The sequence below is a fragment of the Rheinheimera gaetbuli genome, assembly GCF_054781935.1.
The window spans coordinates 57,672-115,342 of the sequence record NZ_BAAGTL010000001.1; the positions used below are offsets into that span (position 1 = coordinate 57,672).

Consider the following 57,671-nt stretch of genomic DNA (forward strand, 5'->3'; position numbering starts at 1 on the left):
GTGGTTTTGTGCGCGGCTTTGAATTAACCGCAGAAGAAAAACAGGCGCTGCTGGCGTTTTTACACAGCTTAAGCGACGAAAGCTTTGTAACTAACCCGGCATTTGCCAACCCATGGCTTAGTAAATCCAACAAATAGCCACCTGTTTGCCATCTTCATCCGTTACGAAGTAAAGGCGAAACTTTTGCTATTTTAGCCGCCACAGGCTAAATTACTGGTTATTAATACAGTGCCTATAAGTATGAATTTATGATTTTATACATCGCAGAAAAGCCCAGCGTCGGCCGTGCTGTTGCGGCAGTGCTGGCCAAACCGCAGCAAAACGGCGATGGTTTTATCAAACTGGCCAATGGTGATGTGGTGACCTGGTGTATTGGCCATTTACTAGAGCAAGCCGAACCAGAAGCCTATGACGCTGCCTATAAAAAATGGCAAAAAGAACACTTGCCCATTATTCCGACACAATGGAAGCAACATATTAAACCGCAGACCAGTAAGCAATTTAACGTAGTAAAGAAGCTGATTAAAGACGCCGATGTGCTGGTGAATATGGGCGACCCGGATCGGGTTGGGCAAATTCTGGTTGATGAAGTGATTAACTATGCCGGCATCAGCAAAGCCAAGCGGGATGCCACAAAGCGCTGCCTGGTAAACGATATGAACCCAGCCGCCATAAAAAAAGCCCTTAACGATTTACGGCCAAATACCGACTTTATCCCGCTGGCTACCTCGGCCTTAGCCCGCGCCAGAGCTGATTGGTTGTATGGTATAAATATGACACGGCTGTGTACCTTACTGGGCCAAGAGGTGGGCTATCAAGGTGTGTTGTCGATTGGCCGTGTGCAAACACCTGTACTGGGTTTGGTGGTGCATCGCGATCAAGAGATTGAGCGTTTTGTGTCCAAGCCGTTTTATGAAGTCTTTGTCACCTTAGAAACGACAAATAAACAGCGTTTTCAAGCCAAATGGCAGCCCAGTGCCGCCTGTGAGCCTTATCAGGATGAAGATGGCCGGGTGCTGCTAAAAAAGCTGGCCGAAACAGTATTACAGAAGGTGATCGGGCAAACTGGCCAGGTAAAAGCAGTAAAGCATGAACAGAAAAAACACTATGTGCCGCTGCCTTATAGCTTATCGACACTGCAAATTGATGCGGCAAAACGCTTTAACTTAAATGCCCAAAAGACGCTGGATATTTGCCAACAGCTTTACGAGCGCCATAAGCTGATTACCTATCCCCGCTCCGATTGCCGTTATGTACCTACGGGGCATTATGCGGAGCGCAATGCCGTAACCAGTGCCATTCGAAAAACCGCAGTGGTACTGGATAAAGCGGTGTCTGCCGCGGATCTAAGTATTAAAAGCAAAGCCTGGAACGACAGCCAGGTCGGTGCCCACCATGCGATTATTCCGACCTCAACCAGTATAGATGCCAGCCGTTTAAGCCGTGAAGAGCTGCAAATTTATGAGTTAATCGCCAGACAGTATTTAATGCAGTTCTATCCGCCATTTGTGTACGCGGAGCATCAAATTGATAGCGAAGTGGCCGGTGGAATTTTTATCGCCAGGCAAAAAACGGTGCTGGCGCAAGGTTGGAAAGCGCTGCTGCCAGGTGATAAAAACAATGAACAAGATGCCGACTTTGCGCCTAATCCGCTACCCGATGTAAAGCAAGGCGATGTACTGCACTGCGTCGAGGGCAAACTGGATGAAAAGCAAACCAGCCCACCAAAACACTTCACCGATGCCACTTTGCTTGCCGCTATGACGGGTATAGCCCGTTATGTTACCGACCCTGAAATCAAAAAAATTCTGCGGGAAACTGATGGCCTGGGTACCGAAGCCACCCGTGCAGGTATTATCGAATTGCTATTTAAACGGCAATTCCTCAGCCGGCAAGGTAAAGACATTCGGGCAACGGAGATTGGCAAAAAGCTAATCAACAGTTTACCCGAGCGCATGGTCGTGCCCGATATGACCGCGCATTGGGAAGCCCAACTAGAAGCCATTTGTGACAAACGACTGCGCTACAACGATTTTATGCAGCCGCTGCAAAGTGGCTTAAAAACGCTGCTAACAGACGTTGAGCAACAACAAATCGGCTTTAACGCGCTAAAAGGCCTGGGACAAAAGCACTTTGCACGCCGCAAGCCTACCACCAGACGATTTAAGACAAAAAAAGCGACTAAATAAAGCACTGGTTGCAACCGAATAATGAGCAGCATACAGAGCACGCCTCATGTTAACACCCAGATAACCAAACTAAAAAACCAAAAAATTAACCAACAACCCCTGCAAATATAAAAACAATTAACAAAAAACTTGCACATAAATTATTAGCTGACTAAATTTAATTAAATTTTAACCAAGTTGTTAATGAGCATTAATGAGTGTTTTTGAACCCGCCAGCCTAAAGGGTAACTTTGAAATTGCCGATGCTATCGCGGTACTTTGCGCAAAAAACATTAGCAACCATCAATCTCAAATCAATAGTGATAACATTGGGTATCATCATAAGCTAATCGCCAATGCATTAGGTGTTGACTCAAACACAGTTGGAGCTGCACTTCATGCTATCCAGGCTAAAACATCCGACACGGCATTTCCAAATTTAGCGGCCCCAATTTTTTTTGACTTATCGCAACTTCGATACCAGCCTGCAGCGGTATGCGCGGGATTTATAGGGCGCTATTTTGCTAGCGAAATTAGTAATGTTTTACAGCAAATCACAAAACTGCCATCAACCTGTTTTAATAGCGATAACGTTCAAGCCAGCTATTGTCACTACCTAGTCATTGAATTGTCGAACTGGCTTTTCAAAGCAATTAACGAGGAACTTACCCCACATATAACGGATGCCCAGCACTCCGACCCAGAATGGGATATTAAGTTATCAGCTCGGTTAGCCAGTGATTCCTTTGTGGCCTATTTCGCCCGCAAATACCCATTAATTATTGATCTTTCTCGAAAACGATTACGCTACTTTAGCGATAATTTTTTAGCCTTGTTAACTCGATTTGAAAAAGACAGCAGCCGATTGGCGTTACTGCTTGGCCTTAACATGGATGACATTTACTTTGCATCAGTGTCATTTAATGCCGGGGATAGTCATCGACAAGGAAAAAGCGTTGCTATTGTCGAGCTTAAAAATGGCGACAAACTGGTATATAAACCAAGGAATTTATCTCCAGAGCAGGGCTTTTATCGCTACCTTAGTTGGCTTAACAAGCAATCTGATTTTGATTTTTTAATACCTAAGCTGCTTTGTTTTGAAGACTATGGCTGGCAGGAATTTATTGACGCATTCCCCATCAAAAATAAAGCTGAGCTCAGTGATTATTTTTATCGCTACGGGGCTTTAGTCGCAGCAGCACAAGCAGTTAACCTTACTGACATTCACTTTGAAAACCTGATTAGTGCGGGTAAGCAACCGGTTGTAGTTGACGCAGAGACCATAGGGGTATCACCGAATTTACGCAGTAATGGCAAGGTTGTTGAGCGCTGTGGAGCCATGTTTTCAACGGTATTATATACCGGGCTTATCAATGAGACATTTTTAGGCGATACACGCCTTATTTCGCCATTACAATCAATGATCTCTACCGAAAGAGCCACAACACTTTACATTTACGACAACAAGCTTAAATTTAACAAAGAAAATACTGTCGTTTATCGTCACCCTCATTTCGACTCCCCTCACTTTATCAGCGATGTAAATTGGCAAAGAGCACGGGTTCAACAAGGTTTTTCAGCGGCGTATAACGTCATCCTTGAAAACCGCACCCATTTCGTATCAACCGGGTTAGAGCATTGCTTTTCTCAATTAACTGCACGCGTTGTACTAAAACCAACGAAATTTTATCATCAAATATTAGAGTTAATAAAATCGCCACTCGCTGCTGCTAGTGCTGAACATCGCGATAAGATACTTTTTAAGCTACTTGAGTCTAACCAAAAAGAAGGTTTAGCAACTGAAATTTGCCTGGCGGAATGGCAATGTTTGATTAACGGCGACGTGCCGTATTTTAGTAATGAAGTAAGCAGTACAGGCCTCAAAAGTGGCTCTGGAATACTGCTAAACCACATCCTTACAACTCCAAGCTTGGATGCCATCGGATTGGCTATGGCAAGCATGAACACTACCCGCCTCAACGATGAGCTTGGCTTAATTCACCAACACTTTGCTTGTAAGCAAGACACTGGCAGTTTTAAAGTTCCACCCAAGCGCGAGATTATTTATCAAAAGTTGCGTAACAACCTGCACTTTAACGGCCACCAATTGGACTGTGTGATTGATGTTTATTTGCCCCGCGCTGGTGCTGCTCGTTATATGAATATTGCAAACATATTCAATTTAAATTACGGGATGCCCGGTATCTGTTTGGCATTGGCTTATCATGAACAAATAAACGCCATAAGCCAACACATTGCACCTGCAGTTTCAGAGCATATAGCTCGCACCTTTGACTCTAGTCAAATTGAAAAAATTGGCATCAACGAAGGCGCAGGTGGCTTAGTTTATTTGTTTAGCCACTTGGCATCTCTTTATCAGAATACTTTTTACCTCCGATTCGCTCACTACGTATTTGATAAGCTGATATCTGTAGCTCATCATGACCGACTATTTGATGTATTTTCAGGTACTTCTGGAGCGATACTTGCTGGATTATCACTGTATCAAGTACAACCGTCACAACTGCTTATACAAAAGTTAGAGTTGCTCGGCGGGCACTTACTGAGCTTCTCAAAGAGCACTGAGCTTGGGCTCATCTGGGAGTCATCTACACCAACCGGCGCACCAACCACCGGTTTTGCTCATGGTGTCAGTGGTATTGGTTACAGCTTGTTGCAGTTGTATAGCGTAACTCAAAACTCGTCGTACTTAAGCGCCGCGAAACAATGCAAAACTTTCGTGATGAATTGCTATCACGATACACAGTGGCTGGAAACCCCGGATAAGCCAGTGCCATTTAATGCCTGGTGCCATGGCTCTGTCGGGATCTCACTTTTTTTGATCGCTTTTGCCAAGATCACAGGCTGCGATGACACCCGGCAATTTCTCATCGAACGGCATTCGCTATTGTTAACAGAGTTACCCACAAAAGCAGACTGCATTTGCCATGGCCGTTACGGAAATATCGAAGTATTGCTCCAAGATACTGAAGATTTTTTGCCACAACTCAGTCGACATGAACAACAACACACTGTTTCGCAACTTTTGCACACCAATGCGGAATTATCCGTGGGTGCAAAGGGCAATAATACAGGGTTATTTAGTGGTTTATCAGGGGTTCTTTATCAGCTAAATCGACTGGAAGCTCCGCACCGATTGCCCTGTTTATTAACATTTCAACCGCCGATAAACCACTTTTTGAGTAATAACAAGTGAAAATAACCTTTAGACCTGCGGCCCTTGAACAACACAATCAAGGATTGCGAAAAATAGTTATTGAAAATGAGTTAGCATCACTTGGATTGGTGCGCATTATTCTTCTCGCCATTTTATTTGCCGGTGCATCCTTCTATGTTTTTCACCACTTCATTCCAACGCCAGAAAAACGAACACTAAACTGCAATGGTCACAAAATTGTCATGGAGTTTATGACAGTGTCAGATGAGGTAAGAATAAAAATCGCCAAAGACAAAACTATCCCCCTCGACAAAGCAACATTTACGCAACTGTCACCAACGCAGCTATGTCAATATGCAGAAGGAAATCAGTAATGCCGTTACTGTCGCGCAAAAAAGTACCCTTTAAAACTCAGTTGTCTGATGATGATTGCGGTGCTAGCTGCTTAGCAATGATTTTGGCGTACTACGGATACAACACTTCCGTAAGCCAAGTGAATAAAACACTTGAACAACTAGGTGCCCCATCAAAACTCGCGACGTTAGCCACCGGCGCGGCACACTATCACCTGGATGTACAAATCAAAAGTGCCTCGATAGCTGCGTTAAAAAATGAACATTTTCCTTGTATAATTCATTGGAACTTCAATCATTTTGTTGTGTTAGAGCAAATCAAAGGGAATGTATTCTTTATTGTTGACCCCGCGGCTGGTCAACGAAAAGTCAGTTATGAAGAATTTAACACCTCTTATACAGGAGCCACTCTCGCAATAACGCCCAATACCGCTTTTAAACCTCAAAGCCATGCTGAACACAACGAATTTGCATCGTTCTTGAAGCGGCAAGTGCTTAATCGGAACAATCTATTACTATTTATCAGCTTATTGGCGCTATCTGTACTTTTGCAAGTTGCAGCATTGGTCTTCCCCGCGTTAACCCTGTACTTCGTTGACACCGTTATTCCGTTCCAACTGGGTAACATCACCGACTATGTGTTAATTGGGATCTTGCTTTTTGCCCTTAATGTTGGACTGCTTAATTATTTGCGAGGGGTTATTATTGTTAAATTTCAAGCGGTAATGGATCGCTCGTTAGTTTCCGGATTTCTTTCGAGATTACTTAATTTACCGCTGAGCTTTTACAACAATAAATCTTCAGGTGATATCCAGAGTCGACTGAATTCGCACACGGTTATTCGCAGCTTTTTCTCTACATACACCTTAACCAGTATTATTGATTTCTTTACCGTATTTACCTATACCGCTTTTGTGATGTACATCAGTATTGAGGTAGGCCTGCTTACCTTAGCCATAGCTGCAACCTTACTAATTTCACAGTTCTTCTATAATAATTCACTTAGAGAAAAATCCCACGCAGAACTTAAAACACAAGCCAGTTATCAATCCTATTTAATTGAAATATTAACCGGTATTAATCTAATTAAAGGTACGGCATCTGAATCATCGGTAATAAAAAATTGGGATGAACGGCTGGTATCTTATATTAACGCCATTCAAAACAGAGGCTTACTCGATGCTAAAGCGGTTAGTGTCACACGGACTATAGAAATTATGTCACCCGCGCTAATCTTTTCTTTTAGTATTGCTCAGTACTTTGCCGGTAACTTAACACTTGGCTCAGTTATTGCCGTTAATTCAATTTGCATGATGGCATTAGCACCAATTTCATCCTTGCTAAATCATGTACGAATTTTTCAAATGGTGAAAGCTCATCTTAGTCGTATAAGTGAATTGTGGTTGTATCCAGAAGAGTCATTTGGCAACACCCCCCTTCCCTCTGACTTATCGCAACTAACATTGGAATTTAACGATGTTGGTTTTTTAGATAAACGCTCGGGCAAACTGATTTTAAACGATCTCAACTTTACGCTTAGGTTTGGTCAAAAAGTCGCATTAGTTGGGCCTAGTGGCGCAGGTAAGTCAACATTACTGTCATTGATTATGGGATTACACCGCCCCAGCCATGGCCAAATTTTGTTAAATGGTCGCGATTTGTATGACTACGATCTGAAGCAATATCGGCAGAAGATTGGCTATGTGCCGCAACACAGCTTTGTTTTTAATACCAGTATTCGAGACAACATCGTATTTGGTCGCAATGATATATGTCTCGATAAAGTTAAGTCGATATGCCAGCAACTGGGCTTTGCCAGTGATATTGAATCGCTGCCTATGCAATACGAAACCTATGTTGGTCAAAATGGTAAACGTTTATCTGGCGGTCAAATTCAGCGCCTAACAATAGCTCGAGCCTTAGCATCTGATCCTGAGATTGTCGTGCTGGACGAAGCAACCAGTAGTCTCGATTCAGTTAATGAAACTCACGTCACAGGTGTAATTCTGGCTTTTGGTAAAACCCAATTTGTGGTCTCCCATCGCATTAGCACCATACGCGATAGTGACGAAATAATAGTAATAAACAATGGAAAAGTAGAGGCCAGAGGCACGCACGAAGCATTGCAGATGAGTAATCTGTTTTATCTAGAATGTTGCCGTAAACAATTACAAGATGTATTGGCATAGTCGACCAAACATCCCGAATTAGCTTTCGAAAATCGAAAGTTAAAAATGCTTAACCATAACTGGTTAAGCGAAAAAGCCCGGTATAAACCGGAAAACTTCTACAATGAAAAAGAGGAAATAACAATGGAAAACAACAATAACCTAGTAGAAAAGCAAAACGACTTCGCAGTTGAATTAGACACTGTATTTGGTGGTGGTGAATCAGAAGTAATTGGTGACTGTCCATGGACTTGTAGCTGGACCTGCAGCTGGACGGGCTTCGAGCAGTAATGTCAATAAGTTGCCCTGCGCAAGTAGGGCAACTTTTTTCCTGAAATGTGGCTGTAACAAAATTGCCAATACAACGACCTATCAATTGGGATCGATGACAGGTGGCTGACTTACAAAAACTCTAAGGGTTACATAATGATGAACAAACAAGTCCCTCGAAAAGTTTTGATTGTGGGTGGTGGCACCGCAGGCTGGATTACGGCACTAACAATGGCTAAGGTATGGGAAGATAGCAAGCCTGAGATCACGCTCATCGATTCTGAGCAAATAGGTATTATCGGTGTGGGTGAAGGCTCTACCGTTGCAATGAAAGATTATTTCGAGCGAATGAAGATCCCAGAATCTGAATGGATGCCACAATGCCAGGCTACCTACAAAGCTGGTATTTTTTTTCCTGGATGGACAGATCAGCACTCTTTATATCCAGAGTATTTCCACCCATTTTTTTCAAAGGTTGATAAAAAGACAGGTCGAGCTTTTATCGAAAATACTGATTTGCGTCGACAAGGCTATCAGGTACCTTTGGATTCACGTAATTTCTTTTTGGCGGCAGCGCTGTCAAAACATCAAAAAGCGCCAGTAAAGCTTAGGGATTATATTCCTGGTTCAACTGAATATGCCTATCATTTTGATTCGGCAATGCTGGGACAGTTTTTGCGAAAGAAAGCATTATGTTATGGCGTTACCAACCTTAAAGGCAACATTGAGCACGTTAACCTTAACCCCAATGGCGCGATACACTCGGTTATCAGCAAAGAGCATGGCGAACTAAGTGCCGATTTATTTGTCGATTGCACCGGTTTTCAGAGTTTAATGCTGGAAAAAGCATTAAAGGTTCCGTTTATATCCTACGGCAATACCTTACTGAATGATTCAGCTGTAGCAATTCAAACCTATGACGAAGACTTGGAAAACCTCCCTCCCTATACCGAATCTAAAGGTTTATCTGCGGGTTGGCGTTGGCGGATCCCTCTGGCTAACCGTTACGGGAACGGCTATGTGTACTCTTCAAATCATATAACTGCTGAGCAAGCAGAGCGAGAGCTAAGGGCTTCCTTAGGTAAGAAAGCCGATACCATGATGGCTAAGCACATTAAAATGCGCGTAGGGCGTACTGCTCGTCATTATGAGCAGAATTGCTTAGCGGTGGGTTTGTCGCAAGGATTTATCGAGCCGCTGGAAGCGTCTGCGCTATCACTGGTGTTGGTTACGGTACTGAAATTTGTCAATGACTCCGAATCTGGCCAATTTGAGCCCCAAGAGTTTAACAATACAATTAACAGCTTCTTTGATGGCACCCTTGATTATATCGGTGCTCACTATAAAGTTAATAGTCGGACGGATACCCAATATTGGATAGATGCCCGAGAAGGGATCACGATATCGCCGTTTTTAGCACAACTGTTAGAAAAATGGCATGCCGGCGACAATGTCAGTAGGCATATTTTGGCAGGATGGGATTATCCACCTTATGTCACCGAATCTTGGTATGCCCTTCTTGCTGGAAAAGGCTATTTCCCAGACGCTACTAAACCCATAGAGCCACAATATTATTACGATGGAAACAAATCATTTGCCTATCTGGAATCAATTGCGGCGCAATTCCCAAGCCACGGAGAGTTGGTGTCTTTTTACCATGGCAACACCAGCAATTTGGAAGCAAAAGCGAGGTAGCTTACCGCACTATTAAACTAACGGTCACAGCAAAGGCTATGCCGCATTTTTTAAAGCCGCCAACTCCTCAGCTGACAGTATCTTCGGCGCTACCCTGGGTAAGCCGGCAGCATCGAACAGCGGCGACGTTTTGTAGCTGCCGCTGATGCGGCTGGTAAGCACAATCCACATAAAGCGCGCTATAACGCCAAGCAGTCCACGTTGTTTTGGCTGCGGCTTACCCAGTGCGGTATCTGTGTTCACAAGCGCAACCTTGCTGCCGAAATCGTCATTAATCCGCTCGGCACTCAGACAACTGTGGATCAGGCCAATAAAGGCTACTTTGGCGTTGGCCATGGTGTTACCAATAGGCGTGTCGCAGCATGACGCATACCAACGCAGCATGCCCCGCTCGCTAAGGCGGACTGCCGCCAGACACTCTTCGCCCTGCAAAAAGCGCAAGTGCGATTGGGCAATTTGCACAATCTCAGTGCCACCCTGCTGGTCCAGTACATCAGGCGCGTTGCCAAGAAAGCCCGCGAACGCCCGGCAATCTGTGCAGTAGCAAATAATGCGATTGTGAGTGCCTGAGCAGTCTACCTCACCGCGCAGGGTGCCGCATTTACATTGGATTGAGTGCATCACCAGTAACTCCCTGTAAAAAGGTCTAATAACTTATTTTGCAGCGGTTCTATATTCAATATTGCCAGCAATAAAACAAACCCCAACGTAGAACCAAACCGTGCTGGCAACAATTTGCCAAATATCTACACCGGCGGCTGTAACAAAGGTTGGAATGCCAGCTAACCCTCGCAAAGTACAAAGCAACGCGATGGTCATTAAAGCAGGTTTAACCAATGGAACCTTGCGAATTAAACCAACGGCTGAAAAAGCAAATACCGTACAGGCAAACATTAACCCTGCAACAATTACGGTACCAACAGGTGCCAGCAAAGTACCTTGTTGGGCTGATTCTATAAGCTGCTTAGGCGCCCGCGCAAAAGCAAACCAGCCGGGGCCGCCCCAAATACACAGCAAATGCCAGATAGCAGCAGCCGACGCAATAACGCCACCGCTAACTAATAGTTTTGCTTTAACACTAAAACTCAATACCAGCCCCATTCGGCTTTAGCACACAACAACTTTCTCAAAAGATCTGAACCGCGAGTTGCGTGTTGCCGATCCGCCAAGTTGCAAAATTGGTCCCAGTCTATTTCGCTAGCGGAATGTAAATCAAGCGTTTTGATCTTATAGTAATTTATGTTGCTGCAAACTGCGCAGTTAGAAGCATTAGCTGGCGGGTTAAGCACTAAAAACAAAAAAGCCAGACACGAGGTCTGGCTTTTCTTAAAACAGTAAGCACGCTTACTTATCGTGATGCATACGCATATGCGGGAACAGGATTACGTCGCGGATTGAGGCGGCGTCGGCCAGTAGCATTACCAGACGGTCGATACCGATACCCTGACCTGCCGTTGGTGGCAAACCGTGCTCTAACGCGGTGACGAAGTCTTCATCGTAGAACATGGCTTCGTCGTCACCGGCGTCTTTTTGCGCTACCTGATGATGGAAACGCTCGGCCTGATCTTCAGCATCGTTTAACTCGCTAAAGCCATTACCCAGCTCGCGGCCGCCGATAAAGAACTCGAAACGGTCGGTAATTTCCGGGTTGTGGTCGTTACGGCGCGCCAGTGGTGACACTTCGGCCGGGTATTCGGTAATAAAGGTTGGGTGGCGCAGCTTGGTTTCTACCAGCTCGTCAAACACTTCCATTAAAATACGGCCGTGGCCATAGTTATCTTTAACCTGAATACCCAGTGATTTGGCAAGCTCTGCTACCGCTTCACGCGTGGCCAGCTGCTCTTTGGTTACCGTTGGGTTGTAGTGCAATATAGACTCGGTAACCGACATGCGCGCAAACGGCTTGCCAAAGTCGAACACTTCGCCCTGATACGGCACTTCGGCACTGCCCAGTACGTGCTGTGCTAAACCACGGAATAACTTTTCGGTTAAGTCCATTAAGTCGTTGTAATCGGCGTAAGCCCAGTAGAATTCCAGCATGGTAAATTCCGGGTTGTGGCGCGTAGACACGCCTTCGTTACGGAAGTTACGGTTAAGCTCGAATACTTTTTCAAAGCCGCCTACCACTAAACGCTTTAAATACAGCTCTGGCGCGATACGCAAAAACATCTGCATATCCAGCGCATTGTGGTGGGTTTCAAACGGCCGCGCCGAGGCACCGCCCGGTATCGCCTGCAGCATGGGCGTTTCTACTTCTAAGAAGCCTTCGTCGTTAAAAAAGCGGCGAATGTAAGCCACGGTTTTGCTGCGTACTAAAAAGGTGTGGCGTGATTGCTCGTTGGAGATAAGGTCCAGGTAACGCTGGCGGTAACGCGCTTCGTTATCGGTTAAACCATGGAATTTATCCGGCAACGGACGCAGGGCTTTGGTTAGCAAGCGAATGTCGCTTAACCATACCGTTAGCTCGCCGGTTTGGGTTTTAAACAAATGGCCGGTAGCGCCTACAATGTCGCCTAAGTCCCACTTTTTAAACTGGTCGTTGTATACGCCCTCTGCCAGGCTGTCACGCGCGACATACAGTTGAATTTTGCCGCCCATATCCGAGATGGTTACAAAGCTGGCTTTACCCATAATACGGCGCGTCATAATACGGCCGCCTAAGCTTACGGTAATTTTTTGCGCTTCCAGCTCTTCTTTGCTTAAGTGATCGTATTTGGCAATCACGTCGCTGGAGATGCTGTCACGGCGAAAATCGTTCGGGAACATAAAGCCATCGGCACGCAGACCGGCCAGCTTGTGTTTTCGCTCAGCAATCAGTTTATTTACGTCCTGAATTTCTTCTTGTGGTTGCTGTTGGTCAGACATAGTGCGTTTCCTGATTGTGGTCGAAGTTTTAGTTAAGTAACAATTACAGCCCGGCTTTTAAGCTGGCTTCAATAAATTTGTCCAGATCGCCATCTAACACCGATTGGGTGTTGCGGGTTTCGATACCGGTACGTAAGTCTTTAATGCGCGAGTCATCCAACACGTAAGAGCGGATCTGGCTGCCCCAGCCGATATCCGACTTGGTATCTTCCAGCGCTTGCTTCTCGGCATTTTGTTTTTGTAGCTCAAACTCGTATAACTTGGCGCGCAGTTGCTTGTAGGCGTTGTCGCGGTTTTTATGCTGCGAGCGGTCGTTCTGACACTGCACCACAATGTTAGTGGGTAAGTGGGTAATACGCACAGCTGAGTCGGTACGGTTAACGTGCTGACCACCGGCACCCGAGGCACGGTAGGTGTCGATACGTAAATCGGCCGGGTTGATATCTATTTCAATATCATCGTCAATTTCCGGCGAGACAAACACCGAGGCAAACGAGGTATGGCGGCGGTTACCACTGTCGAACGGGCTTTTACGTACCAGGCGGTGTACGCCGGTTTCGGTGCGCAGCCAGCCGTAGGCATATTCGCCACTAAATTTAATGGTACAGCCTTTAATGCCGGCAACATCGCCGTCGGTTACTTCGTACAGCTCGGGTTTAAAGCCTTTATCTTCGCCCCAACGCAGGTACATACGCATTAAAATGCTGGCCCAGTCCTGCGCTTCAGTACCACCGGAGCCAGATTGAATATCCAGGTAGCAATCGTTCTGGTCATTTTTACCAGAGAACATACGGCGAAATTCTAACAGGCTCAGCTGTTTGTCTAAGTCGGCCAGTTCGGCTTTGGCTTCTTCAAAGGTGTCTTCGTCTTCAGCTTCAACTGCCAGCTCAAGCAAGCCTTCTACATCTTCCAGGCCGCGGTCCAGCTTGTCGATAGTGCCAACAATTTGTTCCAGTGCAGAACGTTCTTTACCTAAAGCCTGCGCTTTGTCCGGCGTATTCCAAATGGCCGAATCTTCTAATTCGCGCGAGACTTCTTCTAAGCGCTCTTTTTTGCCATCGTAGTCAAAGATACCCCCGAAGCACGTTGGTGCGTTCAGTAAGATCTTTAATGCTGTTGTACACCGGATTGACTTCAAACATGCTGTGCTCGGTAACCTTGAATAACGGGAGAAAAACAGGCGGGGATTGTAGCAAATATATCGCGGGACGTGCAGCCATCTACTATTAAAAAACCATAAGGCAGGCTAAAAATCCGGGCAAAGTGCTGGCGACGTCAATGGCAGCAGAGTTATCTGCCGCCGTTTTATAAGGCTGTCATGTATCTGACGATAAGCTGCAGGCTTTGTTTATCGCGGTACTCGTTAATATCCAGCTGGTAGGCCAACTGGACTTTTTGCACGTTAACATTGGGCCAGGCTTTGTTGTCGGCGTTAAACCAGATGGCATCAACCAGGGTGCCATCGCTGGTTTGTAGCATCATCTTTAAATGGCGATCGGCCAGCATTTTCTGGTTTATCAGGGTGAACTCACCGTCAAATACCGGCTCTGGAAACGCCTGGCCCCAGGGGCCGGCATTTTGCAGCAGTTGGGTAAAGCCAATATCAAAACACTCTGTTGGCAACTCGCCGTCGGTGTAGATCACTGCCGTTAACTGCTCGGGCGTTAAGTGTTTTTTTGCCGTTAAACTCAGCGCCAGTTTAAAGGTATCCAGCCGCTCAGCACTAATGGTTAAGCCAGCTGCCATGGCATGGCCGCCAAATTTTTTAATTAACCCCGGGTACTGGCTGGAAATTTCTTCCAGTAAATCGCGAATGTGTAAACCGTTTATCGAACGGGCTGAGCCTTTAAGCTCGCCCTCATCGCCCTGGGCAAACACCACTGTCGGGCGGTGAAACTGCTCTTTAATGCGTCCGGCCAAAATGCCAATAACGCCCTGATGCCAATCGTGGCGGTATAAACACAAACACTCAGGTAACTCGGTGCCATCGAAGGATAACTGGCTTAAAAATGCCTGTGCCTCTACCTGCATACTTTGCTCGATGGCGCGACGCTCGACATTTAAACTGTCCAGCTCGGCGGCGTATTGCCGAGCCAGGCCTAACTCTTTGGCCAACAGGCAACTTATACCCAGCGACATATCATCCAGCCGGCCGGCTGCGTTTAAGCGCGGCGCTAAAGCAAAGCCAAAATCACTGGCGGTAAGTTTAGCGGCACTTCGGTTAGCGACATCAATCAGTGCCTGAATGCCGGGGCGGCACTTACCGCTGCGAATACGCATTAAGCCCTGGTGCACTAAAATGCGATTGTTGCTATCCAGTGGAACCACATCGGCTACCGTGCCCAGTGCCACTAAATCCAGGAGCTCGGCTAGGTTGGGCTCGGCAATAGCGGCCCGACTAAAATACTGTTGCTCACGCAGTTTGGCGCGCAGTGCCAGTAACACATAGAACGCCACGCCCACACCTGCCAGCGCTTTACTAGCAAAGTTACAACCGGGTTGGTTAGGGTTTACTATGGCATCAGCGGCCGGTAATTCTGCCCCCGCCAGGTGATGATCGGTTACCAGCACCTTAACGCCGGCTTGTTTGGCCAGCGCCACACCGTCGATAGCAGATATACCGTTGTCTACGGTGATAATAAGCTCGGCGCCTTGCGCCACCGCCAGCTCGGCCATTTCCGGTGTTAAGCCATAACCGTATTCAAACCGGTTAGGTACCAGATACTCTACCCGCTTAAACCCCAGAGCTTTAAGGCCGCTAAGCAATACCGCGGTGCTTGTTGCACCATCGGCATCAAAGTCACCAACTATTACCAGCTGTTGCTGCTGCTGCAGTGCTTCACAAAGCAGTTTAACTGCGGTATGAATACCCTTTAAAGTACTAAACGGCAGTAAACTGGCCGCACCGCGTTCCAGCTCTGCAGCACTGCTAACGCCCCTGCTGGCGTAGAGCCGGGTTAACAATGGGTGCAGGCTAGTGGCTAAATCAGGTAGCACGCCGGGCAGTTGCCGGCGCACTATATTGGGGGTTACTGCAGACATAATGGCTTAAGATTTCGCCTCTAACTGCGCCAGCAAGGCTTTGGCAGGTTGATAACCCGGAATAAGCCGGCCGCTGGGTAAGATAATTGCCGGTGTGCCGTTAATGCCAAACGACTGGCCCATCTCGTACTGGCTTTTTACCGGGTTAGTACACATAGCCGGCTTTATTTTGTCGCCGTCTTTAGCCGCATCCATAGCGCCACGGTTGTCTTTAGTGCACCAGATATGTTGCATTTGCAGGTAGGTTTCCGAGCCTACTCCACCACGGGGAAACGCCAGGTAACGCACTGTGATACCGGCGTTATTATAATCCTGCATTTCATGGTGTAATTTGCGGCAATAACCACAACTGGGATCGGTAAATACGTTGATCACGTACTTTTCATTTTTAGCTTTGTATTCAATCACACCGTCTGCGGCCTTCGCGACCTGCTGCTGAATATAAGGCCGCATTTGCTGCTCGTTTACCAGCTGCTGGTTTTTCAGATCGTAAATATTACCCTCAAAAAAGTACTGGCCGTCGTTAGAGGTGAAAAACAGCCCCTTGTTGGTAAACACCTGTAACATGCCGTCCAGCGGGCCTTCCGACACGGCGTTAACGCTTAAACTCAACGCGGCAAACTGCTGCTCTATATGCTGGTATTGCGATTCGGCCGGCTTAATTTGTGCTACAGCGCCAGCCATTAAACCCAGACCACAGAGGGCGACTACTAACTTTTTCATAACTGTTTCCTGCCTTGCGCTCACGGGCGCGGATGATGTAATTGATGCAAGCTTTGTAACCTGGCCTGCGCAACATGGGTATAAATTTGCGTGGTAGATAAATCGCTGTGACCCAGCAACATCTGTACAACGCGCAAATCAGCGCCATGGTTCAGTAAATGAGTGGCAAACGCATGACGCAACGTATGTGGCGACAGCGCGGCCTGAATGTGCGCTACTTTGGCATAAAATTTAATCCGGTGCCAGAACGTTTGCCGCGTCATCTGCTGTGCCCGGCTGCTTGGGAACACCACATCCAGCATTTGGCCGCCCAACAGCAGCACTCTGGCCTCGCGCAAATAGCGCAGCAACCAATGCGCCGCTTCTTCGCCCATTGGCACCAGGCGCTCTTTTTCGCCTTTGCCCACCACCCTTACCAGACCGTGTTGCAGGTTAATTTGTTGCATGGTCAAAGCAACTAATTCTGACACCCTCAAGCCACTGGCATACAGCAATTCCAACATGGCTTTGTCACGAAACTGAATGGGGTCGCTGATGTCCGGCGCATTGAGCAGTGCATCGACATCCTGCTCGGATAAACTTTTTGGCAGGCTGCGACCAATTTTCGGGTTTAACAGCTGCGACAACGGGTTATCGGCCATCTTACCGCTTTGATGCAGATAGGCGTAAAAGCGACGCAAACTACTAAGTGCGCGGGATGTACTGCGCGGGCTAAATTGTTTATCCACCCGCACGGCCAGATAACGGTTTACCAGCTGACTGTTGCAACTTAACAAACTGTGCTGCTGACTGGCCAGAAACTGGGCAAACTTTTTTAAATCTGTGCCATAGGCACTAAGCGTGTGCTCACTAACGCCTTTATCCAGCCATAGCTGATCAAGGAAGGCGCTAATTAACGCTTGCTCTGATAATACAATTTCCTTTGATGCCACTGCTACTGCCGAAACTAACCGATAATTTAATGCTGCTTATGGTAGCGCATGCCAGCCGTGGCGCAAAGCCGCCATTTTGTCTGTCGTGCTGTTCTGCTACACTATGCCACCTTTTTTAGCGCTGGCTTGGTTGGCGCCTACCTAGTTGTGAGACTGCGATGAAAATCGGCTTATTTTATGGCTCTACCACCTGCTATACCGAAATAGTGGCAGAGAAAATTCAGGCACTGATTGGTGCTGATATTGTAGAGCTGAATAATATTAAGCAGGTACCGCTTGGCAAGATGGCCGATTACGACATCCTGATCCTCGGCCTGTCGACGTGGGATTTCGGCGAAATTCAAGAAGACTGGGAAGCGCATTGGGATGACATTCAGGCGGTAGATTTACGCGGTAAAATTATCGCTATTTATGGCATGGGTGATCAACTGGGTTACGCCGAGTGGTTTATTGATGCCGTGGGCATGCTACACGATGCTATAGCGCCACAAAATCCGCACCGTATCGGTTTTTGGCCTGCTGCCGGTTACGATTTTATTGCCTCTAAAGCGCTAACTGAAGATGGTTCGTACTTTTATGGCCTGGCACTGGATGATGAGAACCAGTACGACTTAACCGACGCACGGTTAAATGACTGGGTTAACCAGATATTACCGGAAATTGCGGCGGCGCTGGAATAAGCCGCCATTAAAACTTAAGATAAAAATCCCGTAACAGCGCCTTGTAATCAGCCGTATAGCTGCCATCAGCTTGTTGGATAACCAAGCTGCTGTATTGCGTTGGTTGCGCCACGTTGCCCAAACTTAGTAACACGCGCTGTACCGGTTTGTCTGCCCGGCTGTGCACATCACAACGCTGCAGTAAAAACCAACCCTGGGCCAGTGCCAGCTGCTGCATGTGCTGCGCGCCAGACAGCGGCAGTATTAACGTAAACACACCTTGTGGCGCCAGCAAATCAGCGGCTTTATTTAACAATGCCAGAAACGGCAAGCTGTCTGTATGCCGCGCCTGAGCACGGCGTGCATCGGCAGATAGCAGCGATTGTTGAAAAAACGGCGGGTTAGATACAATTAAGCGGTAACGTTTGCTACTGCTATAGGTTAGAATGTCGCCCTTTATCAGCCGCACTGCATTAGGCCACGGGCTGTTGGCCACATTGGCGGCAGCTTGCTCCGCAGCGGCAGGGTCTAACTCTATCGCATCTATCGCATTGGCAGAGTCGGTGCGCTGAGCTAACATCAGGCTTATCAGGCCGGAACCGGCGCCAATATCGAGAATATCGCTATGCGGTGGCGGTAGTGGTGCAAAGGCACCCAATAATAAACCGTCAGTGCCGACTTTCATCGCGCACTGATCATGAGCAACATAGAATTTTTTACATTGAAAACCGGCTGACATCAGCACCTCCACCCCGCCAGTTTACGGCGAAGCAGGCGCGCTGTCACCGTACAGGTAATCAGGCTGAGGACACCATGACAACATTCGCAGATTTTCAACTGGACGACGATATTAACCGCGCCATCAGCATGCGCGGTTTTACCCAGCCGACACTGATCCAGGACATGGCGATCCCACTGGCGCTGGAAGGCAAAGACTTACTCGCCAGTGCGCCAACCGGCACCGGTAAAACCCTGGCCTTTGTGTTGCCGGCTATTCAGTACCTGCTTGATTTTGGCCGTAAAGACCCAGGCTTCGCCCGTGTATTAGTAATGACACCAACGCGCGAGCTGGCTTATCAGGTGTATGACGAGTTTAAACATTTTACCCAGTTTACCGAGCTTAATGTTGGCGTGATCACCGGTGGTATTAATTACGGCAGCCACAAAGACACCCTGGAAAAAAATAACGATATTCTTATCGCAACACCGGGCCGGTTAACCGAATACCTGGACGAAGAAAGCTTTCAGGCCGATGAAGTTGAACTGCTTATTCTGGATGAAGCCGACCGCATGCTGGACATGGGCTTTATTGGTGAGATGAACCGTATTGTGTTGGAAGCCCGCCGCCGCCGGCAAACCTTTTTATTTTCGGCCACCCTTGAGGGCGCTAATTTAGAACGTTTTGCCGCACGCGCATTAAAAGAGCCCGAGCGGGTAGAAGCAATACCGTCACGCAAAGAAAACGCCAAAATTTTGCAGTGGGTACATTTAGCCGATGACGCACAGCATAAACTGGCACTGCTACTGCATTTGTTAAAGCAAGAAGATGTCACCAAAGCCATCGTCTTTATTAAAACCCGTGAACGTCTGGCCAGCTTAACCGGACAGTTAGAGACCGCCGGTCTGCGTTGTGGCTGGTTACAGGGTGAAATGCCGCAAGACAAACGCATGCAAGCAGTAGAACGTTTTAGCAGCGGCCGGGTAAAAATTTTACTGGCCACTGATATCGCAGCCCGCGGCCTGGATATTGACGATATTAGCCATGTAATTAACTTTGACATGCCGCGCAGTGCCGACGTTTACCTGCACCGTATTGGTCGCACCGGCCGTGCCGGCAAAAAAGGCACCGCCATTTCACTGATTGAAGCGCACGATATGGCGATACTGGCCAAAGTAGAGCGTTATGTTGAACAAAAACTAAAACGCCGGGTGATAGAAGCACTACGGCCAAAAAACAAAGAAGCTAAGGTGCCGGTGAAAAAGAAAAAGCCAACCAAAGCTGCGGCAAAAAAAGCTGCGAAAAAGGTAAAATAATCCGCAATATCCTGCCTGACCGCCGGCGATAAAAAGTTGGCGGTTATCGCATTTCTGCGCCACCGCCTTGGAATTTTTTAGTAAAGCTGCTATTGATATGTTGAATAAATTATTTTCAGTGTCATTGATGGAGCCAGCCGATGGACAAAAGACAATTTATAAAAAACTGCGCCCTGACTGCTGCCTTGCTGCCGCTGGCCAGTTGCAGCAGTGTTATGGCCGCACCATCGGCCGGCGCTAAACGTCTGCTGCCGCTGGCGTTAAAACCAGGTGATACTGTCGCCCTGGTTAGCCCGTCTAAAGCCACCGACGAAGCGCTGGACTTACAAATAGCGCAGGAAGTCATGCAAGCATTGGGCTTTAAAGTAAAAACCGGTAAACACCTGGCTGCCCGTCGCGGCCATTTAGCCGGCACCGATGCTGAGCGTGCCAGCGATATCAATGCCATGTTCGCCGATAAAGAGGTTAAAGCTATTATTTGTCTGCGTGGCGGTTCAGGCGCGGCCCGCTTGCTACCTCTGCTGGATTACAAACTTATTCGCAATAACCCTAAAGTACTGCTGGGCTATTCTGACATCACGGCTTTGCACAATGCTATTCACGCCCAAACCGGTTTGGTTACCTTTCACGGCCCGAACGGCACCGGCAGTTGGAACAGCTTTAATGCCGACCAGTTTCAGCGGTTGTTTTTCAACCGCGAGTTAATGCAATACCAAAATGTACTGGATGCCAAAGACGAGTTAGTGGCGCGGCAAAACCGCACCATTACCATCACTGGAGGCAAGGTGCAGGGTGAATTAGTCGGTGGCAATTTAACCGTACTAACGGCTTTAGCCGGCTCACCTTACCTGCCTGACTTCGCAGGTAAAATACTGTTTTTAGAAGACGTAGAAGAAGCGCCATACCGGGTTGATCGTATGCTTAGCACATTAAAGCTGATGGGCGCGCTGGATAAAATAGCCGGCTTTATTTTTGGTGAATGCACCGCTTGTCGCCCCAGCGGTGGCTATGGCTGGCTGACGATGGATCAGATTTTTGACGACCATATTAAGCCGCTGAATATCCCGGCCTACCGAGGCGCCATGATTGGCCATATTAAACAGCAGTTTATTGTGCCGGTAGGTGGCCGCGTAGAGCTGGATGCCGATGCCGGTACATTCCGCTTACTGGACAGTGTGTTTCAGAGTTAATAAACAGATAGTGATAGTGCTCGAAGGTGGGCGTCCCGATGCGCAGCCACAGAGTGTCTGAGCAAGCCAGGGATGGCTTGCGAGTTGCTGTGGCGAGCACAGCGGGATTGCCCACTAAAGCAGCGCCACACCAAGTTCAATGCGCTATCATCTTTCCCAGTAAGCCTCTTCCAGGCTGTCTTCCCGCTCGGGTAAGCCTTTGGATAGGCGCGGCGCGTTTTGTACCAGAATTTCATAGCTTACCCGGTTGGCATACTTGCAAATTTGCGCAAACGACGAATAGGCTAAATACGGCTGCTCGTGCTTGCCAGATAACGGCTGCACCTGCTTATGAAAATGATTTGCCGCCATATCATGCAAAATGGCCGACAGCGCACCATCCCCGGCTCCGTTAGTGTTTTTAATACGCTCTGGCCCGCCTAAATAGGGGTCGATATGCGAATACACCTTTAGCGGCTTATCACAGTGGGCATGCAACATCGGCCGGCTAAATTCAAACTGGTTAAAATCGGCCAGGCTGGCAGACTTTATCGGATTGCTGCTTTCACGTTTTACGCTGTCATCGGTATGGCCACAGAGGTATAAACCTTCCGGCCCAGCAGTGATCAACACCATATCGGTATGATCTAATATGGCTTCGGCGGCTTTTAGCGGATCGGCAAAGCCGGTTAAGGCTTCGGCTTCCAGTTCGTTCATCGCCAGCACGTTGACGTAGTCTTTAATGGTACGCAAAATTTGTTCGCGGTTCTCTTCTACCAAATGGCGGGTACCCAGGCTCATTACCACCGGGACATTATGCGCTTTGGCATCTTGCAGCGCTTTTAACATCGCTTGCTGTATTGGCTGATCAGTGGCACGCAGTGGGTAGGCACTAACCACAAAAGCAGCAGCTGCGGCAATAATATCAGTGGGAATATAGTCCGGGCTTAATTCGTCCATATCGCTGGGATCGATAACAAAGGTACGCTCACCGTCCGGCGTTATCATGGTAATGCCCCGGCCTATATCACCAGCTACGCCTTGCAGATGGTTCATATCTACTTTAGAACTGGTGTGGCAAACATAGTGATACGCCGGCGAGCCCAGCGCAATATTGGCCGACATTACGCCAAGCAGCACCGATTTATCATCGGCCAACACCGAATAATTGTGAATAGTATTACCAATAGTGCCACCGGCAAAATGATCGGAAATGGCGTTGTGTGCTACCAGCTCCTGATAGATCAGGTTGGCTTTACCGTGTTCGACCAGGTTAGATAAGCCTTTGTGAATGTTGTACTTTTGCAAAAACTCATCACTAACGCTGGCCACCACATCAACAATAGTTTGATCCAGGCCGACGATATAGGTATCCAGCTCTGGCCGCACTTCGAAGCTGGGCAACTGAGGTTTAGGCTGGGATACCGGGAAATAATGTTTAATTTTACGCAGGCCGGGAAATTTCATCTGTGATACCAGGTTTAAGCCGCTACCGGCAAAGAGCGGCATTGTAACAAAAATTCGGACGGACGTAATGTTGAATCAATCGGCAGAATCGGTTTGTTCTAAGTCAACCGTTGAAGGCATGGATGCCTGAATCGAGCCCCCATGGAAGGGTTTACGGCGTGTTGACGTGAACAAGCCGGTTCAGCTCACGCCTTGCAAGAACTATTCTGTATTATGGCGTAAAAATACCAGCTCATTTGCCGACGATTGTTCAGCGCTAAATTGATATCCAGCTAAATCAAAGTCTTTTAGCTTGCTTGCCTCAGTTATACGCTGTTGAATAATATAACGCGCCATTAAACCACGCGCTTTTTTAGCAAAGAAGCTGATAATTTTATACTGGCCGTTTTTAAAATCTTTAAATACCGGAGTAATAAGGCGGGCATTTAGCAGCTTGGGTTTTACCGCTTTAAAATATTCCTGCGACGCCAAATTTACCACCAGCTCGCTGTTGAGCTCACTAAGCTGCTGATTGAGTAGGGTGGTAATCGTATCCTGCCAGAAAGCATATAGATCTTTACCTTGCGGATTTGCCAGCTTAGTGCCCATTTCCAGCCGGTAGGGTTGCATTAAATCGAGTGGCCGGAGCACACCATACAAACCACTCAGAATACGTAAGTGCTGCTGGGCAAAGGCGATATCGTCATCCGATAAACTTAATGCGTCCAGGCCCTGATATACATCACCATTAAAAGTAAACAATGCCGCTTTGGCATTGTGTTCAGTGAACGGTAATTGCCACTGAGCAAAACGGGCGGCATTTAAGCCGGCAAGCTTGTCACTAATGTGCATCAGGCCAGATAAATCATTTGGTGTCAGATCTTTGCAAATATCGGCCAGTTGCTGGCTTTGCTGCAGTAATTGCGGCTGGGTAACAGCGACTTTTTGCGTTAGCGGTTGAACATCCAAATCTTTGGCGGGAGAAACAAGCAACAACATAGATAATGTCCTGAATTCTTGAAAAATTATTTAAGATACAGTTCTGGTAGTTTTGGCAGTAAATTGGCTAGTCGCTGCTGATTAGCGTCCGTTTTGTTACTAAACTCCAACGCGTTCAGCGCAGTCTTCGCCAGCGCAACCAGCTTTTTATCTGCAGGCAACTCGGTAAGTGTTTGCAGCAAATTTAAAATTAATGCGGCATTGCAGGGCATATATATAAACGCCTGGCGCAATTGCACCAATGCTGCGCCAGCATCACCTTGCTGCATCAGCTCCATACCGGCCTGATTCCACTGCCGGATCATTATTCGTTGCTGTTGCTCTTGCAAGGGCAGCGCCTTGGCAAGCAAATTCTGGCCGCAGCGGTTTAGATCTGTGCAGGGGCGCTCACAGGCTTTTAGCTCTGCCAGATACTGCTCTGATAATTTTACCTCGCCAAGCGAAAACGCCAGACACGCACAGTCAAGAAAACCCGCTGGGTCTGACGGTAATTCTTGCTGGCGCAATAACTCCAATTGTTGTTTTGCGTCGGCAAAATTGCCTTGCAGCAGGCCAAACCTGGCGCGCAATACGGCAACGGCGGCATCGGTTTTATCGCTTTGAAGTTTATTTGGTAACGAGGATAATGCGTCAGTGGCTTTTTTAAGCAGACCGGCAACCTCTGCCGCAGCTGCACGCTGTGCCTGCTGCAGTATCAAACGGCTTAACGAAAAATAGAATTCTGCCCGGTCAAAGCCGGAGAACCTGTACTGCTGAATAAGTTTTTGCCAGTACTTAATTGCCTCATCTGTATTGCCGCTGCACTCTAATGCTATCGCTATAGCCAGATGAGCCTCGATATGTGTCGGCTGGTTTTTAAGTAGTTCGCTAAGCTGTTGTCTGGCCTCGGCATATTGCCCTTGTTGCAGAAATAAGCAAGCCAGCCATTGCTGAGCCTCGGGGCGTATATCATCAGCTTCGGTCATTTCAACCAGTAACTGCTGCGCCTGCGTAAATTCCTGCTGCTGCAATAACGTAACCGCATAGCCTAACCGGCTCCAACTGAAGTCTCGCTGCTGTAGTACCTGCTCATATAATTTTTGCGCTGCGGCAAAATTGCTCTCACGCAGCAGCACCTCCCCCATCAGGCGCAAGGCCGGTAAGGATGCAGAGCTGCGCGCATTGATCACCTGGTCCAGCTCCAGCTGGGCAGTATGATGATCATCGTCTTTTAATGCCTGATACACTTTGCGCAGTTTTAGCCGGTGGTTCCACACTTTTGCCAGGCGCTTTTCCAGTTCAATATAAGAAAAAGGTTTCAGGATAAACGCGTCCGGCGCGCCTTTTAATAAGCCCAGCACGGGTAAACGCCGGGGCTCGGCGCTCATCAGCAAAAAGCAACAGCCCGACTTTAACGACGCTTGCTGACTAACATCGTTAAAAAGCTGCAGCGCATCCTGGCCAGCGCCCAGATCAAAATCGGCTAGCACAAAATCAAAGCTATGCTTTTTTATCAGTGCAATAGCCTGCAAAGCATCGGACGCAGTGGTAACATCATCGAAACCTATTTGCTGTACCATGCCCTTAATAGAAGCACGTACCGGCTCACAGTCTTCAATTAACAATAGTTTTTTACTTTTATAGAAGCTGGCTTGGAAGATCATCGAGATCCTGTGCTAATTTACTGTTACAACTTGGTATCGGCATACTACCGACAGAACAGGCAATATAGTAACTTAGATTACTCCATGCAACGCTATTATCATGAGTTTTCCGTTACAACAGCCTTTTGTTGTAATTTTTCTACATAAATTGCTTATTAGAGCCAATATCACTAATATGTGAGCAAAAATACGGTAATAAAACAACATGAACAACATACTCTCTCAACTAAAAGCGGTAACCACCGTGGTAGTAGACAGTGGCGATCTGACGGCAATTGAACAATTTCGTCCGGTTGATGCAACGACTAACCCCAGTTTACTGCTAAACGCCAGCCAGCAAGATTTTGCCAAGCCGTTGCTAGCAAGCGCTGTAGCGTACGCCAAGCGCAACAGCAATGACAGTGCTGGGCAACTGAGTCTGGCATCAGACAAATTCGCTGTCGATATCGGCACTAGCATAACTAAGCTGGTACCTGGCCGGGTATCCACTGAAGTAGACGCCCGTTTATCTTTTGATACCGCAGCAACGGTAGCTAAAGCCAGGCAACTGGTTGCACTTTATAACGAAAATGGTATTGGCACCGAGCGGATCCTGATAAAAATTGCCTCGACCTGGGAAGGGATCCAGGCCGCACGCCAGCTGGAACAGCAGGGCATTCAATGTAATCTGACGTTGCTATTCCATATGGCGCAGGCCAGAGCCTGTGCAGAAGCCGGTGTATATTTAATATCGCCTTTTGTCGGCCGCATTCTGGATTGGTACAAAGCCAGCACTGGCCAGGATTACAGCAGCGAAACCGATCCTGGTGTATTGTCGGTGCGCGACATTTACCGCTTTTACAAGCAGCATGGTTTCAATACGGTGGTGATGGGCGCAAGTTTTCGTAACACCGGCGAAGTGCTGGCACTGGCCGGCTGTGATCGCCTGACGATAAGCCCGGCGTTGCTGGCAGAGTTAAGCCAGATGCAGGGTGAACTTGTGGTGCATTTAACTGACAACGGGGCCAGCTCAACTGCACCAGAACAACTGACCGAGAGTCAGTTCCGCTGGGCAATGAATGAAGATGCTATGGCCACTGAAAAACTGGCTGAGGGTATTCGCAAGTTTGCTATCGACCAACGCAAACTGGAACAAACGATCCAGCAAGCGCTGTAACAACATTTCATTAAGGGAGTAGTCTATGTTAGCCACTCATTGGTCAGCGTTAAAAACGCTGGCCGCTCAGCCCATATCATTACGACAGGCTTTTGCTGCGGATCCAGCCCGGGCCAGTCGCTATAGCATGACAGCTTGCGGTATTTTGCTGGACTACTCGAAAAACCTTATCGACGATACAAGCTGGCAAGCTTTGCAGCAGCTGGCGGCACAAAGCCCGCTGCAGCAAAAGCTGCAAGCGATGTTAGCCGGCGATAAGATTAACAACACCGAACAGCGCACTGTCTGGCATATGATGCTGCGCAAAACCGATGTAACGGGCCTGACGCTGGATGGCGAAGATGTTGGCAGCCAGATCCTCGCCTGCCGGGACAAAATGACAGCGCTGGTCAACCAACTACATAGCGGCGAATATAAAGGCTACAGCGGTAAAGCGATTACTGACCTGATTTGGGTTGGCATTGGCGGCTCACTGCTGGGCCCACAAATGGCTGTTGAGGCGTTAACGCCGTATCACTGCAGCCCGGTTAAATTGCATTTTGCCGGCAATATCGACGGCGCTGTAGTCTCTGATGTGGTGAAAAACCTCGACCCGGCTACCACCCTTGTTGTTGTGGCGTCGAAATCTTTTGGCACCGAAGAAACCAAACAAAACGCGCTGGCTATCCGCCAGTGGTTTAAAGATCAGGGTGCAGACAGCGCCGCTATCGCCCGTCATTTTTGGGCTACCTCGTCAAATATCAGCGCCGCAGCCGAGTTTGGTATAGTACCAGAGCACATCCTGCCAATGTGGGATTGGGTGGGTGGTCGTTATTCCTTATGGTCGGCAATTGGTTTACCGCTGGCATTAATGATTGGCAATACCCACTTTGCCCAGCTGCTGGCCGGTGCCGAAGCGATGGATCAGCATTTTGTTACTGCGCCTGCAGCCGCAAACATGCCGCTAACGTTAGCATTGCTGGGCATTTGGTATATCAATGGCTTTGGCTGCCAGGCCCAGGCGTTGTTGCCATACAGCCATTATTTGCGCTTGCTACCCTCCTATGTACAGCAGCTGGATATGGAGTCTAACGGCAAGAGTGTTGACATTGATGGCCAACCACTCACTGATGCTACCGCGCCGGTAATATGGGGCGATGCCGGTACCAATGGTCAGCACGCTTATCATCAGTTACTACATCAAAGTGCGCTGGCTGTACCGGCAGATTTTATTCTGCCAGTTTCCAGTGCGCATAATTTGGCTGACCATCATCAGCGTTTAGCTGCGCATTGCTTTGCCCAAACTCAGGCCCTGATGCAGGGTAAAACGCTACAGGAAGCCACTGAGGAGTGCCTTAGCGCAGGCATGACAACACAGCAAGCTGCTGCATTGGCACCGCATAAGGTGTCACCAGGCAATAAACCCAGCAATACTTTGCTGTTACCGGCACTGTCACCCTATTATCTGGGTGCATTAATTGCCCTTTATGAACATAAAGTTTTTTGCCAGGGCGTGTTGTGGGGGCTTAATTCATTCGATCAATGGGGCGTTGAACTGGGTAAACAGTTGTCCGGGCCGATTTACCAGGCGCTTTGTGGCACAGATAGCAGTAGCCTGGATAACTCAACCCAGGCACTAATAGCGCACTTTATGCGACAAAAATAGCACTAAATACGCCGGGCCTGTCATCAGGTTGTCACTTGGGTGTTTTATTTTCGATAGAAATGTGGTAAACACTTTGTTGAAAATAACAACAACACTCAGAGAGGCAAAACAATGGAAAGCTTCGAAGATTTACTGAATATGTTGGAACGCCCCGCTGCCAAACCTAAGGCAGTAAAGCGTAAATGGCGCGAAATAGAGCAACTGAAGGAGCGGCAACGCCTCAAAAAAGAGCTTACAGACATAGACTGGACCATAGAGCCGGAATTGACTGACATAGAGTTGTAAAAAACGCCCGCATTAATCTGCGGGCTTTTTTATTTGTACTATGCCATTACAGTTGCCAGTTTATCAGGCTTTTGCCTTGTTGCTGCAGCAAGGCATTTGTTTGCTTAAAATGGCCGCAACCAAGAAAACCGCGATGGGCTGATAGCGGTGACGGATGCGGTGCTTCCAGCACATGATGGCGCTGACGGTCAATAAAACGGCCTTTCTTTTGCGCATGTGAACCCCACAGCAGAAACACAATCCCCTGGCACTGGCTACTTATCTGCGCTATGACCTTATCGGTAAACTGCTCCCAGCCTAAATGCCTGTGAGAATTAGCCTGTGTCGCTACCACCGTTAACACGGTATTAAGCAGTAACACGCCCTGCTCTGCCCAACGTTCTAAGCAACCATGGCTGGGGATCTGGAAATCCGGGTATTCTAACGCCAGCTCTTTATACATATTTTGCAGCGACGGCGGCACCCGGACACCATTACGAACTGAAAACGCCAGCCCATGTGCCTGATTTGGTCCATGGTAAGGGTCCTGCCCCAGGATCACCACTTTCAGTTTATCCAGCTCAGTCAGTTTAAAGGCATTAAACACATCGGCCTCGGGCGGGTAGATAACCTGCCCCGCCAGTCGTGCCTGTTTAACTTGCGACAGCGTCTCAATAAAGTAAGGCTGAGTTTTCTCTTCGCCGAGTAACTGCTGCCATGACATTAATGTGACTCCAATGCCAGTAGCGCCTGTTTCAGCTCGACAAAATCGGCAGCAATATCACGACATAAGCTCTGCTCCGCCGCGCAGCGCGCCAAAGCTTCAGGCAAGGCTAAGGGTGTACCAAGAATGTTCTCAACCTGTTCTTTAAATTTTGCCGGATGGGCGGTACCCAGAAAAATGCCGTACTCGCCGCTTTGCAAACTACGCTTGAGTGCCTTAAATGCCACAGCAGCGTGTGGTTCGCTTAAATAACCCAACTGCGACAACTGCCGTACGCCCAGCACGGTGTCGTCTTCATCCACCATGACTGCTTCAATATCATCCCGACAAATAACACCTTGTGCCAGCAAAGCCTCAACCCGTGGCCAGTTGTTCGGCGCCGCCACATCCATCGCATTAGACAACGTAGCCACAGTAGTTTTAGGTTGCCAGTCGCCGCTGCGCCAGTATCGTGGCACAGTATCGTTACTGTTAGTGGCCGCAACCATACGCTTAATCGGTAAGCCCAATGCCTTGGCGATCAGGCCAGCTGTAAGATTACCGAAATTGCCACTGGGTACAGCAACAACGACCTGAGCACGTTTTTCGGCCGGCACCTGAGCAAAGGCTTCAAAGTAGTAACATACTTGAGCAAATAAACGGCTGATATTAATAGAGTTAGCAGAATTAATACCCAGCTGCTGCACCAGTGGTTTATCGTCAAATACCTGCTTTACCAGCGCCTGGCACTGATCAAAATCACCGTCTACCGCTAATGTGGTAATGTTTTCGCCCAAGGTGGTAAACAGCTTTTCCTGTAACGGGCTGATTTTGCCTTTTGGAAATAAAATCACTACCTTGACGCCTGGCTGGCGATAAAACGCATGCGCCACAGCTGCACCGGTATCTCCAGAGGTAGCAGTGACTATGGTGGTATCTTTGCCAGACTGCGCTTTAGCCAGCGCCTGCGCCATAAAACGACCGCCAAAGTCTTTAAACGCCAGTGTTGGGCCATGAAACAGCTCCAGACAAGCCAAATCATCACCTACGCTAACCAGAGGTGCCGGAAACGTAAATGCCCGTTGCAGCATCTGCGCTACTTCAGTAGCCGTTAATTCATCGCCAATCAACGCTTTGAGGATCTCGCTGCTACGCTGCACCAGCGGCATCGCTAATAACGCATCTATATCAAGCTTGGGCCACTGCGTGGGGAAAAACAGCCCCTGCTGCAAACCCAGGCCCTGGCGAACGGCCTGTAAAAAACTCACCTGCTCAGCCGCTACTTTTAAATTTGTTAATTGCATAATTTTCTACAGCCTCTTTCACTAAAGCGCCCGGGCACCTTGTGCTGACAAGCGACAGATTTGTGTAGTCGCGTCCTGATTTTTGGCATAATGCCGCGATAAATACTCTGCCGCAAGCCGCGCCTGGGCATCGTTACTGCATAAAGCAAATAATGTTGGTCCGGCACCGGAAATACCCAAATGTAACACCCCTTGCTCTGTCAGTGCAGCGCGCAGCGCAGGTAACTCCGGCAACAATGGAATGCGTGCCGGCTCAGCGACCAGATCGCGCAGCGCGGCAACGGCTTCTGTTTCGTCCGCCACATACATAGCACTGACAAAGCGGCTTAATATGCCGGCAAACGCAATACTTTGCGCCAACGTTAACTGTTGCGGTAACACCGCACGGGCAGCTTTGGTTGATAACACGGTGCCGGGGTAACACAGTACCACACGCCAGTGCTCAAACCAGGGCAAGGCCCGACATAGCTTGTCGCTGTCTGGTAACATTAACTGCAGGCCACCCAAAAATGACGGCGCCACATTATCGTAATGCACACTACCACTAACGCCACCTTCTGCCTGCGCCATCAATTGCAGTAACTCGTGTTGCGTTAATGGCTGGCCGAAGTAGTCATTAAAAGCGTAACAGGCAACAACAATAGAACAGGCACTGGACCCCAGACCACTGCCAACAGGTAAGTTTTTATGTAACCGCAATGATAGCCGGGGCAAACTGCGGCCGACTTTTTGCTCAAAAGCATAAAAACAGCTTAATACCAGATTGTCACTGCTATTTTGTGGTAGTTGATGAACATAACGACCAACAATATCAAGGCTCAGCTCTGCGCTCTCAGCAACGATGTCCAGCACATCACCAAACAAGTCAGCATTTAGCGGCTCAAAGGCAGCACCAAGCAAATCAAATCCAACCGAAAAATTACCGGTTGAAGCCGGGGCATAATAACGCTTCAGATAATCTGGCGTAGTGAATTCAGAAACTTGCTGCATCGTCATTACACCTGTTGCTGCCAGCCGAGGGTACGCATTAAATCGCTGAATACACCGGCAGACGTAACAGCCGCACCAGCACCATAGCCACGCAAAACAAACGGGATTGGCTGATAATAACGGGTGTGGATCGCCAGCGCATTTTCACCGTCTTTTACCTTAGCCAGCGGATGATCTATATCCAGCGCTTTAATGGCAACCTTACATTTACCATCAACAATTTCACCGATATAACGCAGCACCTTGCCGTCTGCTTTTGTTTGCGCGATACGCTGGGCAAATTCAGCATCCAGCTGAGGCAACTGCGTTAAAAACGCTTCTGTGCTGCACTCATTAGCAAAGCCTGCAGGTAACACTGAGTCAACCTCTACATCACTTAGCTCTAATGACATACCGGCTTCACGTGCCAAAATAAGCAGCTTGCGCGCCACATCCATACCCGACAAATCATCACGAGGGTCTGGCTCGGTAAAGCCTTTTTCGCGAGCTTTATTTGTTACCTCAGACAAACTGACACCCGCTTCCAGCTCACCGAAGATGTACGACAAAGAGCCGGATAAAATACCCTCAAAGGCAACCAGCTCATCACCGGCATTCAGTAAACCCTGCAAGGTGTCGATAACCGGCAGGCCGGCGCCAACTGTGGTTTCATATAAAAAGCGCCGCCGGTGCTGCTGCGCCAGCTGACGCAGTTTCTGATAGTAGCTGTAGGACGCAGTATTGGCTTTTTTATTCGGCGTAACCACATGAAAGCCAGCGGCAAGAAAGTCGGCGTATTGGCCGGCAACCGCTTCTGCGCTGGTGCAATCAACCAGCACCGGATTAGTCAAATGCTGGCTGCGGGCAAAGTCTGCCAGTGCAGACACCGAAAACTGGTGTTTGGCATCTGCTAATTGCTGTTGCCAGTGCTGTAAATCTATACCGTCGCTGTGTAATAACAACGCCCTACTGTTGGCAATACCATAGACCGTTAGCTTAACCTGACGACTGTGTAAAAAAGCCTGCTGCCGATAAATTTGCTGCAGCAGTTCACTGCCTACCACGCCACAGCCCACCAGAAAAATATCAATGCTGGGAATATGGCTGAAAAAGTTCTCATGACAAACCTTTACTGCATTTTTACACGCAGCTTGTTCAATAACCGCCGAAATAGAGCGCTCGCTGCTGTCTTGTGCAATAGCAACCACGTTAACTCTGGCCTGTGCCAATGAGGCAAAAAACTTCGCGGCTACGCCCTGATGCTGGCGCATACCGTCACCAACCAGACTTACTATCGCCATATCAGACTGAATATTTAACGGGCGCAATAAGCCGGTTTGCAGTTCCAGTTCAAACTCTTGCTGCAACGCACGCTTAGCGGCAGATAAATGCAATTGTGGTACACAAAAGCTGATACTAAATTCTGATGAAGACTGCGTGATTAAGCTCACTGAGATTTGCGAGCGGGCCATTGACGCAAAAACCCGGCTGGCCATACCAACCACGCCTTTTAACCCGGGGCCGGATACGGTAATCAGTGTCAGGTGTTCCAGACTGGAAATGCCTTTTACCAGCGCATCGCCTTCGCCATCGTTATCGATACGGGTGCCTGGTGCCGAGGGGTTCAGGGTGTTTTTGATATAACAAGGGATCTGATAACGTGCCAGCGGGCCTATGGTTTTTGGATGCAATACCTTGGCACCAAAATATGACAGCTCCATAGCTTCGTCGTAAGATAAACGATCAATGAGTTTGGCATTTTTAACCTGACGCGGATCGGCACTGTATACACCGTCAACGTCAGTCCAGATCTCGCAGGCATCGGCTCTTAGGCTTGCTGCGACAATAGCGCCGGAATAATCAGAGCCGTTGCGGCCAAGCAGGCAGGTTTCACCTTGCGCATTGCTGGAAACAAAACCCGCTATGACATAGACGCGGGCATTATTGCTAGCGACAGCATGCTGTAACGTCTGCTCAGACGCTGCAATATCAGCAGTGGCATTAAGATAATCACCACTGCTTTTAACCAGCGAGACAGCATCCAGCGCCTGTGTGGTAATCTGGTTAGCATTGAGCAACGCAGCCATGAGGGCAACACTGAATTGCTCCCCTAACCCCAGCAACTGCGCCTTGATATGATCAGGACAGTGACGTAGCAACGAAATTCCGGTTAATTGCGCTGTTAGCTGCTGCAACTGCCGCTCAACCACTTGTTTTGCCGCTGCTAACTCGATAGTGGCGAACTGTGCGCCAGCATCAGACAGCAATTGCTGATAGCGTTCTGCCAGCTGCTGTAGCAATGGTGCAAAATCAGACCCCAGATAAGCCAGATCAGTCAGCTCAACCAGTGTATTTGTTACTCCTTGTGGCGCTGACAACACCAGGCAAATACTATCAGTGCTGCTTTGCTGCTGCACAATCAGTGCAACTTCAGCAAAACGTTGCACTGATGCCAGCGACGACCCACCAAACTTGAGCACCCTCATCTTTAACTCCTTGCGCTTTATTGACTGTTATTGTTCAGCTATCGCAACTCTTGGTTTATAACGGGCCAAAATGGTCGGCCCAAAAAAAAACCCGTGACATCTGAGGTCACGGGTCTTTTTAACAGACAATACTCCGCCGACCTCCTACCCCGAAGGGCTGGTGGTAATAATAATGGTGGTGAGTACAGTTGTTTTTATTTTCATCGACACACTATGCACAGACTTATAGACGGCTGTCAATGGCTAAATGCTGCCACAAATTAGTTTACCTTTTTAAGGTAATTTTGTTCAGTTGCATACGCCCTGACACAATTGCGTCCCTGATGTTTGGCGTTATACAGAGCAATATCCGCCTGCCGGATTAATTCGTCTTCGCTTTGGCTAGTGAAACTTGCTACACCAATGCTTAACGTTACCGCAATATGTTGTTGGTTATAGCTAATTGTCTGACTGGCAATCGACTGACAAATCCGGTTTGCCACCATCATAGCACCGCTAAGTGACGTATCTGGCAACACTACACCAAATTCTTCGCCACCATAACGACCAAATATATCAGTATCACGCAGCAACACTGAAATTTGTTGCGCAACCGAGGTAAGCACTGCATCTCCACCCTGATGGCCATAAGTGTCATTTAGCTGTTTAAATTTATCTAAATCAAACAGCAATAACGATAATGGGTGCTGGTAACGCGCAGCACGCTGAACTTCTAATTGTAACTGCTGCTGCCAGTAGCGGCGGTTAAAAATGCCGGTCAGACCATCGATACGATTTGCCTGCTCTAACTGCTGCATACTGCTATGCAACTGTTGCTGGTAGACAAAAGCATCGGTAGCATCTTCAATTAAAATACAGGTATAACCGGCTCCCTTGTCTGCAGCGCTAAGCGGCATGATGCTGCAATTTTGTGCCATATACTGGCTACCTGTGCTAAGTGGTCGCAAATGCGGTAACTTAAAAATATACTGCCGCTGTTCCCAGTTACTAAAGGCTGGTATTTGGAGTTCCTGCACACTATCAAGCTTGCGCTGCAACCAGGCCCGCGGCAGATCCACAAACACATCAAACAATGATTGGCCTTGTATATCAGCTAATACTAAATTGGCACGGCGAGCAATAAACTGGTTAATAAACACCAGACGATATTCCGCATCCAACACCACAACGCCGCTGTTGAGCTGAGAGAGTAGCGGTTGCAATAAGTTGTCAATCTGCATCAGAAACTTGCCAATACTTTGTTCAGCATCTGCCGAAGTTGTAACACTGCTTCGCCCGGTACTAACAACATCATGTCGCAATTAAAGCTGTAATCAATAAGCTGGTAACGAATATCGACCTGCAATGCCAATTGCCATTGTTTAGCTGTTTCTGTCAGCTTTTGCACGAAATGCTGGTCGCGACTGGATAAAATGCGCGGTGCAGCATAAGAAAAACTGTTCTCTAATTGCTCAGCCAGACCATTTAAAAATGTCGTAGTGAGCACCGAGCTTATATCAGTCAGCATTTCTGCCTCTGAACTGTCGTCATCACTGTAGCCTAGCAGCTGAGCTATCACACCGACATTTTCCAGCTGATACAGCATAATAGTTTCGCCACGCAGTCCCTGATCACCAAAAAAACCCAGGCTTATCAGGCTGGCATTGTGTTGCGGATAGCGTTGTGCAAGATGCTGTGGCAACTGCTCTGTCTCAACCAGTGCTATAGCAGGGACCTGCAAATGCACCAACGTGTCCAGATAGCGCGCCAGCTTGTCGCTGGCCAGACCCATAGCAACATTTACCAGCTCTTGCAGACAGTCACGCTGCTCTTCGGTAAAATACACTGTGGTCATATCAATCCGTACTTACGCATAACGTCTGCCAGCTTTTCTGCACTTGCCGGCTTACGCACAAACGCCAGTGCTCCTAAATCCATCACCCGCTTTTGCATCTCTGGCTGAATATCAGCAGAGACAACAATTACCAGGCAATCCATAGCTTCGGCTTTAATTGCTTCTAATACACCAACACCATCCAACTCGGGCATAGTAAGGTCAAGAAACACCAAACCAATCTCTGTAGAGCGCAAAATTGCTAAAGCTTCCAAGCCATTGGTTGCGGTAACAATGCTGGCGTCAAAATCAGCTGGTAGCGATTTTTTTAACTGATTGCGGGCAAGTAGGGAGTCGTCACAAATTAACGCGGTTAGTGCCATTTACTGCAGCCTGTATTGTTGTAATGTTTTTGGGCTTAAACTGGTTAAAAAATATATACATGCTGCCACCATAAAGCAATAACTGAGCTATAAATAGCAGAGATTAGATAGCACTATTTGCAAACTGGCGTTTATTGGTTATGGTAGACAGACAGTTCCAACAATAATGCCGCTCATACAAGGTTACTTCATGCAGCACAAAAGTCTGTCCCGCAAATTGTTGACCAAAGTATTGTCTGTGTATTTTATTCTGACGTTCGTGGTAACGCTGGGACAAATTGTCGCTGAGTATTTTAATACTAAAAACCACATCAACGGTGAGTTGGAAACGCTGCAGCAAACCTTCTCAGGCAGCCTTACCCGAGCTATCTGGGAACTCAACACCCAGCAAGCGTTAGTTATTGCCGACGGCTTGCTGGCCATACCGGCTATAGAAGGCATAATAGTGCGCGATGACAGTGGCGCTGTTATTACCCAACTGGGTCGTTATATTAATATTCAGGAACGCTTTAGTACGCAACTGGTTCGTGAAGGCGTGCGCCTGACCGAGCAACAGTCTGGCATTTTCGGCTACACTTTCCCGCTTATTTTCGAGTTTTCCGGCCGGGCTACCCAGGTTGGTGACGTTACACTGTTCTCCAGCCGGGCAGTGGTTATTGAACGGATCAAAATTGGTATTTATTTTTTAGTTGGCAACGCATTTTTAAAAACCACTTTTTTGATTATCCTGTTTTTAATGGCATTCAGACGGCAGCTCACTTTACCTCTAACAGAATTAACACAGCAAATTGAAGATCTTGAACTTGACCAACTTGAAGGTACTAAAGTTGAAATTCAACATGACGACACCTCTGAATTAAGCGTTATGGCCGATGCCTTTAACCGTTTAATTGGCAGAGTGCAAGACTACAAGACACAGTTGGAAACCACACAGAAGCAATTGATGCTGTCAAACGAAAAACTTGATCAGCACAATCTGATGCTGGAACAGGAAGTTGCCCGTAAAACATCAGGTTTAAGTCAGGCAATGATGGACTTACAGCAACAAAAGCAAGAGCTGGAAGTAAAGCAACAGAGCCTGCGTGAAGAAATTGAACGTCGCCGCCATACTGAAGACGCTCTTCGTGGTAAACAAAGCGAGCTCGAGCGCATTGTGGATGATTTAAAACAAGCGCAAGACCGGCTGGTGCAGTCAGAAAAAATGGCTGCTCTGGGAGGCCTGGTCGCCGGTATTACACATGAAGTAAATACACCGGTCGGAATTGGCGTAACGGCAACCAGCTTTTTGGCAGAAAAAATTAGTACCCTTGCGCAGTCTTATCAGGATAAAACGCTGTCGCCCAAAGCTTTGGAGCATTTTATTGCTGAAGCAACCCAAGGCACTGAATTATTGCAGTCTAACCTTAGCCGTGCCTCAGAGTTAATTGCTAGTTTTAAACAAATCGCAGTTGATCAAACCAGCGAAGCCGTTCGCACCATTAATCTGGCCGAATACTTAAACGAAGTGATCCGTTCATTACAACCTAACTTTAAAAAAACTAAGCACCAAATAGAGCTGAATTGCCCGGATAACATCATTCTTAGCTGCCCGGCAGGCGCAATATCGCAAATTTTCACCAACTTATTAATGAACTCTTTAATTCATGCTTTTGAAGATATCGAAGAAGGCCAGATCCGTATAACCGTGCTGGACGAGGGTGACAATGTCGACATTAAATACAGTGACAATGGCAAAGGTTTAGCACCAGAGCAGTTGCAAAAGCTGTTTCATCCATTTTTTACTACAAAGCGCGATCAGGGAGGCAGCGGCCTTGGCACGCACATCACTTACAATCTTGTGCGCCAAACATTGGGCGGCAGCATTTCGGTTAATAGTGACCCCGGACAAGGTTTGCACTACCATATTTGCTTTCCAAAAAAGCTGAAAATATCAGCCTGATCCGCGCTATACTGCCGGCCTGATTTTGTTGAGTGAGTAGTTTATGTGGTTTAAAAATGCCCGGGTATATCGTCTTAGCGCCCCGTTGTCACAGGATCTGGCTGTATGGGAGCAAGCACTGATTGAATTTAAGTTTAGCCCGCTAACAGCACAGGAAATGGTGCGAAGCGGCTTTAGTTTTCCGCTACACCAGAGCATCAAGCAATATTGCCACGCCCTGGATTCATTACTGTTTTTTGCTGTAAAGCGCCAAGAAAAGATTCTACCCGCTGCGGTTATCAACGAAGAGATGCAACCCAGGCTGGATGAACTTGAGCTGGAAAAAGGCCGGCCACTGAGCCGCAAAGAAAAACAGGCATTAAAAGAAGAATTGCAACAAAGCTTACTGCCACGTGCATTTAGCCGCTCGTCGTTAACGCAAGGTTACTACGACGCGCAAAACCAATGGCTGGTGATCAATACAAGCAGCGCCAGCAAAGCCGAAGATATATTGGCATTGTTACGCAAAGCGCTCGGTTCACTGCCTGCCCTGCCCTGGCTTGACAACCATAAACTTAACTCCAATCTGCAATTGTGGTTGCAGAATAAAGCGCTGCCAGTAGGCTTTGTGTTGGGGAATGACGCCGAGCTCAAAGCACCGGATGAAGAAGGAGCCAAAGTAAAATTCAGCAACCACTTGCTGTCGGCTGATGAAGTACAAAGCCATTTACAGGATAAACTGGTAACCTGCATCAGCCTTGAGCAAACAGATGCAGTCGCACTGCAGGTTACCGATGATGGCGCAATAAAACGCTTAAAATTCCATGACTTGCTCACTGCACAGAATGACGAACTGGGCTGGGACGATCTTCAAGCCAGGCTTGACGCCGATCTACTACTGATGACCAGTGCTCTGAACAAAGCCCTATTGTGTATAAAACAGCAACAGGATACAGAATAGCACTTAGATGAAAATAGCGCGAACATCCTGATAAGACTGGTGAATATCAGGATGTTGCATAAAGTCAGTTTGCGGTATTAAGCCACATTTTACATAATAGGCCAGCAAGCGTTGCTGCAACTCTGCATCAGCATAATTGCCTTGTGCCAGTACAGCCAAACGAATAAAGTCGGTATAGCCAGGTCCAGGCTGTTCAGGTTTGGCAATACGCCAGTTAAGTGCCGCCTGCACAAACAGTTCAGCGAATCCCCAGGCATACAAAATACGCGCACTGATTTGTGGTGCCAACTGATTAGCCAGATTAACCAGAAAACGTGGATCACCAAGCAAGTCCTCATTCCGCTCGGCTTCAGTTAGCACTGGCATGGCGCCAATATTGTGTACCAACGCCATTAGCGTCAATACGTCTTTGTTTAAGCCGCTACCCGAAGCGTGGCTGTTGTAATAGGCTAGCGCAGCAGAGGCTATTGCAGATACCTGCACACTACGTTGCCAGAGTCTGTCCAACTGCTGTTGCACCTGCTTGTGCTTCGACACAAACACCTGTTCCAAAGCCATCGCAATGGCAATATTGCGGATCTGGCTTAAGCCTATCCGGGTAACCGCCTGATTCAGTGTACTGACTTTAACTGAGCGGCCCATAAACGCACTATTTGCTACTTTTATCATGCGGGCGGCTAACGCAGGATCTTGTGAGATGACCTCTGCCATTGCAGGCAGACTTATATCTGGCTCAGCACTACGCCGTCGCACTTTAAGCGCGATTTCGGGTAAAGTAGGCAACGTTAATTGATCATGCTGAATTTTATGTTGCAGCAGTTGTTCAACAGCATGTTGCACTGACATTATTGTCTCCTGGTTCAATAAGTTGATTTGAGTAAGCCATTTATACTGCTCTCAATCGTCGTCACAGGCTAGCCCGAGCTATGCACTGTTAATAATGCCACCGATTTGCAAAAGCTGCTCAGCGCATAACTCAGCCTGCTGCGCTCGCGCACTTAGTTCCAACTCGCCGGCTAATACGGTAAGCTGTGGGTATCCCATACTACCAGCACTGCCTTTGAGGCTGTGGGCTGCATAAGCAAGCTCAGCCCAGCGCAACTGCGAGAACTGTTGTTGTAATTGCTGGTAAAGTACAGGTAACTGCTGTTTAAATTGCCTTTTTAATGCCTGCATTTGCGGATCTTGCGCTAATTGTTGTTCCAGTTGCTCTGCGCGCGTTACCGTTTTGCTACCAAACTTTGCTAAGACAGCCAGTAAATCTGCCTGCATAACCGGTTTAGCTAGTAATGCCTGACATCCGGCCCGTTTATATCGCTCGGCGTCTTCAGACATTACATTTGCAGTTACTGCGATAACCGGCGTTTCAATGCCGGCATGGCGGATTAGGCGGGTGGCTTCCTCCCCTCCCATCACCGGCATCTGCATATCCATAAAAATCAGATCAAAATCTTCTGCCAAAGCGCATTCAACCGCTTTTTTACCGTTATCTACCAGGGTGCTATCAGCTTGTGCTTTTTGCAACATTAGCTGTAGCAACAACTGATTGTCCGGATTGTCTTCAGCGACGAGTATCTTTAACTGCTTTTCTGTCACCATATCTGGTGGTTCGGCTTCCGCTACGCTGCAACGATTATAGCTAGTAACCATTTCACACTGCTGGGCACTGCAGTCAAATATCAATTCAAAACAACTGCCAATACCTTTGACACTCTCGACCTGAATATCACCACCCATTTGTTGCATCAGCTTTTTTGAAATCACCAAGCCAAGCCCGGTACCACCGAAATGCCGGGTAACAGTGGCATCTGCCTGCACAAAAGGTTGAAATATACGACTTAGTTCATCCACAGACATGCCAACGCCTGAATCTTTAACTTTTATCGACAACTGTTGTGATAAGACGTCATAAGCAACAACGATAATGATTTTACCTTTTTTGGTAAATTTCACTGAGTTACTTGTCAGGTTAAGCAATACCTGACGAAAACGCAGCGGATCATTAAATAGTTGCTCTGGCAACGGGAAGTGTAAATCAAGTACGCATTGTAGCCCTTTGGCTTCGGCCTGATTACGGGTAAGCTGATACACATCATCTAGCAATGCTAACCAATCAAAGCTCTCATAACTTAGTTCGAGTTTTTCAGCTTCAATTTTAGATAAGTCGAGAATATCGTTAATCAGCCCCAGCAAATGATCGCCGCTTTTTAACACGCGCTGCAGATAATTTTGCAACTTGGTGGTATCGGTTTCATATTGTGCTTGTTCTGAAAAACCAATAATTGCCGTGAGTGGCGTACGAATTTCATGGCTCATATTGGCAAGAAACACGCTCTTTAAGCGGTTGGCCTGTTCTGCCGCTTCGCGTGCCAGTATTAGCTCCTGGTTTGCAGCGGCTAAATCATCATTAGCACGCGCCAAATCTTGCGTACGACGCAGTACCTTGTCTTCTAATTGCTGTTTATATGCCCGCTCACGCTCGCGATATACCCTTAACTGACGCACCATTACGTTAAATGCAGCGAACATATCGCCTAATTCGTCTTGCTTTTTAACTTCCAGCAAAGTGGACAAGTCTCCTCTGCCCACTGCCGTTTTTGCAGCCGTCAGTTGCTTTATCGGAGCAAAAATATTACGGATTAACAACCAATACACCAGCATAGGCAGCATTAAACACACCAACACAGTTAATAATGCTAATACCATAGACACTAATCGTTGCTGGCTAAACACTTCTGTTGCATCAAGGCCGAAAAGTAACTGGTAATTGCCAGGCAAACTTTTACCCAGCAATAGCCGATGCTGTCCTAACAGAACCACCGGAGAAAACTCGCTGGCGTCTATTGTCTGTTGAATTGCACGAAAATTGGTCGGCGCAAAAGCACTACCAATCAGTGCTTTGTTTTCAGCATAGGTCACTGTTGCCGCTTTGTTTATTAATAAAGTGACACTTTCAGGCGTGTGGCGATAACTAACTATGCGGCTTAACTCATCAGGGCTTACCACCAACACCAAATACCCCCATAGCCGCCTGGCGTCTGTAATAGAGCTGGAATACAACTTTTGTGCAAAAAAAAGCTGCAACCTGTTGGTATCGTTGTCTTCAGCCAAAAAGTAACCGCTGTCCTCTACCTGAGACTGTAAAGAGGAGAAATATTCATTACGAAACCGGTTTGGCACACTGGAGAGCTGCGCCCGCTCTGGCAACTGTAATGCGTAATCCCCGGTAAGGTGAATAAGCTTTACCGAAACCACATTAGTGCCAACACGCATAAACTGGCGTAATTGCTGCTTTAGTTTAATTAACGACGTATCAGTCTGTTGCTGGGTATATTCGGCAAGCAAAGGGTTTTGACCCAGCATGGCCAGTTGTATCTGTGTTTGCTGTAAGAAACTACTAAGTTGCAGTTGCTGTTGCGCCAACACGCGCTCAGCCTGGTACAGCGCCTGATGTTGCAAATATTGTTTGCTGAACTGGTACGCCAAATAACCAAAAGCCAAAACCGGTACTACCAGTAATGGAAATATATAGGCAACCAGCGTTTCGCGTAACTTCATCCTTGTCCTGCGCACTTACAGAGACAACCCCTGCGTGTTTTTGTAGTGCTACAGCATAACCAGCACAACACCGAGCGACAAGTACTAGTTTATATCAGCATGGTACAGCGTCTTAATCCAGCGCTGCTCGGTGATAAAATTCCAATGCCAACTTTGCCATTGCTTGCCCAAACCTTGCTCTACCGCCTGCAGCTCTGTCAGGCCAGCGGCTTTGTAGCCTTGAACAATCGCCAGTGTAGCCATCATCATATCCAATGAACGCTGCACACCTGCTTTGTCAGTTAATTGCCCATGTCCGGGTATTACTTTAGTCTGATCGTTTAACATGGCTATTAAGGCGCGGGTGTTTTCAATATAGCCTTTTACCGAACCACCTCTACTGATATCAATAAACGGAAACCGGCCTTCAAACAGCAGATCGCCAAAATGTACAACATTGGCTTGTTCAAACCACACCACAACATCACCATCCGTATGGCCGGGAGGCATGTAGTCCAATCGCACGCTGTAATCATTGAGCTGCAGAGTCAGTTGCTGGCTGAACGTAATCGTTGGTAAACCGCGCCGGTCAAAGGCATCATCCTGCAGCAAGCGGCTAAGCACGTTGCGATGCGCCACAATATCAATACCTGCACCAATAGCACTGTTACCGCCGACATGATCACCATGAACGTGAGTGTTCACCAACTTAGTTACACCTGAACTGCCGCCGAGTTGCTGCAACTTGGCTTTAATCTTATCGGCCAATTCGGCATATTGACTGTCTACCAGTAGCACTTTATTTGCGTCGACTACAGCAGCCATATTTCCGCCGGCACCCGCTAGCATATAAAGATTATCCGCCAGCTTTGTTTCTTGTATTTGTACATCTTTAAAGCGCTCAGCTTGCAAAGGTGCAGTCAACATCAGCAACGTTGCAGCAACAACCAATCTAACTATCATGCGTTTCATTCCCAGATAAATTTTGCTAACAAAACCAGCGTCAATAAGCAGACACCGAGTGTAGTCCGTTCCAGCTTGCCTGTAACCAAACATAGCACAGCATAACTTATAAACCCCATGCCAACACTATCTGAGTCAGATAATGTAAAAAGCTGGCCCGTAGCCAGCTTTTAGTTAAGCCAAAATCTTCTATACCAGTAACACTAGCCACTTAGATAATTTTATTTTCCTGCCAAAACTTCTCTTTATCTAACCGTTTTTGCCGTTTTTCGCAGGGTTTATCGCAATCGCAAGCCTTTTCGATACCCACTTCACCCAGGCCACCACAGCTACCGGCTATAGTTTTACGCTGCACTAAATAGCCTATAGCCATTGCTGCAATCACCAGCAAAAACAAACCAAAGGTTAATAAAAATATGGTCATAGGGGCTCCACTACTCAGTTAAAAAGGGTTTAAAGGCATCCGATACCAGCTCAGCAAAGCCGTCATCCGTCTTTACCACTATCAATGCGGCAATATTATAACGGTTTGCAAAGACTAAAGCTTCATCTGCGGTCATCACATTTAAGGCTGTTGCATAACCATCTGCGGTCATACAGGATGGATGTAGCACCGTTACTGATAAAGTGCGGTGCTGGATCGGCTTGCCGGTACGTGGATCAAGCAGATGCGAATAACGCACTGAGTCTTCTTCAAAATAATTACGATAATCACCAGAGGTAGCGATGCCCATATCTCCGGTTTGCAAAATACGTTGTACCGCTCTTTCGGCATTTACCGGCTTTTCAATTGCAATTTTCCATGGTTTTGCTGCAGATTTTTCACCTTTAATCCGCATTTCGCCGCCAATCTCTACCAGATAGTTTTCTATACTATAGTCATCCAGAATGGCTGCGACCTGATCTACGCCATAACCTTTAGCAATAGTGGACAAATCAACGGCCAAACCAGCAACCGACTTGGTTAACTGATTACCTTCTAACGTCAGCTTGTCATAACCGACAACCGCTCTGGCACGGGTTATATCATCATCTGACGGCGCATGCTCGACTCGCCCGCGGGCTCCGAAGCCCCAGAGCTCCGTTAACGGGCCAACAGTAACATCAAGCACACCATTGGTTTGCGCTGCCATGCGCAAGGCCTCAGCAATAACGACTCGTGTTTGCGCGGACAAGCTAAACGGTTCTGAAGCACCATGGCGGTTAAAGCGCATTAACTCAGAATCAGGCCGGTAAGTCGACATCAGGTCATTTACCAATTCCAGTTCCTTATCGATAGCCTGCTGCAACACAGTTTGGTCAACAGGCGTTTTGCTGTAAAACTTAACAACATAATAGGTGCCCATAGTACTACCGTTGAGCTGGATTTGCTGTTCAGCATTATGCGTCGGGCTACAAGATACTATAACTGCCAGCGAAACAACGGCCAGCCAGGTTTTAACAAATGAAATGCAATGCATACATGGTCCAGATAGCAAAAGGGGCAACCTTACGGACGCCCCTGTTGATGTTACCGAATGTGCTAGCCGCCGAAGTCGTCTAGCAGGATATTGTCATCTTCTACGCCTAAATCTTTCAGCATATTGATTACCGCTTTATTCATCATCGGTGGACCGCACATATAAAACTCACAGTCTTCCGGTGCTTTGTGGTTTTTCAGGTAATTTTCATAAATAACGTTATGAATAAAACCTGTGTAACCTGCCCAGTTATCTTCTGGCTGCGGATCAGATAACGCCACATGCCACTGGAAGTTATCATTCTCTGCTGCCAGCATATCGAAATCTTCAACATAGAACATTTCGCGTTTAGATCGGGCACCATACCAGAAAGTGATTTTACGCTTCGATTTCAAGCGACGCAGCTGATCAAAAATATGCGACCGCATCGGCGCCATACCGGCACCACCACCGATAAATACCATTTCGGCTTCAGTGTCCTTGGCAAAGAACTCACCAAACGGGCCAGAGATGGTCACTTTGTCGCCTTCTTTCAGGCTCCAGATAAAAGATGACATCTTACCGCATGGCAGGCTCAGGTTATTTGGTGGCGGCGTAGCAATACGGACGTTCAGCATAATAATGCCTTCTTCTTCCGGATAGTTCGCCATTGAGTATGCGCGGATCGTTTCCTCGTCTACTTTTGACTCCAGACTAAAAAACTTAAAGCGTTCCCAGTCACCACGGTACTGTTCAGGGATATCAAAATCCTTGTATTTCACATGGTGTGCAGGCGCCTCAATCTGAATATAACCACCGGCACGAAACGGCACTGACTCGCCGTCCGGGATCTGTAGCTTCAGCTCCTTAATAAAGGTTGCTTTGTTATCGTTAGAAATAACACTACAGTCCCACTTTTTGATGCCGAAGATTTCTTCTTCAACTTCAATGTCCATGTCAGATTTTACGTTAACCTGGCAAGACAAACGGCATCCTTCACGCGCTTCACCTTTGGTTATATGGCCAAGCTCGGTTGGCAGTATCTCACCGCCACCAGCTTTAACATGCACACGACATTGGCCACAAGAACCACCACCACCACAAGCAGACGATAAGAAAATACCGTTGTCTGCAAGGGCGCCCAACAGTTTACCGCCAGCTTTAGTCTTAATTGCTTTGCTTGGATCACCATTAATACTAATAGTGATATCGCCTGAGGCTACCAGCTTGGATTTTGCTACCAAAATAATGATAACCAATGCCAGTACCACTAGGGTAAACATCGCAACGCCAAGAATAATATCTATATTTTCCATCTTGTGTTCCCTTGCCCCTTACAGTGATACACCAGAGAATGACATAAAGCCAAAGCCCATCAAACCCACTACCAAGAAGGTAACGCCCAGACCACGTAAGCCGTGCGGAATATCTGCGTACTTTAACTTCTCACGAATCCCCGCTAATAGAGTAATAGCCAACATCCAGCCAATACCGCTACCGAGGCCAAACACAACGCTTTCACCAAAGTTATAGTCACGCTCAACCATAAAGGCTACAGCACCAAAGATTGCACAGTTAACAGTGATCAAAGGCAGGAAGATACCTAAAGCGTTATACAGCGCCGGGAAAAACTTATCCAACGTCATTTCCAGGATTTGTACCAGAGCCGCAATAACACCAATATAGGTTAAAAAGCCCAAAAAGCTTAAGTCAGCTTCAGGGAAGCCAGCCCACGTTAATGCACCAGGAGCCAACAGGTTTTGATACACCAGATTGTTAACAGGTACCGAGATACCCAGCACAACAATAACGGCGACACCTAAACCAAAAGAGGTGGTGATTTTCTTCGATACGGCAATAAAGGTACACATACCGAGGAAAAATGACAGCGCCAGGTTTTCAATAAACACTGCGCGGATAAACAAGCTTAAATAATGTTCCATCTATCGCTCCTTATGCCTTCTCGACTTGTTCAGTGCGGAAGGTGCGCAGTAGCCAGATCAGGCCGGCAATGATGATAAACGCACTTGGCGGCATCAGCAGTAAGCCCATAGGTTGATACCAACCACCATCTTTCACCAGCGGCATGATCTCAAAACCAAATACAGTACCTGAACCACCCAGCTCACGAATAAAGGCTACCGTCATCAGTACTACGCTGTACCCTAAACCGTTCCCGATACCGTCAAGAAAACTAATACCAGGCTTGCTCTTCATTGCAAAAGCTTCAGCGCGGCCCATTACGATACAGTTGGTGATAATCAAACCGACAAATACCGACAGCTCTTTTGCTACGTCGTAGGCAAAGGCTTTCAACAGCTGATCAACAACAATAACCAAAGAGGCAATTATTGTCATCTGAACAATAATCCGCACACTTGAAGGAATATGGTTGCGAATTAGCGAGATAAAAAAGTTAGAGAAAGCAGTAACCAAAGTAAGTGCAATACACATTACCAGTGCTTTATCCATCTTGGTTGTCACAGCTAACGCTGAACAGATACCCAGAACCTGAAGTGCAATAGGGTTATTGGCAAAAACTGGCCCAAACAATACGGTTTTAATTTCTTTTGCATTAGCCATTGTTTAATGCTCCATCTCGAACTTTAGCCAGGAACGGTGCGAAACCCTTAGCACCAGCCCAGAAATCAAAGGTATTTTGTACGCCATTTGCTGTCAAAGTTGCACCTGACAAGCCATCGACTTCATACGTTGAATTAGGGTCGGCATTGCCAGGTTTACGTACTTTGATTGCAGGTGCGCCTGAACTGTCTAATAGCTTTTTGCCTTCAAATTGCTTAACCCATTGAGGGTTCTGCACTTCGCCACCTAAACCAGCAGTTTCACCTTGCTCGTAATAGTTAAGGCCTTTGATGGTCGTGCCGTCCGGACCTAAAGCCAAAAACGCATGCATAGTTGACCACAAGCCATAGCCATGAACAGGCAACACGATAGCCGATAACTCGCCTGACGCCACACCATTCTCATACGCCAGGTAAACCGGTGCAATATTGGCACGGGTTTTAATCGACGCTAAGTCTTCTTCACCAGTTAAGCGTTTGCTTTGTTGAGGATCTTTCATAAACTTGCGATAGTCATAGTTGGCTGGTTTTGCCACAAACTCACCACTCTCCAGATCAACAAAACGCTCTTCAATGTACTTAGCATAAAGCTCAGAGACATTACCACCGCTTAGTAAACCGGTAACCGCCAGTACGTTTTTCTGCGAGTCGAGTAGCTTATTAGCGGTCTGTTGTGGACGTAACTGTACGGCCGCCGTCGACACAATAACTGCACAAACCAAACATAAAGAGATGACTACAATCAGTGTTTTACTGATGCTATCGTTATTACTAGACATTACGTGCCAGCCTCCGCTTAATATTGGCCTGAGCCACGAAGAAATCGAACAATGGCGCAAATAAGTTGGCGAACAATATGGCTAACATCATACCTTCCGGATATGCCGGGTTAGCTACACGGATCATCACCACCATAAAGCCAATTAAAATACCGTATGCCCATTTGCCCTGATTGGTAAACGAAGCAGATACCGGATCCGTTGCCATAAAAAACATCCCAATGGCAAAACCACCCAGCACAAGATGCCAGTGCCACGGCATGGCAAACATGGCGTTAGACTCAGAGCCGACAGCGTTAAACAGATACGCTGTCAGGATCATGCCCACCATTACACCGCCGACAATACGCCAGGACGCAATGCGGAAGTATATTAGAGCCAAACCACCGACTAACAATGCCAATACTGAGGTTTCGCCAACTGAGCCAGGAACAAAGCCATAGAAGGCGTCCCACCACAACTGCATATTAGCTGAATAATCTAAGTCACCAGATGCTGCTTTGCTAAGCCAGGTTGCGCCTGAATAACCATCAGCAACTGTCCAGACTGCGTCACCGGAAATTTGTGCCGGGTAAGCAAAGAAAAGAAACGCCCGGCCAGCCAGTGCAGGGTTTAAGAAGTTGCGGCCAGTACCACCAAAGACTTCTTTGGCAATTACTACGCCAAAGGTAATACCCAGTGCAACTTGCCACAGCGGAATAGTCGCAGGCAGAATTAAGGCAAACAGGATAGAGCTAACGAAGAAGCCTTCATTAACTTCGTGCTTGCGCACTGAAGCAAATAGCACTTCCCAGAAGCCGCCAACAACGAAGGTAACAGCATAGATTGGCAAAAACCAAACCGCGCCGTACCACATTTTACTGCCCCAACCGGAGTCCACGGTCAGCTCACCACCAAGCAACTGATAAATAGCTACCTGCCAGGTATCCGGGGTACCGAAACCTGCCTGCAGTGCTATAACTGCTTGATGGCCAATGTTGTACATACCAAAGAACAATGCTGGAAATAAGGCTAACCAGACAAAGATCATGATCCGCTTTAAATCGATACTGTCACGCACATGCGTCCTGTTTTTAGTAACAAGACCTGGCGTATATAATACGGTGGCAACGGCTTCATATAGCGCATACCACTTTTCATATTTACCGCCTTTCTCGAATGACGGCTCAATGCGCTCTAAAAAATGCTTTAAACTCATGATTAGCCTTCCTTCTGAATGGTCGTCAGGCAGTTACGCAAAATGGTGCCATAGTCGTACTTGCCAGGACAAACAAAGGTACACAGCGCCAAATCTTCTTCATCCAGCTCCAGCGCACCCAGTGTAATTGCACTGTCGGTGTCGCCTGAAATAATGTCACGCAGCAAAAGCGTCGGCAGTATATCCAGCGGCATAACACGTTCGTAGTTACCAATTGGCACCATAGCGCGCGATGAACCGTTAGTAGTGGTGGTCATATTGAAGAGACGTTTTGGACTCAGATGCGACAAATATGCCCGTGTTACAGAAAATTTAGTTGCGCCGGGCGCTATCCAACCTAAAAACTCTTTGTCGTAACCTTCAGCTAACACTGATACCTGAGTATGGTAACGTCCAACATAACCGTGCACGCCATGCGCCGTTGAACCTGATAAAACCGAACCTGAAATAATACGGTTTTTGCCGTCAGCCAGTTCACCTGCTGTTAATTCGCTTACAGAGGCGCCCACTACGGCTTTGATTAAACGAGGCTGATTAACTGCCGGACCTGCTAAGGCTATGACACGTTCGCTATGCAGTTCGCCGCTGGTAAACAGCTTGCCAATGGCAACAACATCCTGGTAACCAATATGCCAAACCACTTTTTTAGCGCTTACCGGGTCCAGCAGATGAATATGAGTACCGACAAGACCTGCCGGATGTGGACCGTCAAACTCAGCAACTTCAGCAGTGCTTATAGTTGGGATATTTGCATTGGCTTTTTTGCTCAAATACAATTTACCGTCGGTCAACTTAGTCAGTACAGTTAAACCTTGCGTAAAGGCCTCGCCTTCTGCTGCCAGCACTACCGCAGGGTCAGCTGCTAATGGATTGGTATCCATCGCATTGACAAAAATAGCCCGTGGTACACTATCAATTGCCGGCGTCTGGCTGAACGGTCGGGTGCGAAATGCTACCCACAAGCCTGAATCAACCAGGTTCTGCACAACCTGCTCGCGACTGATACCCGCCAACTCATCGGCAGTATACTTGGCAAACTGCACAGCATCATTACCTGATGCCGCAATCACAACAGATTGTAAAACCCGTTTTGCGCCGCGGTTGATTTCTTTTACAGTACCAGCAAGCGGAGCAGTAAATTTGACGCCCGGGTTTTTCTTGTCCTCGAAAAGCACCTGACCTTTTTTAACTGTATCGCCAACTTCGACTGACATGGTCGGACGCATACCATTGAACTCTTCGCCTAATACAGCGACAGTGTTGATGGTATTGCCCGTACTGATCTCTTGTTTAGGACTGCCCGCAAGGGGAATGTCCAAGCCTTTTTTGAGTTTTATCATACGTACTTGCACTACTATTTTGGGAAGAAACAGGGCCTAGTTTTTCAGCTGCTCACCGCGCAGCGCATCTGGCATCGATTCTCAGGGGTTAACCTGTTTATTGTTTAACCAGATACACGTATTAAAGTCGCGGATTCTAGCACTAATACTGCCGTCTATCCATGCTATTACAGAAATTTTCCACCAATCTGTCTGCTAAAAAACAATCATCAGACGACATTAAAAACTGTGCGGCATTACTGCATGAATCCAATAACTTCTAGTCAACTTTAGTTCATTTTTACATAAACAAAAGCCGCCTTACGGCGGCCTTTACAGCTAGCGTTGCAAATTCTGCAGTGGTACTGCCGGCGAAACATCAGCGTCATAATCAACATGGTTGTAACCAAAACCAAATAATCTCAAAAATTCATTATGATAGCCTTTATAATCTGTCAGCGTATCTATAGTATCAGTGGTTACCTGGCTCCATAAATCTTTTACCGCTTGCTGAATATGTGCACTGAGCTCTTTACCATCCATCCGCAGCCGGCCAGCGTCGTCCAGGATGGGCGTATCACTGTACAACCCCAGACGAAACAAGCCATTAATTTGTTCAATACACCCCTCATGCGAGCCTTCTTGCTTCATTACACGATAAAGCAACGAGATGTATAAAGGCATAATAGGAATAGCTGAGCTGGCCTGGGTTACCAGTGCTTTTAACGACGCAACATAGGCTTTACCGTGCTTACTGTCGAGCTTACGGGTTATAGCAGCTGCAGCGCGATCCAAATCTTCTTTAGCTTTACCGATAGTCGCTTTACCATAAATAGGCCAGGTAAGCTCTTTACCAATGTAGGTATACGCCACAGTCTGGCAGTTTTCAGCCAGTACACCTGCAGCGTCCAACTGATCTAACCAGCGCTCCCAATCTTCCCCGCCCATCACTTTTACTGTCTGGTAAATCTCATCGTCATTGGCAGGTTCTACAGACACCTCTTCTATTTCACGTTTACTGGTGTTTAACGTTCTGGCGGTGTAGGACTGACCAATCGGTTTTAATACTGAACTAAACACTTCACCGGTAACCGGATCTTTGCGCCGTGGCGCAGCCAGGCTATAGACAACTAAGTCAATCTTGCCCATTTCACTGCGAATAATATCAATGGTTTGCGCCTTTAATTCGTCGGTAAATGCATCGCCATTGAGGTGTTTGTTCCACAAACCTTCTGCAATTGCTGCTTGCTCAAAAGCGGCGGTGTTATACCAACCCGCAGAAGCTGTTTTGCTATCACTGGGTTCTTTTTCAAAAAAAATCCCCAAAGTATTGGCGCCTGAACCAAAAGCCGCTGTGATACGCGATGCTAAGCCATAGCCGGTAGAAGCACCAATAACCAATACATTTTTTGGTCCGTTAACTACTGGTCCAAGTTTTTTTACGTAATCAATTTGTTCTTTTACGTGTTCGGCGCAGCCGACAGGATGAGCATTAGTACAGATGAAACCACGAATTTTAGGTTGAATAACCATGACAGCTCCTGCTGTTGTCTCGACAAAATTGGCGTTAGTGTAAAACTTTACCGCAGAAAACAGGTCTGATCAGCCGTTATTCAATAAAAATCAGTGTCTCTCCAGCGATAGCTGGATAAAAAAAAGCGTCACAAGGACGCTTTTTCTGGTTTTTCCAGCTTACTGCCACCATAGCAACGCGGCGAAGCCGGTGGTTTTTCGGCATAGTATTCATACCACTCTGACGGTGTATAAGTGTGCAGTGCTAACGCATGAATTTTTTCTGCCAACTCCTCAGCCACTACGGCATTTACTGCACGATGACGCTGTAACAGGCGCTGACCGTCAAAAGCCGGCGTCACTATTACTACTTTAAAATGTGATTCTGAACCTTGCGGCACGTTATGCAAGTGGCTTTCGTTCACCACATCAAGGAACACAGGATCAAATGCACTAAGTAACTTCTGTTCAATAGCGGTATGAATCAACATAGTCCTAATCCTCTTTTATTCCTGTTACTAACTCTAGATGCCTGGCTTAAACTTGCCAGCCCGTTTTGTTGTCAAGAAAAATAACCAGGACTAACGGGCTGGCTGCCTTACAAAAAATAATTTTGTCTAAGCCGTGCTATTAATATAACGAAACGTCAAATTAAGCCGGCTGGTGGTAATACTGCTCTGTTTTGGTAGTCGATGCAGCCAATGTTGCTGGCAGCCTCCGGCCATCAGCAACAAACTGCCTGACGTTAACGCCATTGCCAGTTGCCAGGGGGCAGATTTGTGTTTAAGTTCAAAGCGGCGCGTTGCGCCCAGGCTAATTGATGCAATAACTGGATCATGCCCCAGTTCTCTCTCGTTGTCTGCATGCCAGCCCATATGCTGCTGCCCGTCTGCATATAAATTAAGCAGCACGCAGTTAAATGGCTGGCCAAAAAACATACTTAGCTTTTGTGCCAACGCTTTTACAGCAGGATGCCAGGGCTGTGGCACAAAAGTGGTGCCGGAATAGCGATAATGGCAATGCGCATCCCCCATCCACACCTGTGTGCGTGGAATTTTCACCGCCTTGCCAAACATAACAATACTGTCTTGTGCCCACGGTAACTGATGCTGTAACTGTAACAACAGCGCATTGGCTTGTTGTGTTGTTAGCCATTCAGGCCACAGCCTGATATCAGCGCCCGGCAAGCTAAATTGCTGCACCTGGCATTGCAGGTTGTCGCTACGCATTTGCCGTGTCAAAATGCTCACCTTATTCTATTAGCCGTGTTTCTATGAATACCACTTTTATTTACGCCAATGGCAGTTTGCAACTGCAACGCTGGCCTCTGCAGCAGCCCAACAGCAGCTTGCAAGCTTGGGATGCCGCCGACGAGCTATTGATCCAACATACGTTAGTAGCGGCTGAGCAGTTTAAAGTACAGCATCAGCGCCCACCGCTGCTGTTGCTGATTAATGACAGCTTTGGCGCGCTATCCTGTGCACTATCTGAGTTTGCGCAAATACAGATCAACGATTCTGTGCTGGCTGAACTGGGTAGCCGGCATAACCGGCAGCAGAATAACCTCAACAGTAGCAATTTGCAGCAAAAATCCAGTCTGGACGCTTACCCGCACAACGCCGATATCGTCTTACTAAAATTGCCTAATAATCATAGTTATCTGCAATATATCCTGCAGCAACTGGCGAAGGTAGTCAGCGCAGATAGCGTAATCCTGGCCTGCGCCAAAGCAAAAGACATTAACCGCAATGTGCTGGCGAGATTTAATCACACGCTTGGCCCGGCATCTGCGTCATTAACGGTAAAAAAATGCCGGCTAATCCAATGCCAGTATGACCCGGCGCTAACGCAGACAGAACAAGAGCAGTTTCCGCTGCATTGGCCTTTAGAGCAAAGCTCTTTTACGCTGTTTAATCATGCCAATGTATTTTCCAGAGAAAAGTTGGATCAAGGCGCCCGTTTTTTTTTGAAGCATTTGCCTGCTCCCGAAGCTGGCCAAATCGTTATTGACTTGGGCTGTGGTAACGGCGTGCTGGGATTAACCTTACTGGCGCAACAGCCGCAGATTTCACTACTGTTTTGTGATGAATCCTATATGGCCGTTGATTCTGCCCGTCTTAGCATTGCCGAAAACCTGCCACTCCTGCTGGGGCAATGCCGATTTATCGTTGATGACTGCTTAAGCCAACAAAGCGACCGTAGTGCGGATATTATCGTGTGTAACCCCCCCTTTCATCAACAGCACGCTGTTACCAGCCACATCGCCAGCCAGATGTTTATCGAAGCAAAACGAGTACTGAAACAAGGCGGGCGGCTGCGGATCGTCGCGAACAGACATCTGGAATATACTGAATTACTAAAACGCTTGTTTGGTAATTGTCATCAGTTGGCTGCAGATCCTAAGTTTGTTATTTTAGAGGTTATCAAAAGGAGTTAACCATGCGCTATTTTTGCATTTTGTTGTTACTGCTAACAGGTTGTGCCAGCCAGATCCCAGGCTTTATATTGTCACCTCAGGTATTTTGGCCACAATTAAATCAGCTGCAGCAAAGTCGTTTTGCTTTTAATGTCACCGATGTTCGCGGCCAGGCTTACACCCTTCGCCTGCAACAAGGCGGTAAAGTGCAACATATTGCCACAGCCAATGATGTCAGATCGCAGCTCGAACAAACGTTATCTAAAGCCCTGATTGAACAGGGAGCAACGTTAAATCCCAACAGCAGCAACAGCCTGACGATAAAAATTAATCAATTGCAGGCGATAGTTGACCAACGTACTTTAGAGCATGCTGTCACAAATCAGGTAGCGCTAACGGTTTACATCCAGCATCCGCAAGGCACTTTTAGTAAAACTTACTCTGGCGACAGCAGTTTCACCGCGCCTTTTAAAATGGACATTGCCGCTGTAGAACGCGAATTGCGGGTGCTTACCGAACAAGTACTGGCGCAGCTGCTGCAAGATGCCAGCTGGCAGCAAGTAGTCAGAGGATAGTATGCGCATTTTGCTATTTATTACTGCAGTGTTGTTTAGTGGTATGGCACTGGCTGGTCAGTTTATTCAGCCGGATAATTTGTACCCTAAGGTACGGCTAATCACATCCCATGGCGATATTGAAGTGGAATTAGATCGTGCCAAAGCCCCCATTTCAGTGAACAACTTTCTGACTTATGTGAAAAAGAAATTGTATGACAACACCTTGTTTCACCGTCTGGAAAGTGAGTTTGTGCTGCAAGGTGGCGGTTACGACATCAACTATAAAGCAATAGAAGAGCTGAAGCCTATTTTTAATGAGTCTGGTAATGGACTGAAGAATCAGTTGGGTACTATCGCTATGGCAAGGTTGAACAACCCACATAGCGCAACCAGCCAGTTTTACTTTAATCTAAATGACAATAGCCATTTAAACCCCGGCCGTAACTGGGGTTATGCCGTATTCGGCTACATAACCTCCGGCCAGGACGTTATCGAAAAAATCCGCGCGATTCAAACTGATACCTCGGTTGAGTTAGGCTGGCCGAACGTACCAACAGAAAAGGTTGTGATTAAAACCGTATTAGTGCTGCCAGCCCCCTGAAACCGTCTATACTTGGTTAAATATTTATTACCCACATATGTGGTTAAACCCATTATGTCCGACGGCTTTATAGAGCAGAAATCGCAGCAACTGATATTTTATATATCGCGCTATTTTCGTGGTCGGCTTCCTCACAGTGAGCTGCATTTATTTGTTTGGGATACACTGGAAGAATGGGCTCAACTGACGGCTAAACTGCAATTGCCTTATAACCATAAAGAGCGGGTGTTCTGGCACCTGATCCATCAGCTGGAGTACTGGCCGGATCAAGCGCTGCGAGAGAATAAAAAATTGCGGCGTAATATTCAGGATTGTATCTGTTTTTTAAAAGGCCGCGGTATTGCCCCTACCAATTGCGTTGGTGTGCGCCCCTAAACCAAAAAATCTACCCTATTTCCCTACTTAGCTCTTTGCGCAGAGCTGCCGGTTTGTTATGGTCTTGCCCAAAGTCACCTGAGGCGCTTTTATGCTGGGGAAACAACAAGGCGCAGCACAAAGCTGGCGCGAAGCCATCACAAGTTATGCAGACAGACGCCTGATGTGGATTTTTATGTTGGGCTGCGCCTCTGGCTTTCCCTGGGTATTGATTGGATCAAATATGAGCGGCTGGCTCAAAGATGCCGGCTTAACCCGGGCTGCTATCGGCTATTTCGGTTCAGTAGCGATTATCTATGCATTAAACTTTCTGTGGGCCCCGCTGCTTGACAGGGTAAAACTACCCATATTGCACGCCCTGCTGGGACAACGCCGCAGTTGGATCTTCGCAATGCAGCTGCTAATACTGCTGGCAACTGTCTGTATTGCCTTTACCAATCCAAGCCAAAGCCTGATATTTACATCCTTATTGGCCATGACGATTGCTACAGCTTCAGCCACTCAAGATATTGCCATAGACGCCTACCGTATTGATATCATTGCAGATGATAAAATCAGGCTTGCACCAGCCGCAGCTATTGCCGTTATTGGCTGGACCACGGGTTATTCATTGCCAGGTTACTTAGCATTCAGCAATGCCGACCAGTATGGCTGGCCTGCAGTTTATTTAGGGATGGCAGCCCTGATTGTGTTACTGATGTTGTTTACCTTATTGGTCAAAGAGCCCGACAACCAACGCGATGCCCTACAGCAAGCTGCAGAGCAGCATTATCGGCAACAAATGGGCAATGCAGGACATAATCCTTATTTGATCTGGCTAAGCGTAACCGTAGTCGAACCCTTCGCCGAGTTTTTCCGACGCAACGGCTGGCAATTGGCGTTGGCAATCCTCAGTTTTGTTTTCCTGTTTAAACTGGGTGAAGCTTTTCTCGGTCGGATGTCCATTCAATTCTATCGAGAGATTGGCTATAGCAATGAGCAAATAGCAGAATACTCCAAGCTGGTCGGCTGGATGGCCACGATAGCTTTTACCTTGATTGGCAGTGCCATTAATATTCGCTTTGGGATTATCAGAGGGCTGTTTATTGGCGGCGTGGCGATGGCTGGCAGCAATCTGATGTTTGCCTGGATAGCGATCGCAGGTCCCAAGCCTGAACTTTTTATTGCCACTATACTTGTTGATAATTTTACAACAGCGTTCTCAACTATCGCTTTTGTCTCCTTTCTTACCTTTATGACCGGCAAAGCATTTTCAGCAACCCAGTACGCTTTGCTGGCATCATTGGGTAATCTAGGCCGCACTACTTTGGCATCGTTCAGTGGTGAACTGGCCGACTACCTTGGTGGTGACTGGCCATTGTTCTTTTTAATTACCTCGTTAATGGTAATCCCCAGCCTGATTTTGTTAGTCTGGCTTGGTAAGCGGTTAATTGCGCGGCAAACTGTA

General features: G+C 47.3%; 52 protein-coding genes (2 of these 52 cut by a window edge). 20 read left to right on the forward strand and 32 right to left on the reverse strand.

The genetic code is table 11. The features are described from left to right. The 7 genes from ACYVIC_RS00250 to ACYVIC_RS00280 form a co-directional block, all read left to right on the forward strand. Nucleotides 1-137 carry the end of an MbnH family di-heme enzyme gene (locus ACYVIC_RS00250; protein ID WP_460856193.1) on the forward strand. The gene continues 997 nt to the left of window position 1, outside the view, so 137 of the gene's 1,134 nt are visible here — the last part of the coding sequence; its start codon lies off the left edge, out of view; it ends in the stop codon at nt 135-137. A gap of 111 nt (nt 138-248) precedes the next feature. After that, complete coding sequence (locus tag ACYVIC_RS00255; RefSeq protein ID WP_460856194.1) at nt 249-2,189, forward strand: DNA topoisomerase III; 1,941 nt, start codon at nt 249-251, stop codon at nt 2,187-2,189. A gap of 193 nt (nt 2,190-2,382) precedes the next feature. Beyond that, nucleotides 2,383-5,385 carry a type 2 lanthipeptide synthetase LanM family protein gene (locus ACYVIC_RS00260; RefSeq protein WP_460856196.1) on the forward strand — a complete coding sequence of 1,001 codons (3,003 nt, stop codon included), beginning with the start codon at nt 2,383-2,385 and terminating at the stop codon, nt 5,383-5,385. Beyond that, entirely contained in the window at nt 5,382-5,720 is a 339-nt protein-coding gene (locus ACYVIC_RS00265; RefSeq protein WP_460856198.1) for a hypothetical protein, read from the forward strand. Before ACYVIC_RS00260 ends, ACYVIC_RS00265 begins: the two co-directional genes overlap by 4 nt. After that, nucleotides 5,720-7,888 carry a peptidase domain-containing ABC transporter gene (locus ACYVIC_RS00270; RefSeq protein WP_460856200.1) on the forward strand — a complete coding sequence of 723 codons (2,169 nt, stop codon included), beginning with the start codon at nt 5,720-5,722 and terminating at the stop codon, nt 7,886-7,888. Before ACYVIC_RS00265 ends, ACYVIC_RS00270 begins: the two co-directional genes overlap by 1 nt. Nucleotides 7,889-7,933: 45 nt before the next feature. Next, nucleotides 7,934-8,158, forward strand: coding sequence for a hypothetical protein (locus tag ACYVIC_RS00275; protein ID WP_460856202.1), 225 nt, complete (start codon nt 7,934-7,936; stop codon nt 8,156-8,158). A 135-nt stretch (nt 8,159-8,293) separates the two neighbouring features. Beyond that, nucleotides 8,294-9,832, forward strand: a complete 1,539-nt coding sequence (locus tag ACYVIC_RS00280) for a tryptophan halogenase family protein (RefSeq protein WP_460856203.1) — start codon at nt 8,294-8,296, stop codon at nt 9,830-9,832. 36 nt (nt 9,833-9,868) lie between these two features. On the opposite strand, the gene ACYVIC_RS00285 is transcribed toward ACYVIC_RS00280, so the two are convergent. The 7 genes from ACYVIC_RS00285 to xerD form a co-directional block, all read right to left on the reverse strand. Then, nucleotides 9,869-10,453, reverse strand: a complete 585-nt coding sequence (locus ACYVIC_RS00285) for a DUF6151 family protein (RefSeq protein ID WP_460857217.1) — start codon at nt 10,451-10,453, stop codon at nt 9,869-9,871. A 33-nt stretch (nt 10,454-10,486) separates the two neighbouring features. Next, the gene (locus tag ACYVIC_RS00290; RefSeq protein ID WP_460856205.1) at nt 10,487-10,921 is read right to left on the reverse strand and encodes a hypothetical protein; all 435 of its coding nucleotides are present in this window, start codon (nt 10,919-10,921) and stop codon (nt 10,487-10,489) included. Nucleotides 10,922-11,176: 255 nt separating this feature from the next. Continuing rightward, nucleotides 11,177-12,697 carry a lysine--tRNA ligase gene (gene lysS, locus ACYVIC_RS00295; RefSeq protein ID WP_460856206.1) on the reverse strand — a complete coding sequence of 507 codons (1,521 nt, stop codon included), beginning with the start codon at nt 12,695-12,697 and terminating at the stop codon, nt 11,177-11,179. Nucleotides 12,698-12,740: 43 nt separating this feature from the next. Then, nucleotides 12,741-13,839 (reverse strand): peptide chain release factor 2 gene (gene prfB / locus ACYVIC_RS00300; RefSeq protein WP_460856208.1). Its coding sequence is split into 2 segments (ribosomal slippage): nt 12,741-13,763 and nt 13,765-13,839, totalling 1,098 coding nucleotides; the frame shifts between segments, so codons are not numbered across the junction. 163 nt (nt 13,840-14,002) lie between these two features. Continuing rightward, the gene (gene recJ, locus ACYVIC_RS00305) at nt 14,003-15,739 is read right to left on the reverse strand and encodes a single-stranded-DNA-specific exonuclease RecJ (protein WP_460856209.1); all 1,737 of its coding nucleotides are present in this window, start codon (nt 15,737-15,739) and stop codon (nt 14,003-14,005) included. A gap of 6 nt (nt 15,740-15,745) precedes the next feature. Continuing rightward, a complete protein-coding gene (gene dsbC, locus ACYVIC_RS00310; protein ID WP_460856211.1) occupies nt 15,746-16,462 on the reverse strand; it encodes a bifunctional protein-disulfide isomerase/oxidoreductase DsbC in 717 nt (238 codons plus the stop codon). Nucleotides 16,463-16,482: 20 nt separating this feature from the next. After that, nucleotides 16,483-17,394 (reverse strand): site-specific tyrosine recombinase XerD, encoded by a 912-nt coding sequence (xerD, locus tag ACYVIC_RS00315; protein ID WP_460856213.1) that lies wholly within the window; start codon nt 17,392-17,394, stop codon nt 16,483-16,485. Nucleotides 17,395-17,552: 158 nt separating this feature from the next. On the opposite strand from xerD, the gene fldB reads away from it, so the two are divergent. Further along, the gene (gene fldB, locus ACYVIC_RS00320) at nt 17,553-18,074 is read left to right on the forward strand and encodes a flavodoxin FldB (protein ID WP_460856214.1); all 522 of its coding nucleotides are present in this window, start codon (nt 17,553-17,555) and stop codon (nt 18,072-18,074) included. Between the two features lie 7 nt (nt 18,075-18,081). On the opposite strand, the gene ACYVIC_RS00325 is transcribed toward fldB, so the two are convergent. Beyond that, on the reverse strand, nt 18,082-18,792 hold the full coding sequence (locus ACYVIC_RS00325) for a tRNA1(Val) (adenine(37)-N6)-methyltransferase (protein WP_460856216.1): 711 nt from the start codon (nt 18,790-18,792) through the stop codon (nt 18,082-18,084). 74 nt (nt 18,793-18,866) lie between these two features. On the opposite strand from ACYVIC_RS00325, the gene srmB reads away from it, so the two are divergent. Together srmB and ACYVIC_RS00335 are read left to right on the forward strand one after the other, a co-directional pair. Beyond that, nucleotides 18,867-20,087: an ATP-dependent RNA helicase SrmB gene (gene srmB, locus ACYVIC_RS00330; RefSeq protein ID WP_460856217.1), complete on the forward strand. Its 1,221-nt coding sequence runs from the start codon at nt 18,867-18,869 to the stop codon at nt 20,085-20,087. Nucleotides 20,088-20,227: 140 nt separating this feature from the next. Further along, complete coding sequence (locus tag ACYVIC_RS00335) at nt 20,228-21,277, forward strand: S66 peptidase family protein (protein WP_460856219.1); 1,050 nt, start codon at nt 20,228-20,230, stop codon at nt 21,275-21,277. Nucleotides 21,278-21,424: 147 nt separating this feature from the next. Here ACYVIC_RS00335 and ACYVIC_RS00340 read toward each other — a convergent pair whose 3' ends face one another. From ACYVIC_RS00340 to ACYVIC_RS00350, 3 genes are all read right to left on the reverse strand, one after another. Next, nucleotides 21,425-22,723, reverse strand: a complete 1,299-nt coding sequence (locus ACYVIC_RS00340) for an inosine/guanosine kinase (RefSeq protein ID WP_460856221.1) — start codon at nt 22,721-22,723, stop codon at nt 21,425-21,427. Between the two features lie 201 nt (nt 22,724-22,924). Beyond that, nucleotides 22,925-23,701: a peroxide stress protein YaaA gene (gene yaaA / locus ACYVIC_RS00345; RefSeq protein ID WP_460856223.1), complete on the reverse strand. Its 777-nt coding sequence runs from the start codon at nt 23,699-23,701 to the stop codon at nt 22,925-22,927. Between the two features lie 26 nt (nt 23,702-23,727). Then, nucleotides 23,728-25,344, reverse strand: coding sequence for a tetratricopeptide repeat protein (locus ACYVIC_RS00350; RefSeq protein ID WP_460856225.1), 1,617 nt, complete (start codon nt 25,342-25,344; stop codon nt 23,728-23,730). Nucleotides 25,345-25,549: 205 nt separating this feature from the next. On the opposite strand from ACYVIC_RS00350, the gene tal reads away from it, so the two are divergent. The 3 genes from tal (at nt 25,550) to ACYVIC_RS00365 (ending at nt 28,430) form a co-directional block, all read left to right on the forward strand. After that, nucleotides 25,550-26,500: a transaldolase gene (gene tal / locus ACYVIC_RS00355; RefSeq protein WP_460856227.1), complete on the forward strand. Its 951-nt coding sequence runs from the start codon at nt 25,550-25,552 to the stop codon at nt 26,498-26,500. A 25-nt stretch (nt 26,501-26,525) separates the two neighbouring features. Continuing rightward, nucleotides 26,526-28,145, forward strand: coding sequence for a glucose-6-phosphate isomerase (gene pgi / locus ACYVIC_RS00360; protein ID WP_460856229.1), 1,620 nt, complete (start codon nt 26,526-26,528; stop codon nt 28,143-28,145). Between the two features lie 111 nt (nt 28,146-28,256). Then, nucleotides 28,257-28,430, forward strand: a complete 174-nt coding sequence (locus tag ACYVIC_RS00365; protein WP_460856231.1) for a DUF3545 family protein — start codon at nt 28,257-28,259, stop codon at nt 28,428-28,430. Nucleotides 28,431-28,476: 46 nt separating this feature from the next. Here the strand turns inward: ACYVIC_RS00365 and ung are convergent, their stop codons facing one another. From ung to ACYVIC_RS00400, 7 genes are all read right to left on the reverse strand, one after another. Continuing rightward, nucleotides 28,477-29,133 (reverse strand): uracil-DNA glycosylase, encoded by a 657-nt coding sequence (ung, locus tag ACYVIC_RS00370; protein WP_460856232.1) that lies wholly within the window; start codon nt 29,131-29,133, stop codon nt 28,477-28,479. Next, nucleotides 29,133-30,416 (reverse strand): threonine synthase, encoded by a 1,284-nt coding sequence (thrC, locus tag ACYVIC_RS00375; protein WP_460856234.1) that lies wholly within the window; start codon nt 30,414-30,416, stop codon nt 29,133-29,135. Before thrC ends, ung begins: the two co-directional genes overlap by 1 nt. 21 nt (nt 30,417-30,437) lie before the next feature. Continuing rightward, on the reverse strand, nt 30,438-31,406 hold the full coding sequence (gene thrB, locus ACYVIC_RS00380; RefSeq protein WP_460856236.1) for a homoserine kinase: 969 nt from the start codon (nt 31,404-31,406) through the stop codon (nt 30,438-30,440). Between the two features lie 5 nt (nt 31,407-31,411). Continuing rightward, complete coding sequence (gene thrA / locus ACYVIC_RS00385; protein ID WP_460856237.1) at nt 31,412-33,871, reverse strand: bifunctional aspartate kinase/homoserine dehydrogenase I; 2,460 nt, start codon at nt 33,869-33,871, stop codon at nt 31,412-31,414. A gap of 260 nt (nt 33,872-34,131) precedes the next feature. Continuing rightward, the gene (locus ACYVIC_RS00390) at nt 34,132-35,091 is read right to left on the reverse strand and encodes a GGDEF domain-containing protein (protein WP_460856239.1); all 960 of its coding nucleotides are present in this window, start codon (nt 35,089-35,091) and stop codon (nt 34,132-34,134) included. Further along, nucleotides 35,091-35,705 carry a chemotaxis protein gene (locus ACYVIC_RS00395; RefSeq protein ID WP_460856241.1) on the reverse strand — a complete coding sequence of 205 codons (615 nt, stop codon included), beginning with the start codon at nt 35,703-35,705 and terminating at the stop codon, nt 35,091-35,093. The genes ACYVIC_RS00390 and ACYVIC_RS00395 overlap by 1 nt, the downstream gene beginning before the upstream one ends. Beyond that, nucleotides 35,702-36,067, reverse strand: a complete 366-nt coding sequence (locus ACYVIC_RS00400; protein ID WP_460856243.1) for a response regulator — start codon at nt 36,065-36,067, stop codon at nt 35,702-35,704. Before ACYVIC_RS00400 ends, ACYVIC_RS00395 begins: the two co-directional genes overlap by 4 nt. Before the next feature lie 190 nt (nt 36,068-36,257). On the opposite strand from ACYVIC_RS00400, the gene ACYVIC_RS00405 reads away from it, so the two are divergent. After that, complete coding sequence (locus tag ACYVIC_RS00405; protein ID WP_460856245.1) at nt 36,258-38,006, forward strand: sensor histidine kinase; 1,749 nt, start codon at nt 36,258-36,260, stop codon at nt 38,004-38,006. A gap of 43 nt (nt 38,007-38,049) precedes the next feature. After that, nucleotides 38,050-38,946 carry a recombination-associated protein RdgC gene (locus ACYVIC_RS00410; protein ID WP_460856247.1) on the forward strand — a complete coding sequence of 299 codons (897 nt, stop codon included), beginning with the start codon at nt 38,050-38,052 and terminating at the stop codon, nt 38,944-38,946. A 3-nt stretch (nt 38,947-38,949) separates the two neighbouring features. Here ACYVIC_RS00410 and ACYVIC_RS00415 read toward each other — a convergent pair whose 3' ends face one another. The 14 genes from ACYVIC_RS00415 to ACYVIC_RS00480 all read right to left on the reverse strand — a co-directional run bounded on the left by ACYVIC_RS00415 (nt 38,950) and on the right by ACYVIC_RS00480 (nt 53,525). Next, nucleotides 38,950-39,792 carry an HDOD domain-containing protein gene (locus tag ACYVIC_RS00415; RefSeq protein WP_460856249.1) on the reverse strand — a complete coding sequence of 281 codons (843 nt, stop codon included), beginning with the start codon at nt 39,790-39,792 and terminating at the stop codon, nt 38,950-38,952. 78 nt (nt 39,793-39,870) lie between these two features. Then, a complete protein-coding gene (locus ACYVIC_RS00420) occupies nt 39,871-42,504 on the reverse strand; it encodes an ATP-binding protein (protein ID WP_460856250.1) in 2,634 nt (877 codons plus the stop codon). Between the two features lie 84 nt (nt 42,505-42,588). Next, entirely contained in the window at nt 42,589-43,446 is an 858-nt protein-coding gene (locus ACYVIC_RS00425) for an MBL fold metallo-hydrolase (RefSeq protein ID WP_460856252.1), read from the reverse strand. 211 nt (nt 43,447-43,657) lie between these two features. Beyond that, complete coding sequence (gene nqrM / locus ACYVIC_RS00430) at nt 43,658-43,870, reverse strand: (Na+)-NQR maturation NqrM (RefSeq protein WP_460856253.1); 213 nt, start codon at nt 43,868-43,870, stop codon at nt 43,658-43,660. A gap of 10 nt (nt 43,871-43,880) precedes the next feature. Beyond that, a complete protein-coding gene (locus ACYVIC_RS00435) occupies nt 43,881-44,906 on the reverse strand; it encodes an FAD:protein FMN transferase (protein ID WP_460856255.1) in 1,026 nt (341 codons plus the stop codon). Nucleotides 44,907-44,968: 62 nt separating this feature from the next. Then, on the reverse strand, nt 44,969-46,201 hold the full coding sequence (nqrF, locus tag ACYVIC_RS00440; protein WP_460856257.1) for an NADH:ubiquinone reductase (Na(+)-transporting) subunit F: 1,233 nt from the start codon (nt 46,199-46,201) through the stop codon (nt 44,969-44,971). 18 nt (nt 46,202-46,219) lie between these two features. Beyond that, entirely contained in the window at nt 46,220-46,828 is a 609-nt protein-coding gene (gene nqrE / locus ACYVIC_RS00445; RefSeq protein ID WP_460856259.1) for an NADH:ubiquinone reductase (Na(+)-transporting) subunit E, read from the reverse strand. A gap of 10 nt (nt 46,829-46,838) precedes the next feature. Then, nucleotides 46,839-47,468 (reverse strand): NADH:ubiquinone reductase (Na(+)-transporting) subunit D, encoded by a 630-nt coding sequence (locus ACYVIC_RS00450; RefSeq protein WP_460856261.1) that lies wholly within the window; start codon nt 47,466-47,468, stop codon nt 46,839-46,841. Then, nucleotides 47,461-48,246 (reverse strand): Na(+)-translocating NADH-quinone reductase subunit C, encoded by a 786-nt coding sequence (locus ACYVIC_RS00455; RefSeq protein ID WP_460856263.1) that lies wholly within the window; start codon nt 48,244-48,246, stop codon nt 47,461-47,463. Before ACYVIC_RS00455 ends, ACYVIC_RS00450 begins: the two co-directional genes overlap by 8 nt. Further along, nucleotides 48,239-49,444, reverse strand: a complete 1,206-nt coding sequence (locus ACYVIC_RS00460) for an NADH:ubiquinone reductase (Na(+)-transporting) subunit B (protein WP_460856264.1) — start codon at nt 49,442-49,444, stop codon at nt 48,239-48,241. Before ACYVIC_RS00460 ends, ACYVIC_RS00455 begins: the two co-directional genes overlap by 8 nt. A 2-nt stretch (nt 49,445-49,446) precedes the next feature. Further along, complete coding sequence (locus ACYVIC_RS00465) at nt 49,447-50,784, reverse strand: Na(+)-translocating NADH-quinone reductase subunit A (RefSeq protein ID WP_460856266.1); 1,338 nt, start codon at nt 50,782-50,784, stop codon at nt 49,447-49,449. 318 nt (nt 50,785-51,102) lie between these two features. Beyond that, a complete protein-coding gene (gene fabV, locus ACYVIC_RS00470) occupies nt 51,103-52,296 on the reverse strand; it encodes an enoyl-ACP reductase FabV (RefSeq protein ID WP_460856268.1) in 1,194 nt (397 codons plus the stop codon). Between the two features lie 128 nt (nt 52,297-52,424). Beyond that, nucleotides 52,425-52,766: a BolA family protein gene (locus ACYVIC_RS00475; protein ID WP_460856270.1), complete on the reverse strand. Its 342-nt coding sequence runs from the start codon at nt 52,764-52,766 to the stop codon at nt 52,425-52,427. 126 nt (nt 52,767-52,892) lie between these two features. Further along, nucleotides 52,893-53,525 (reverse strand): alpha-ketoglutarate-dependent dioxygenase AlkB family protein, encoded by a 633-nt coding sequence (locus ACYVIC_RS00480; protein WP_460856272.1) that lies wholly within the window; start codon nt 53,523-53,525, stop codon nt 52,893-52,895. 23 nt (nt 53,526-53,548) lie between these two features. Here ACYVIC_RS00480 and ACYVIC_RS00485 point away from each other — a divergent pair, with 23 nt between their 5' ends. From ACYVIC_RS00485 to ACYVIC_RS00505, 5 genes are all read left to right on the forward strand, one after another. Further along, nucleotides 53,549-54,712 carry a methyltransferase gene (locus tag ACYVIC_RS00485; protein WP_460856274.1) on the forward strand — a complete coding sequence of 388 codons (1,164 nt, stop codon included), beginning with the start codon at nt 53,549-53,551 and terminating at the stop codon, nt 54,710-54,712. 2 nt (nt 54,713-54,714) lie between these two features. Beyond that, on the forward strand, nt 54,715-55,266 hold the full coding sequence (locus ACYVIC_RS00490) for a YajG family lipoprotein (protein WP_460856276.1): 552 nt from the start codon (nt 54,715-54,717) through the stop codon (nt 55,264-55,266). Between the two features lies 1 nt (nt 55,267). After that, complete coding sequence (locus ACYVIC_RS00495) at nt 55,268-55,849, forward strand: peptidylprolyl isomerase (RefSeq protein ID WP_460856278.1); 582 nt, start codon at nt 55,268-55,270, stop codon at nt 55,847-55,849. 54 nt (nt 55,850-55,903) lie between these two features. Further along, nucleotides 55,904-56,224 carry a hypothetical protein gene (locus tag ACYVIC_RS00500; RefSeq protein WP_460856279.1) on the forward strand — a complete coding sequence of 107 codons (321 nt, stop codon included), beginning with the start codon at nt 55,904-55,906 and terminating at the stop codon, nt 56,222-56,224. 91 nt (nt 56,225-56,315) lie between these two features. Next, on the forward strand, nt 56,316-57,671 hold the 5' portion of the coding sequence (locus ACYVIC_RS00505; protein ID WP_460856281.1) for an AmpG family muropeptide MFS transporter. Its footprint extends 21 nt past the window's final position; only the first 1,356 of its 1,377 coding nucleotides appear in the window; its start codon is at nt 56,316-56,318; its stop codon lies off the right edge, out of view.

What these genes read in the sequence shown, in the direction of transcription:
- ACYVIC_RS00460 (WP_460856264.1), bottom strand. Translation starts at nt 49,444, where the DNA reads ATGAGTTTAAAGCATTTTTTAGAGCGCATTGAGCCGTCATTCGAGAAA.
- thrB (WP_460856236.1), bottom strand. Translation starts at nt 31,406, where the DNA reads ATGCAGCAAGTTTCTGAATTCACTACGCCAGATTATCTGAAGCGTTAT.
- ACYVIC_RS00260 (WP_460856196.1), top strand. Translation starts at nt 2,383, where the DNA reads ATGAGTGTTTTTGAACCCGCCAGCCTAAAGGGTAACTTTGAAATTGCC.
- ACYVIC_RS00475 (WP_460856270.1), bottom strand. Translation starts at nt 52,766, where the DNA reads ATGTTGATTCATACCGCTATTGAACAGAAGTTACTTAGTGCATTTGAT.
- ACYVIC_RS00420 (WP_460856250.1), bottom strand. Translation starts at nt 42,504, where the DNA reads ATGAAGTTACGCGAAACGCTGGTTGCCTATATATTTCCATTACTGGTA.
- ACYVIC_RS00340 (WP_460856221.1), bottom strand. Translation starts at nt 22,723, where the DNA reads ATGAAATTTCCCGGCCTGCGTAAAATTAAACATTATTTCCCGGTATCC.
- pgi (WP_460856229.1), top strand. Translation starts at nt 26,526, where the DNA reads ATGTTAGCCACTCATTGGTCAGCGTTAAAAACGCTGGCCGCTCAGCCC.
- yaaA (WP_460856223.1), bottom strand. Translation starts at nt 23,701, where the DNA reads ATGTTGTTGCTTGTTTCTCCCGCCAAAGATTTGGATGTTCAACCGCTA.
- ung (WP_460856232.1), bottom strand. Translation starts at nt 29,133, where the DNA reads ATGTCATGGCAGCAGTTACTCGGCGAAGAGAAAACTCAGCCTTACTTT.
- fldB (WP_460856214.1), top strand. Translation starts at nt 17,553, where the DNA reads ATGAAAATCGGCTTATTTTATGGCTCTACCACCTGCTATACCGAAATA.
- ACYVIC_RS00400 (WP_460856243.1), bottom strand. Translation starts at nt 36,067, where the DNA reads ATGGCACTAACCGCGTTAATTTGTGACGACTCCCTACTTGCCCGCAAT.
- nqrF (WP_460856257.1), bottom strand. Translation starts at nt 46,201, where the DNA reads ATGGAAAATATAGATATTATTCTTGGCGTTGCGATGTTTACCCTAGTG.
- ACYVIC_RS00270 (WP_460856200.1), top strand. Translation starts at nt 5,720, where the DNA reads ATGCCGTTACTGTCGCGCAAAAAAGTACCCTTTAAAACTCAGTTGTCT.
- ACYVIC_RS00335 (WP_460856219.1), top strand. Translation starts at nt 20,228, where the DNA reads ATGGACAAAAGACAATTTATAAAAAACTGCGCCCTGACTGCTGCCTTG.
- tal (WP_460856227.1), top strand. Translation starts at nt 25,550, where the DNA reads ATGAACAACATACTCTCTCAACTAAAAGCGGTAACCACCGTGGTAGTA.
- ACYVIC_RS00405 (WP_460856245.1), top strand. Translation starts at nt 36,258, where the DNA reads ATGCAGCACAAAAGTCTGTCCCGCAAATTGTTGACCAAAGTATTGTCT.
- ACYVIC_RS00415 (WP_460856249.1), bottom strand. Translation starts at nt 39,792, where the DNA reads ATGTCAGTGCAACATGCTGTTGAACAACTGCTGCAACATAAAATTCAG.
- thrC (WP_460856234.1), bottom strand. Translation starts at nt 30,416, where the DNA reads ATGCAATTAACAAATTTAAAAGTAGCGGCTGAGCAGGTGAGTTTTTTA.
- dsbC (WP_460856211.1), bottom strand. Translation starts at nt 16,462, where the DNA reads ATGAAAAAGTTAGTAGTCGCCCTCTGTGGTCTGGGTTTAATGGCTGGC.
- ACYVIC_RS00500 (WP_460856279.1), top strand. Translation starts at nt 55,904, where the DNA reads ATGTCCGACGGCTTTATAGAGCAGAAATCGCAGCAACTGATATTTTAT.
- nqrM (WP_460856253.1), bottom strand. Translation starts at nt 43,870, where the DNA reads ATGACCATATTTTTATTAACCTTTGGTTTGTTTTTGCTGGTGATTGCA.
- ACYVIC_RS00485 (WP_460856274.1), top strand. Translation starts at nt 53,549, where the DNA reads ATGAATACCACTTTTATTTACGCCAATGGCAGTTTGCAACTGCAACGC.
- srmB (WP_460856217.1), top strand. Translation starts at nt 18,867, where the DNA reads ATGACAACATTCGCAGATTTTCAACTGGACGACGATATTAACCGCGCC.
- ACYVIC_RS00285 (WP_460857217.1), bottom strand. Translation starts at nt 10,453, where the DNA reads ATGCACTCAATCCAATGTAAATGCGGCACCCTGCGCGGTGAGGTAGAC.
- ACYVIC_RS00365 (WP_460856231.1), top strand. Translation starts at nt 28,257, where the DNA reads ATGGAAAGCTTCGAAGATTTACTGAATATGTTGGAACGCCCCGCTGCC.
- ACYVIC_RS00490 (WP_460856276.1), top strand. Translation starts at nt 54,715, where the DNA reads ATGCGCTATTTTTGCATTTTGTTGTTACTGCTAACAGGTTGTGCCAGC.
- thrA (WP_460856237.1), bottom strand. Translation starts at nt 33,871, where the DNA reads ATGAGGGTGCTCAAGTTTGGTGGGTCGTCGCTGGCATCAGTGCAACGT.
- ACYVIC_RS00455 (WP_460856263.1), bottom strand. Translation starts at nt 48,246, where the DNA reads ATGTCTAGTAATAACGATAGCATCAGTAAAACACTGATTGTAGTCATC.
- ACYVIC_RS00450 (WP_460856261.1), bottom strand. Translation starts at nt 47,468, where the DNA reads ATGGCTAATGCAAAAGAAATTAAAACCGTATTGTTTGGGCCAGTTTTT.
- ACYVIC_RS00280 (WP_460856203.1), top strand. Translation starts at nt 8,294, where the DNA reads ATGATGAACAAACAAGTCCCTCGAAAAGTTTTGATTGTGGGTGGTGGC.
- ACYVIC_RS00395 (WP_460856241.1), bottom strand. Translation starts at nt 35,705, where the DNA reads ATGACCACAGTGTATTTTACCGAAGAGCAGCGTGACTGTCTGCAAGAG.
- nqrE (WP_460856259.1), bottom strand. Translation starts at nt 46,828, where the DNA reads ATGGAACATTATTTAAGCTTGTTTATCCGCGCAGTGTTTATTGAAAAC.
- ACYVIC_RS00495 (WP_460856278.1), top strand. Translation starts at nt 55,268, where the DNA reads ATGCGCATTTTGCTATTTATTACTGCAGTGTTGTTTAGTGGTATGGCA.
- ACYVIC_RS00350 (WP_460856225.1), bottom strand. Translation starts at nt 25,344, where the DNA reads ATGATCTTCCAAGCCAGCTTCTATAAAAGTAAAAAACTATTGTTAATT.
- ACYVIC_RS00390 (WP_460856239.1), bottom strand. Translation starts at nt 35,091, where the DNA reads ATGCAGATTGACAACTTATTGCAACCGCTACTCTCTCAGCTCAACAGC.
- ACYVIC_RS00275 (WP_460856202.1), top strand. Translation starts at nt 7,934, where the DNA reads ATGCTTAACCATAACTGGTTAAGCGAAAAAGCCCGGTATAAACCGGAA.
- ACYVIC_RS00425 (WP_460856252.1), bottom strand. Translation starts at nt 43,446, where the DNA reads ATGATAGTTAGATTGGTTGTTGCTGCAACGTTGCTGATGTTGACTGCA.
- ACYVIC_RS00325 (WP_460856216.1), bottom strand. Translation starts at nt 18,792, where the DNA reads ATGTCAGCCGGTTTTCAATGTAAAAAATTCTATGTTGCTCATGATCAG.
- ACYVIC_RS00410 (WP_460856247.1), top strand. Translation starts at nt 38,050, where the DNA reads ATGTGGTTTAAAAATGCCCGGGTATATCGTCTTAGCGCCCCGTTGTCA.
- recJ (WP_460856209.1), bottom strand. Translation starts at nt 15,739, where the DNA reads ATGTCTGCAGTAACCCCCAATATAGTGCGCCGGCAACTGCCCGGCGTG.
- lysS (WP_460856206.1), bottom strand. Translation starts at nt 12,697, where the DNA reads ATGTCTGACCAACAGCAACCACAAGAAGAAATTCAGGACGTAAATAAA.
- ACYVIC_RS00465 (WP_460856266.1), bottom strand. Translation starts at nt 50,784, where the DNA reads ATGATAAAACTCAAAAAAGGCTTGGACATTCCCCTTGCGGGCAGTCCT.
- ACYVIC_RS00255 (WP_460856194.1), top strand. Translation starts at nt 249, where the DNA reads ATGATTTTATACATCGCAGAAAAGCCCAGCGTCGGCCGTGCTGTTGCG.
- ACYVIC_RS00435 (WP_460856255.1), bottom strand. Translation starts at nt 44,906, where the DNA reads ATGCATTGCATTTCATTTGTTAAAACCTGGCTGGCCGTTGTTTCGCTG.
- fabV (WP_460856268.1), bottom strand. Translation starts at nt 52,296, where the DNA reads ATGGTTATTCAACCTAAAATTCGTGGTTTCATCTGTACTAATGCTCAT.